53 protein-coding genes, 1 pseudogene and 1 riboswitch (2 of these 55 only partly in view) are annotated in these 55,891 nt (G+C 73.5%); of the genes and pseudogenes, 26 read left to right on the plus strand and 28 right to left on the minus strand.

Going from position 1 to position 55,891, the window contains the following annotated elements:
* The 6 genes and pseudogenes from ACFYPS_RS08975 to ACFYPS_RS09000 form a co-directional block, all read left to right on the plus strand.
* Positions 1-382 (plus strand): annotated as a pseudogene (locus ACFYPS_RS08975) (plastocyanin/azurin family copper-binding protein); its annotated part reaches 41 nt to the left of the window's first position; the annotation flags it as partial.
* Between the two features lie 36 nt (positions 383-418).
* The gene (locus ACFYPS_RS08980) at positions 419-1,486 is read left to right on the plus strand and encodes a chitobiase/beta-hexosaminidase C-terminal domain-containing protein (protein ID WP_387323976.1); all 1,068 of its coding nucleotides are present in this window, start codon (positions 419-421) and stop codon (positions 1,484-1,486) included.
* 32 nt (positions 1,487-1,518) lie between these two features.
* Positions 1,519-2,499, plus strand: coding sequence for a hypothetical protein (locus tag ACFYPS_RS08985; RefSeq protein ID WP_354965510.1), 981 nt, complete (start codon positions 1,519-1,521; stop codon positions 2,497-2,499).
* Positions 2,500-2,627: 128 nt separating this feature from the next.
* Positions 2,628-2,990, plus strand: a complete 363-nt coding sequence (locus ACFYPS_RS08990; RefSeq protein ID WP_387323723.1) for a hypothetical protein — start codon at positions 2,628-2,630, stop codon at positions 2,988-2,990.
* A 184-nt stretch (positions 2,991-3,174) separates the two neighbouring features.
* Positions 3,175-3,969: a class I SAM-dependent methyltransferase gene (locus tag ACFYPS_RS08995; RefSeq protein ID WP_354965508.1), complete on the plus strand. Its 795-nt coding sequence runs from the start codon at positions 3,175-3,177 to the stop codon at positions 3,967-3,969.
* 143 nt (positions 3,970-4,112) lie between these two features.
* A complete protein-coding gene (locus ACFYPS_RS09000) occupies positions 4,113-5,690 on the plus strand; it encodes a LuxR C-terminal-related transcriptional regulator (protein ID WP_387323726.1) in 1,578 nt (525 codons plus the stop codon).
* On the opposite strand, the gene ACFYPS_RS09005 is transcribed toward ACFYPS_RS09000, so the two are convergent.
* The 3 genes from ACFYPS_RS09005 to ACFYPS_RS09015 form a co-directional block, all read right to left on the minus strand.
* Complete coding sequence (locus ACFYPS_RS09005) at positions 5,685-6,626, minus strand: GNAT family N-acetyltransferase (protein WP_354965506.1); 942 nt, start codon at positions 6,624-6,626, stop codon at positions 5,685-5,687. The two genes, ACFYPS_RS09000 and ACFYPS_RS09005, sit on opposite strands and share 6 nt — an antisense overlap.
* Positions 6,627-6,636: 10 nt before the next feature.
* A complete protein-coding gene (locus ACFYPS_RS09010; protein ID WP_354965505.1) occupies positions 6,637-7,206 on the minus strand; it encodes a dihydrofolate reductase family protein in 570 nt (189 codons plus the stop codon).
* Between the two features lie 232 nt (positions 7,207-7,438).
* Complete coding sequence (locus tag ACFYPS_RS09015; protein ID WP_354965504.1) at positions 7,439-8,641, minus strand: hypothetical protein; 1,203 nt, start codon at positions 8,639-8,641, stop codon at positions 7,439-7,441.
* Between the two features lie 500 nt (positions 8,642-9,141).
* Here ACFYPS_RS09015 and ACFYPS_RS09020 point away from each other — a divergent pair, with 500 nt between their 5' ends.
* The gene (locus ACFYPS_RS09020) at positions 9,142-9,411 is read left to right on the plus strand and encodes a hypothetical protein (RefSeq protein WP_354965502.1); all 270 of its coding nucleotides are present in this window, start codon (positions 9,142-9,144) and stop codon (positions 9,409-9,411) included.
* Entirely contained in the window at positions 9,411-10,448 is a 1,038-nt protein-coding gene (locus ACFYPS_RS09025; protein WP_354965501.1) for a hypothetical protein, read from the plus strand. Before ACFYPS_RS09020 ends, ACFYPS_RS09025 begins: the two co-directional genes overlap by 1 nt.
* A 49-nt stretch (positions 10,449-10,497) precedes the next feature.
* Here ACFYPS_RS09025 and ACFYPS_RS09030 read toward each other — a convergent pair whose 3' ends face one another.
* A complete protein-coding gene (locus tag ACFYPS_RS09030; protein ID WP_354965500.1) occupies positions 10,498-11,028 on the minus strand; it encodes an SRPBCC family protein in 531 nt (176 codons plus the stop codon).
* Positions 11,029-11,340: a metalloregulator ArsR/SmtB family transcription factor gene (locus tag ACFYPS_RS09035; RefSeq protein ID WP_354965499.1), complete on the minus strand. Its 312-nt coding sequence runs from the start codon at positions 11,338-11,340 to the stop codon at positions 11,029-11,031.
* 98 nt (positions 11,341-11,438) lie between these two features.
* Between ACFYPS_RS09035 and ACFYPS_RS09040 the strand changes: the two genes are divergently transcribed.
* Positions 11,439-12,368 (plus strand): LLM class F420-dependent oxidoreductase, encoded by a 930-nt coding sequence (locus ACFYPS_RS09040; protein WP_354965498.1) that lies wholly within the window; start codon positions 11,439-11,441, stop codon positions 12,366-12,368.
* A gap of 6 nt (positions 12,369-12,374) precedes the next feature.
* Here ACFYPS_RS09040 and ACFYPS_RS09045 read toward each other — a convergent pair whose 3' ends face one another.
* Positions 12,375-12,812 (minus strand): hypothetical protein, encoded by a 438-nt coding sequence (locus ACFYPS_RS09045; protein WP_354965497.1) that lies wholly within the window; start codon positions 12,810-12,812, stop codon positions 12,375-12,377.
* 101 nt (positions 12,813-12,913) lie between these two features.
* Here ACFYPS_RS09045 and ACFYPS_RS09050 point away from each other — a divergent pair, with 101 nt between their 5' ends.
* Together ACFYPS_RS09050 and ACFYPS_RS09055 are read left to right on the plus strand one after the other, a co-directional pair.
* Positions 12,914-13,687: a hypothetical protein gene (locus tag ACFYPS_RS09050; protein WP_354965496.1), complete on the plus strand. Its 774-nt coding sequence runs from the start codon at positions 12,914-12,916 to the stop codon at positions 13,685-13,687.
* Positions 13,684-14,967: an FAD-binding protein gene (locus ACFYPS_RS09055; RefSeq protein WP_354965495.1), complete on the plus strand. Its 1,284-nt coding sequence runs from the start codon at positions 13,684-13,686 to the stop codon at positions 14,965-14,967. Before ACFYPS_RS09050 ends, ACFYPS_RS09055 begins: the two co-directional genes overlap by 4 nt.
* Here ACFYPS_RS09055 and ACFYPS_RS09060 read toward each other — a convergent pair whose 3' ends face one another.
* Both ACFYPS_RS09060 and ACFYPS_RS09065 read right to left on the minus strand, forming a co-directional pair.
* The gene (locus tag ACFYPS_RS09060) at positions 14,968-16,116 is read right to left on the minus strand and encodes a site-2 protease family protein (protein WP_354965494.1); all 1,149 of its coding nucleotides are present in this window, start codon (positions 16,114-16,116) and stop codon (positions 14,968-14,970) included. It lies immediately after the preceding gene.
* A 63-nt stretch (positions 16,117-16,179) separates the two neighbouring features.
* The gene (locus ACFYPS_RS09065; protein ID WP_354965493.1) at positions 16,180-17,034 is read right to left on the minus strand and encodes an alpha/beta fold hydrolase; all 855 of its coding nucleotides are present in this window, start codon (positions 17,032-17,034) and stop codon (positions 16,180-16,182) included.
* Between the two features lie 153 nt (positions 17,035-17,187).
* On the opposite strand from ACFYPS_RS09065, the gene ACFYPS_RS09070 reads away from it, so the two are divergent.
* The 4 genes from ACFYPS_RS09070 to ACFYPS_RS09085 are packed head-to-tail and all read left to right on the plus strand — an operon-like array spanning position 17,188 to position 20,711.
* Positions 17,188-18,087: an ABC transporter ATP-binding protein gene (locus ACFYPS_RS09070; RefSeq protein ID WP_354965492.1), complete on the plus strand. Its 900-nt coding sequence runs from the start codon at positions 17,188-17,190 to the stop codon at positions 18,085-18,087.
* A gap of 1 nt (position 18,088) precedes the next feature.
* Positions 18,089-18,904, plus strand: coding sequence for an ABC transporter permease (locus tag ACFYPS_RS09075; protein WP_354965491.1), 816 nt, complete (start codon positions 18,089-18,091; stop codon positions 18,902-18,904).
* 26 nt (positions 18,905-18,930) lie between these two features.
* Positions 18,931-20,061 carry a histidine kinase gene (locus tag ACFYPS_RS09080; protein WP_354965490.1) on the plus strand — a complete coding sequence of 377 codons (1,131 nt, stop codon included), beginning with the start codon at positions 18,931-18,933 and terminating at the stop codon, positions 20,059-20,061.
* On the plus strand, positions 20,058-20,711 hold the full coding sequence (locus ACFYPS_RS09085) for a response regulator transcription factor (RefSeq protein WP_354965489.1): 654 nt from the start codon (positions 20,058-20,060) through the stop codon (positions 20,709-20,711). The genes ACFYPS_RS09080 and ACFYPS_RS09085 overlap by 4 nt, the downstream gene beginning before the upstream one ends.
* A gap of 55 nt (positions 20,712-20,766) precedes the next feature.
* Here the strand turns inward: ACFYPS_RS09085 and ACFYPS_RS09090 are convergent, their stop codons facing one another.
* Both ACFYPS_RS09090 and ACFYPS_RS09095 read right to left on the minus strand, forming a co-directional pair.
* On the minus strand, positions 20,767-21,678 hold the full coding sequence (locus tag ACFYPS_RS09090) for a L,D-transpeptidase family protein (RefSeq protein WP_354965488.1): 912 nt from the start codon (positions 21,676-21,678) through the stop codon (positions 20,767-20,769).
* A gap of 79 nt (positions 21,679-21,757) precedes the next feature.
* Positions 21,758-23,203, minus strand: a complete 1,446-nt coding sequence (locus ACFYPS_RS09095; protein WP_354965487.1) for an alpha-amylase family glycosyl hydrolase — start codon at positions 23,201-23,203, stop codon at positions 21,758-21,760.
* Positions 23,204-23,478: 275 nt separating this feature from the next.
* On the opposite strand from ACFYPS_RS09095, the gene ACFYPS_RS09100 reads away from it, so the two are divergent.
* From ACFYPS_RS09100 to ACFYPS_RS09115, 4 genes are all read left to right on the plus strand, one after another.
* Positions 23,479-25,155, plus strand: a complete 1,677-nt coding sequence (locus tag ACFYPS_RS09100) for a hypothetical protein (protein WP_354965486.1) — start codon at positions 23,479-23,481, stop codon at positions 25,153-25,155.
* A complete protein-coding gene (locus ACFYPS_RS09105) occupies positions 25,152-26,618 on the plus strand; it encodes an NADH-ubiquinone oxidoreductase-F iron-sulfur binding region domain-containing protein (protein ID WP_387323738.1) in 1,467 nt (488 codons plus the stop codon). Before ACFYPS_RS09100 ends, ACFYPS_RS09105 begins: the two co-directional genes overlap by 4 nt.
* A 70-nt stretch (positions 26,619-26,688) precedes the next feature.
* Positions 26,689-27,285 carry a redoxin domain-containing protein gene (locus ACFYPS_RS09110; protein WP_354965484.1) on the plus strand — a complete coding sequence of 199 codons (597 nt, stop codon included), beginning with the start codon at positions 26,689-26,691 and terminating at the stop codon, positions 27,283-27,285.
* A gap of 32 nt (positions 27,286-27,317) precedes the next feature.
* The gene (locus ACFYPS_RS09115; RefSeq protein ID WP_387323979.1) at positions 27,318-28,235 is read left to right on the plus strand and encodes a cytochrome c biogenesis CcdA family protein; all 918 of its coding nucleotides are present in this window, start codon (positions 27,318-27,320) and stop codon (positions 28,233-28,235) included.
* Here ACFYPS_RS09115 and serS read toward each other — a convergent pair.
* The 4 genes from serS to ACFYPS_RS09135 all read right to left on the minus strand — a co-directional run bounded on the left by serS (position 28,232) and on the right by ACFYPS_RS09135 (position 32,494).
* On the minus strand, positions 28,232-29,518 hold the full coding sequence (serS, locus tag ACFYPS_RS09120) for a serine--tRNA ligase (RefSeq protein WP_354965482.1): 1,287 nt from the start codon (positions 29,516-29,518) through the stop codon (positions 28,232-28,234). The two genes, ACFYPS_RS09115 and serS, sit on opposite strands and share 4 nt — an antisense overlap.
* 113 nt (positions 29,519-29,631) lie before the next feature.
* Positions 29,632-30,720: a MerR family transcriptional regulator gene (locus tag ACFYPS_RS09125; protein WP_354965481.1), complete on the minus strand. Its 1,089-nt coding sequence runs from the start codon at positions 30,718-30,720 to the stop codon at positions 29,632-29,634.
* Positions 30,721-30,745: 25 nt separating this feature from the next.
* Positions 30,746-31,990 (minus strand): saccharopine dehydrogenase NADP-binding domain-containing protein, encoded by a 1,245-nt coding sequence (locus ACFYPS_RS09130; RefSeq protein WP_354965480.1) that lies wholly within the window; start codon positions 31,988-31,990, stop codon positions 30,746-30,748.
* A 63-nt stretch (positions 31,991-32,053) separates the two neighbouring features.
* A complete protein-coding gene (locus ACFYPS_RS09135) occupies positions 32,054-32,494 on the minus strand; it encodes a hypothetical protein (protein ID WP_387323743.1) in 441 nt (146 codons plus the stop codon).
* Positions 32,495-32,640: 146 nt separating this feature from the next.
* Between ACFYPS_RS09135 and ACFYPS_RS09140 the strand changes: the two genes are divergently transcribed.
* Positions 32,641-35,472: a LuxR C-terminal-related transcriptional regulator gene (locus tag ACFYPS_RS09140; protein WP_354965478.1), complete on the plus strand. Its 2,832-nt coding sequence runs from the start codon at positions 32,641-32,643 to the stop codon at positions 35,470-35,472.
* Positions 35,473-35,500: 28 nt separating this feature from the next.
* Here ACFYPS_RS09140 and ACFYPS_RS09145 read toward each other — a convergent pair whose 3' ends face one another.
* The 5 genes from ACFYPS_RS09145 to ACFYPS_RS09165 form a co-directional block, all read right to left on the minus strand.
* Positions 35,501-36,049 carry a DsbA family protein gene (locus ACFYPS_RS09145; RefSeq protein ID WP_354965477.1) on the minus strand — a complete coding sequence of 183 codons (549 nt, stop codon included), beginning with the start codon at positions 36,047-36,049 and terminating at the stop codon, positions 35,501-35,503.
* Positions 36,046-36,543 carry a redoxin domain-containing protein gene (locus ACFYPS_RS09150; RefSeq protein ID WP_354965476.1) on the minus strand — a complete coding sequence of 166 codons (498 nt, stop codon included), beginning with the start codon at positions 36,541-36,543 and terminating at the stop codon, positions 36,046-36,048. Before ACFYPS_RS09150 ends, ACFYPS_RS09145 begins: the two co-directional genes overlap by 4 nt.
* 65 nt (positions 36,544-36,608) lie before the next feature.
* On the minus strand, positions 36,609-37,295 hold the full coding sequence (locus ACFYPS_RS09155) for a BON domain-containing protein (protein WP_354965475.1): 687 nt from the start codon (positions 37,293-37,295) through the stop codon (positions 36,609-36,611).
* A gap of 301 nt (positions 37,296-37,596) precedes the next feature.
* Complete coding sequence (locus tag ACFYPS_RS09160; protein ID WP_354965474.1) at positions 37,597-38,004, minus strand: hypothetical protein; 408 nt, start codon at positions 38,002-38,004, stop codon at positions 37,597-37,599.
* 135 nt (positions 38,005-38,139) lie between these two features.
* Positions 38,140-38,283, minus strand: a complete 144-nt coding sequence (locus tag ACFYPS_RS09165; RefSeq protein WP_354965473.1) for a hypothetical protein — start codon at positions 38,281-38,283, stop codon at positions 38,140-38,142.
* Positions 38,284-38,673: 390 nt separating this feature from the next.
* Between ACFYPS_RS09165 and ACFYPS_RS09170 the strand changes: the two genes are divergently transcribed.
* Positions 38,674-39,036 carry an STAS domain-containing protein gene (locus ACFYPS_RS09170; protein WP_354965472.1) on the plus strand — a complete coding sequence of 121 codons (363 nt, stop codon included), beginning with the start codon at positions 38,674-38,676 and terminating at the stop codon, positions 39,034-39,036.
* A gap of 24 nt (positions 39,037-39,060) precedes the next feature.
* Here ACFYPS_RS09170 and surE read toward each other — a convergent pair whose 3' ends face one another.
* Together surE and ACFYPS_RS09180 are read right to left on the minus strand one after the other, a co-directional pair.
* On the minus strand, positions 39,061-39,888 hold the full coding sequence (gene surE, locus ACFYPS_RS09175) for a 5'/3'-nucleotidase SurE (protein ID WP_354965471.1): 828 nt from the start codon (positions 39,886-39,888) through the stop codon (positions 39,061-39,063).
* Positions 39,885-40,862 carry a PfkB family carbohydrate kinase gene (locus ACFYPS_RS09180; RefSeq protein ID WP_354965470.1) on the minus strand — a complete coding sequence of 326 codons (978 nt, stop codon included), beginning with the start codon at positions 40,860-40,862 and terminating at the stop codon, positions 39,885-39,887. The genes surE and ACFYPS_RS09180 overlap by 4 nt, the downstream gene beginning before the upstream one ends.
* 178 nt (positions 40,863-41,040) lie before the next feature.
* Between ACFYPS_RS09180 and ACFYPS_RS09185 the strand changes: the two genes are divergently transcribed.
* Complete coding sequence (locus ACFYPS_RS09185) at positions 41,041-41,508, plus strand: SRPBCC family protein (RefSeq protein ID WP_354965469.1); 468 nt, start codon at positions 41,041-41,043, stop codon at positions 41,506-41,508.
* A 78-nt stretch (positions 41,509-41,586) separates the two neighbouring features.
* Here ACFYPS_RS09185 and ACFYPS_RS09190 read toward each other — a convergent pair whose 3' ends face one another.
* The 5 genes from ACFYPS_RS09190 to ACFYPS_RS09210 all read right to left on the minus strand — a co-directional run bounded on the left by ACFYPS_RS09190 (position 41,587) and on the right by ACFYPS_RS09210 (position 47,760).
* Positions 41,587-42,105: a hypothetical protein gene (locus ACFYPS_RS09190; RefSeq protein ID WP_354965468.1), complete on the minus strand. Its 519-nt coding sequence runs from the start codon at positions 42,103-42,105 to the stop codon at positions 41,587-41,589.
* 117 nt (positions 42,106-42,222) lie between these two features.
* The gene (locus ACFYPS_RS09195) at positions 42,223-43,287 is read right to left on the minus strand and encodes a coiled-coil domain-containing protein (protein ID WP_387323751.1); all 1,065 of its coding nucleotides are present in this window, start codon (positions 43,285-43,287) and stop codon (positions 42,223-42,225) included.
* A gap of 5 nt (positions 43,288-43,292) precedes the next feature.
* Positions 43,293-43,425, minus strand: a riboswitch (cyclic di-AMP (ydaO/yuaA leader).
* Between the two features lie 141 nt (positions 43,426-43,566).
* Complete coding sequence (locus ACFYPS_RS09200; protein WP_354965467.1) at positions 43,567-44,484, minus strand: cation diffusion facilitator family transporter; 918 nt, start codon at positions 44,482-44,484, stop codon at positions 43,567-43,569.
* A gap of 106 nt (positions 44,485-44,590) precedes the next feature.
* Positions 44,591-46,708: an AAA family ATPase gene (locus tag ACFYPS_RS09205; RefSeq protein ID WP_354965466.1), complete on the minus strand. Its 2,118-nt coding sequence runs from the start codon at positions 46,706-46,708 to the stop codon at positions 44,591-44,593.
* A gap of 107 nt (positions 46,709-46,815) precedes the next feature.
* Positions 46,816-47,760 (minus strand): alpha/beta hydrolase, encoded by a 945-nt coding sequence (locus ACFYPS_RS09210; protein WP_354965465.1) that lies wholly within the window; start codon positions 47,758-47,760, stop codon positions 46,816-46,818.
* 180 nt (positions 47,761-47,940) lie between these two features.
* Here ACFYPS_RS09210 and ACFYPS_RS09215 point away from each other — a divergent pair, with 180 nt between their 5' ends.
* On the plus strand, positions 47,941-48,564 hold the full coding sequence (locus ACFYPS_RS09215; RefSeq protein WP_387323755.1) for a carbonic anhydrase: 624 nt from the start codon (positions 47,941-47,943) through the stop codon (positions 48,562-48,564).
* Positions 48,565-48,656: 92 nt separating this feature from the next.
* Here ACFYPS_RS09215 and ACFYPS_RS09220 read toward each other — a convergent pair whose 3' ends face one another.
* Positions 48,657-48,986 carry a hypothetical protein gene (locus ACFYPS_RS09220; protein WP_074313395.1) on the minus strand — a complete coding sequence of 110 codons (330 nt, stop codon included), beginning with the start codon at positions 48,984-48,986 and terminating at the stop codon, positions 48,657-48,659.
* Positions 48,987-49,295: 309 nt separating this feature from the next.
* Here ACFYPS_RS09220 and ACFYPS_RS09225 point away from each other — a divergent pair, with 309 nt between their 5' ends.
* Together ACFYPS_RS09225 and ACFYPS_RS09230 are read left to right on the plus strand one after the other, a co-directional pair.
* Complete coding sequence (locus ACFYPS_RS09225; RefSeq protein WP_210917691.1) at positions 49,296-49,787, plus strand: DUF3145 domain-containing protein; 492 nt, start codon at positions 49,296-49,298, stop codon at positions 49,785-49,787.
* A 104-nt stretch (positions 49,788-49,891) separates the two neighbouring features.
* Positions 49,892-51,616: a glycoside hydrolase family 3 N-terminal domain-containing protein gene (locus ACFYPS_RS09230; RefSeq protein ID WP_354965463.1), complete on the plus strand. Its 1,725-nt coding sequence runs from the start codon at positions 49,892-49,894 to the stop codon at positions 51,614-51,616.
* Between the two features lie 74 nt (positions 51,617-51,690).
* Here ACFYPS_RS09230 and ACFYPS_RS09235 read toward each other — a convergent pair whose 3' ends face one another.
* On the minus strand, positions 51,691-54,393 hold the full coding sequence (locus ACFYPS_RS09235; RefSeq protein WP_354965462.1) for a sugar-binding protein: 2,703 nt from the start codon (positions 54,391-54,393) through the stop codon (positions 51,691-51,693).
* Between the two features lie 394 nt (positions 54,394-54,787).
* Between ACFYPS_RS09235 and ACFYPS_RS09240 the strand changes: the two genes are divergently transcribed.
* Positions 54,788-55,891, plus strand: partial view of an ROK family protein gene (locus ACFYPS_RS09240; protein ID WP_354965461.1) — the 5' portion only. Its footprint extends 60 nt past the window's final position; the window shows 1,104 of its 1,164 coding nt (coding positions 1-1,104); the start codon lies at positions 54,788-54,790; its stop codon lies off the right edge, out of view.

Raw genomic sequence — 55,891 nt, forward strand, 5'->3', positions numbered from 1 at the left:
CACGGTGACCCCGTTGGCCGGTGCGCCCGCCTCCGCCGCCCCGCGCGTCGCGGAACAGGTGCTGACCTGGACCGCCGACGACGACATCACCCGCTACAAGTCCGCGCCCACCCAGGCGGTGGCCGGAGCGACCACGATCATCTGGGAGAACAGCGCGGCCACCGGCAACACCACCGGGATGCCGCACACGCTGACCTTCGACACCACCACCGACGGCTACAACCACGACGTCACGCTCAACATCCTGGCCAACCCGTTCGACGTGAACGACGGGCGGCACCAGGCGACGGTGACCCTGACCCCGGGCAGGTACCGCTACTTCTGCTCCATCCCCGGCCACAGCCAGATGGTCGGCGAACTGGTGGTCACCGACGGCGGCGGAGGCGGCGACACCACGCCGCCGGCAGTCTCCGCCACGGTGGCCGGCGACCGCGACCAGGACGGCAACTACATCGGTACGGCCACGGTGACCGTCACGGCCACCGACGCCGCATCGGGCGTGGAAACCGTCGAGTACCAGGTCGATGACACGAGCTTCCTGCCGTACACGCAGCCCGTGCCGGTCACCGCCGTTGGCGACCACTCGGTGCAGTTCCGCGCCACCGACCAGGCGGGCAACACGAGCGAGGTCGGCTCGGTGTCGTTCCGGATCGTCGAGCCGAGCGATGAGGACACCACCCCACCGGTGGTGACGGCCGACCTGGCCGGCGATCGGGACGACGACGGCAACTACATCGGTACGGCCACCGCCACGCTGGCCGCCACCGACGCGGATTCGGGTGTCGCCTCGATCGAGTACTCGTTGGACGGGGCCGCCTTCACCGCGTACTCCCAACCGATCGTGGTCGCCGAGGCCGGCATGCACATGCTGCACTACCGCGCGACCGACGTGGCCGGGAACACGTCGGCCGAACAGATGGCCCACTTCACCGTCGTCGAGCCGCAGGCCGAGGACAGCACCCCGCCCACGGTGTCCGCCACGGTCACCGGCGAGCAGGACGACGACGGCGCGTACGTCGGCCGTGCGACGGTGACCATCACGGCGACCGACGACGACTCAGGTGTCGCCTCGATCGAGTACGCGGTCGACACCGCCGCCTGGACCCCGTACGCCGGACCGGTCTCCGTCCGTACCACCGGGGCGCACACCCTGCGCTACCGGGCGACGGACGTCGCCGGGAACGCCTCCGCCGAGCGGTCGGCGACGTTCACGGTGGTCGCGGACGGCACCGACGCCTGCCCCGACTCGGACACCCGGGCCAGAGTGATCATCGACGGCGACGACACCGGCGTCGCCAACGTCGACACCGGCGACGGCTGCACCATCAACGATCTGATCGACGAAGGCGCCGCCTACGACGGGCACGCCGCTTTCGTCCGGCACGTCGAAGCGGTCACCGCGACCCTGGTGGCCGGCGGCACCCTCACCCTGCGGCAGCAGGGCGCCATCGTCCGGGCCGCAGCCCGATCGGACGTCGGCGCATGAGTCACCGAACCTCATCGACAGGGAGTACAGCGATGCCCAGACGTACCGTCGCCAAGCTGGCCACCGTGAGCGCCGTCATCACCGCCTCGGTGCTGGCGGTGGCGCCCAGCGCGCACGCCGACCTGGTCACCCACTGCATCGGCACCGGTGGTGCGGTGACGGTGCCCAACGACCTGTACGTGCCGGCCGGCGAGTCCTGCGCGCTCACCGGCACCACGATCACCGGAAACGTCACCGTCGCCGCCGGCGGCAACCTGGTCGTCACCGGTGGCAACGTCAGCGGCGAGGTACGCGTCGCCGCGGACGGATACCTGGACGCCACCGACACGACGATCGTCGGCCAGGTGGTGCTGGCCGCCGGCGGTTACGGCGCCTTCCTGAGGGACGCCCGGACCGGCAACGTGACGGTGCGGCCGAAGGGGGCCGCGACCATCGACAGCTTCCTGTTCGTGGAGCAGTCCACAATCGTCGGTACCGTCAACGCCGGCGCCGGTGAGGTCCGGCTCGACCGCGGCACCCAGGTGGAACGCAACCTCACCACCACCGGCACGTACTACACCGATGTGCACGACTCGTTCGTCGACGGCACGCTGTCGGTGCTGAACAGCGCCACCGGCAGCGTCGTGTGTGGCAGTGCGGTCCGGGGCCGGGCCACCTTCTCCGGGAACCTGGGTGGGGTGCAGGTGGGCCCCAACGGCACCCTCGACAGCTGCGCCTCCGGCGGCTACTGGGGCCGGGACGTCAGCATCACCAACACCACCGGCGGCGTCACCGTCGACGACAACATCATCGACGGCACGTTGACCGTGACGTCCAACAACCCGGCTGCCCAGGTGGCCGCGAACAACCGGATCCGCGGCGGCGTGACCGGTGACCAGGCGGTTGCCACCACCTCCCGGTCGGCCCGGTCCGCGGCCGTCGCGGACCGGGAGGACGCCGGAGCGCAGCGGGCGGAGGCCCGCCGTACCTCCGCTTACCAGGAGGCCGCCGCGGCCGGTGCGGCGCGTCTCTAGGTAGTTCCCCGCGCGGGGTCACGGGCTGTCCGGCCCGTGGCCCCGCGCGGCTGCCTTGTTCGCGTGGCCATTGCGGGCCTGGACATGGGCCGTGCCGCGATCGTCGTCGAACGGACCGACGGGGGTCGGTGCAGACACCGCTGCAGCGCGGCGACCTCTTCCGCCCGTTCACGTTCCGGCCCGAACTGGGCCGGTTGGCCACCTGGCCGGAGCACTACGACGAGATCCTGGCGACACTGCAGGCACATCTTCGTGAGGCGCGCCGCCGGGGGCAGGCGCCCGGCACCGGGCGACCAGCGCAGCCTTCCTCCGCCTCCGATGCCCGGCCGACGTCCACATCCGCCGGAGCCCGCTGGACAGGCGCGTCCCCCGGTCGGCAAACCTCCGACAAGCGGCGCGACATCCATGCGCTCACCCGGCAACACCAGCGGGGCGCGCTCACCGACGCCGAGTTCGCCGCGAAACTCGCCAAGATCCACGAGAGGGGCTGACGCGACGCCCGGCATGGTCCTTCGATGAGCGATATACCTCAGGGGCATATTTATGCCTCAGAGGTATATCGCTCACAACAGCGACCGCTCGGAGGGGGCGGCCGCGACGAGATCGCGTCGCTGGTCAGGATCGCCGACGCATCGGCGGGTCATTGGGCGACCGCAGCTGTCGTATCGTTCCGGCATGGCGCAGCCGGTGTGGGCGGACGGTGACGCGTACGAGGCGTACGTGGGCCGGTGGAGCCGCCCGGTCGCGGCCGATTTCCTGCGCGGGCTGGACGTACCGCCCGGGAGGCACTGGCTGGACGTGGGCTGCGGCACGGGCGCGTTGACCTCGACGATCCTCGCCGACGCCGACCCCGTCCGGGTGATCGGAGTGGACCGGTCGGCCGGGTTCGTCGCCAGCGCGCATGCCCGGGTCGCCGGTGGTCGGGCAACCTTCCAGGTCGGGGACGCCCGCGCGTTGCCGCTGTCCGACCCGGCCGTGGACGTGGTGGTCAGCGGTCTGGCGCTCAACTTCGTGCCGGAGCCGGCGCGGGCGGTGGCCGAGTTCGCCCGGGTGGTCCGACCGGCGGGTGCGGTGGCGGCCTACGTCTGGGACTACGCCGACGGCATGGCGATGATGCGCCACTTCTGGGCGGCCGCCGCGCAGCTCGACCCGGTCGCGGCGGGGCTGGACGAGGGGCACCGCTTCACGGTGTGCCAGCCCGACGCCCTCCGGGAGCTGTGGGTGGACGCCGGTCTGGGGCAGGTGTCGGTCCGGCCGGTCGAGGTGCCCACCACCTTCACCGACCTGGCCGACTACTGGACGCCGTTCCTCGGCGGGCAGGGCGCCGCTCCGACGTACGTGACGACGCTGGCCGACCCGGCCCGCGCGGCCCTGCGGGACCTGCTGGCCGCCCGGCTGCCGGTGGAGCCCGACGGCTCGATCCGGCTCACGGCACGCGCCTGGGCGGTCCGGGGCACCGCGCCGCAGTGACGGCCCCTGCCGGGGGTCCGTTCTCCGCCGGGCACATTGCTGAGCTAGATTCAGGTGCCTCGAAGAGGCACCTGACCTGCGGCTGCACCGCTTCGCGTTGCCGGCACGACGGCCGGTGGGATCGGTGACGACGGGGGTACGTGGTGCAGGGCCGGGCGGCGGAACGCGACCGGATCGACCGGATGCTGGGTGACGCCCGGGCCGGCGCGAGCAGTGTTCTGCTGATCCACGGCGGCCAGGCCCGCCGGTTCATCGCCGCCGCACAGGTCGCCGCCGACGCTGGCCAGGACGAGCGGGGCGGCCGGCTCGCGGCGATGGTCGAGGCGGCGCCGCAGGACCCGGGCCTGGCGGCGGACCTGGCGCGGGTCCGGGCGGTGGTGGAGCTGGGGTACGGCAGCCCCGACGTCGCCGGCCGGATGCTGCTCGACTGCGCCGACCAGATCGGCGCCCAGCGGCCTGACAAACTCCCCGCGCTGCTGGTGGACGCTCTGCACGCCGCCTTCTCCTCGGGAAACGCGGAGCTGATCGCGGCGGCCGCGGAACAAGCCCCCTCCGAGCCGGTGCTGGCCGTGCCGGCCCGCCTGCTCGCCGACGACGTGCCCGGTGCCCTGCGCGCGCTCCGATCGCTCGTGGCGGCGCGCGGCCGAACCGACACCGGGTTCATGGACCGGCTGATGACCGGGATCTACTGCCACCTGGCCGCCGATGACGAGATCGCGTACGAGATCGCGGCCGAGGCGGTCGAGCACTGCCGGGACAACGGCATGGGCGGGTGGCTGCCCACCGCACTGCACCTGCTCGCCCGGGTGGAGCTGACCCTCGGGCGGCTCGACGACGCGTCCGCGCACGCCGCCGAGGGGATGCGGCTGGCAGAGGGGTACGACCTGCGCCACCGAGCCGCCCACGTGCGTGCCGTCCTGGCGGTCCTGGCGGCCGTACGGGGCGAGGAGGAGCAGACCGGGCGGTTGGCGGGCGACGCGATGGCGTACACGCAGCCGCGCGGCGTCGGCCGGGCAACGGCGGACGCCCTGTGGGCGCTGGGCCTGCTCGACCTGGGCCTCGGCCGCGCGGACGTGGCGCTGCAACGGTTCGAGGCGGCGCGAGTGGCCTCGGGTCACCGGTTGTTCGGCGCGTTCCTGCTGCCCGATCTCGTCGAAGCGGCAGTACGCGCCGGTCGACCCGAGCGGGCCGCCGAACCGGCGCGTCTGCTCGACGAGTGGGCCGAGGCCACCGGCCGTCGGGCGCTCGCCGCGCTGGCCCACCGCTGCCGTGCCCTGACCACGCCGGACGCCGAGGCGGAGCAGCACTTCGCCTCGGCCGTCCGGCTGCACGGCGACGGCAGCGCCTTCGATCAGGCCCGCACCGGGCTGCTCTACGGGGAGTGGCTGCGCCGCGCGCGCCGGAAACTCGAAGCGCGCGGCCACCTGCGGGACGCTCTCGACACCTTCGCGGCGCTCGGCGCCGAGCCGTGGGCCCGGCGGGCCGGGGCCGAGTTGCGGGCCAGCGGCGAGGTGGCGGAGCCCTCCCTGGGCGGACCGCTCAGCCGGCTGAGCCCCCAGGAACGCGAGGTGGTCCGGTTGGCCGCGACGGGCGCGACCAACCGGGAGATCGCCACGCAACTGTTCCTGAGCCCACGCACCGTGGGGCACCACCTCTACCGGGCGTTTCCCAAGCTCGGTGTCACCTCGCGCACCGACCTCGCCTCGATGCTCTCGTCATGACTCGGGCGCGGAGTAGAGCAATCGGATCTGCGCGACCCGGTAACCGGCGCGCGCGAACGCAGCGGCCATCGGCACGTTCGTCGTGTCGGTGGTGGCCGTGATCAGCTCGGCCCCCTGCTCGGCGTGGAACCGGGTGATCTCGGCGAGCACGTCGTCGATGTAGCGACGCCCGCGCAGCTCGGGGACGACGCCCAGGTAGCCGACGTTGCGGTTGTACGGCGTCGCGGACGGAATCGCCAGCCCGGCGAGCGTCCCATCGGTCGTGTGGACCAGCCGCCACCACGCCCGCTCGCCCGGGCAGTCCAGGTAGAAGTCCATCTCCTCCCGGGCGGTGACCTCCGGGCTCTTGACCGCCAGGTTCCGGCGGGTCTCCCTGTCCAGGCTGCCCACCGCGATCCGGCGGAACACGTCGAGGAACTCGTCGTCGGAGCCCTCGGAGAAGACGAGCCTGCCGCTGGAGGTGGGCACACCAACCTCGGGCGTCCACTCCAGCCGCAGCCGCTCCACCTCGTCGGTCAGCCCGACCGCGAGCGCCGCGTCCCGCCGCCACGCCACCGCCGCCGCGACGGGCTCATCGTCCCGCCAGTCGTTGGGCAGGGTCAGGTTGTACAGCGGAGGCTTCGGCGCGCCGTCCCGCGCGAACGCCCGCAGGCCCGCGGTGAGCAGACCGACCGCGACCCCCGTAGGGTCGGCGACCGACGCGTCGACGTGCAGGCAGTCCAGGGCGACCGGGTGGGCGCTGGACGCCTGCCCCCACCACAGCGCGCGGCCGACCACCCGCTGCTCGTCCTCGGCGATCCAGGTCCACTCCGGCCGGTACATGCCCTGACCCAGTTCGTCGAGGTAGCGGTCAGCGTCGATCGTGCTGACCCCGTCGTCGATGGGAAAGCCGGTGACCCGGTCGAGGTCGGCCTCGGTGGTGGCGCGGAACAGCATCGGTCCTCTTTCAGTGCTTGACATAGGTGGAGATGGTCGTGCCGGTGTTGAACACCCGGGAGTCACGCAATGCGAAGCTCGCCACGGCGAAGGGCGCCCGGAACAGGGGAATGCCGGAGCCGAGGACGACCGGGTACCGCTTGATGACCAGTTCGTCGATCTCGTCCACGAGTTGGCCGGCGAGCGTCGCCCCGCCGCAGAGCCAGATGCCCATCCCGTCCTGGCGCTTGAGCGCGCGGACGAACTCCGCCGGCTCGTCGGCAACGATCTGCACCGACGGATCGCGCTGGTCGAGGGTCCGGGAGAACACGTACTGCCGCAGGTGGGCGTACGGGCTCGTGACGCCGATGGCCAGGGCAGGTTCGTAGGTTGCGCGGCCCATGAGGACCGTGTCGAACGTGGTGTTCGCCGCCGCGGCGATCCCAAGCGGCTCCCGCGCGTGGGTTGGCAGGGTCTCGGAATAGTCGGCCAGGATGGCCGCGGCCAGATCCCCCTCGAACGCGAAGAAGTCGGACCCGCCGTCCGGCGCGGCGATGAACCCGTCCAGGCTGGTGGCGATGTAGTACGTCAGTTTGCGCACGTCAGATGCTGCTCCTTGAAGATGATGTTGACAGCTGGAACGCTAGTCGGCTCACCGGCGGCCGGCATCGGTAGCAGCGACGTAACGTGACCGAACGGCCTGGTCGTCGCGTACAGCGGTACCGCCCTCGACGTCCTGTTCGGCCAGGATGACCCGGAGCACGCCGTTCGGCGCCGACGACCTCAGCGGGGGAGCTGGTGACCGTGGTGTGGAGCGCGGTCGGGGTGGATCGTCACTGGTCGACGACCGCCGCGATGGCGGCGCGCTGTGGCCACGTCTCGTCGGTCATGCAGTCGGTGAGGCAGGAGAGGCAGAAGGCCAGCGGCCAGGAGGCGCTGTGCCGGTTCTCGGTCGGTAACAGGGTCAGTGGTGCGTCCGGGTCCCACTCGGAGGTGGGTGGCACGTGGACGGCCAGCACCTCACCGACGTACGGCCGTTCGGCCCACCGGACGGTCCGGCGCAGCACCTGCTCGGCGGTGACCTTGAGCAGGGTCACCGTGCAGAACTCGGGAGTGCCGCCGCGGCTCATCCACCGGCCGTAACCGAGGACGCCACTCTCGGCGATCTCGTTCGGTTCGAGGTGACACTCCTCGCGCAGCTCCCGCAGCGCGCCGCCGATGACGACCTCCTGCAGGCTCGGCGCGGTGGGCGTCGCCGACGCGTCCTGCGGTTCCAGGGAACCGGAGCCGGAGGGGGCGATGAGCCCCGGGCTGCCTACGTTGTCCCGGGTCTGCGCGACGAGCAGCAGCTGCCCGTCGATGGTGAACGCCAGGGTGGAGACCCCCACGACGTTGGCCAGCCGGCTGTCGGCGAACCCCCGCAACCGGCCGCGATGGTCGAGGATGAGGTCTCGCCCGCGCAGCGCCAAAGTGTCCCGGCCGGCCTCGTAGACGTCGTAGGCGGCGAGCAGGTTGCTGCAGAAGAAGTCGAAGTACCGCGCGGGCCGTAGCGTGACCACCCGGTCGTCGGTGCCGGTCGGCAGGTCGGCGGCGAGGCCCAGCACTGCGGCGTTGTGCATGGCCGCGGTGCGGGCGTGCCGGGCCAGGAAGTCGAACGACCAGCGTCGGAGGTCCCGACCGAGCAGGTAGCTCGTCGGCGTCACCTCGCAGCGGATCCGTAGGTTGCGCAGCCGGGCACTCTCGGCGATCCGGACGACGCCGGTGCTGTGGGCGTTCTCCAGCACCCGCTTGGGGTCGGTGGCCTGCTCGGCGATGTCCCGGTAATCGTCGCCGTCGCGCGGGTGGAAGCGGAACTGCCGGGCCCGTCGGCGGTTGCCGCAGATCTCCATCGCCGAGACGAGCGCGCCGGCGGTGGCCGCCGCGACGCTGAGCGCCAGCGGTGGGTTGTGCACGGCGGTCGCCACGCTCAGGGCCGCCAGGCCGACGCCAGCGGTGGTCAGGCGGTACCGCCACAGGCCCTGACGCCAGATGCTCATCGTCGTGGTGACTCTTCTCGCCGTCTTGAGCACTCGGCACCTTTTCCGGTCGCGCCTGACGGAGACGACCGCATGGTATCCGCAGCGGAAACCCGCACAATCCAGCCGAGTTGCCGTCCAAGCTTGCGAATGTGTCCGCTGAACCCCGGCACGCCGCGCCGGAGCGCCGGACAGCCGCCCTGGTCACGGCCAGGGTCCGTCGGTAGGCGCGTCCCGGGCGCTGTCGCATACCGGACAAGACGGTAAAGCCCCTGGTAGAGCACTGTTGGGGCAGGTGGAGAGGCTGCGGATGGCGGGCCACATCCCAGTCCTCCGGCCCGGCGGGGACAGCACCGTCCGCACCGGCGCCGCCTTCACCCAGCCCGGCCTCGCCGCCGTGGCGGACACGGCACAGCCGCCGGCCTGACCACGCGTACGGCCATCGCCCATCGGGACAGGGTCGTCTACACCCCGGCAGCATGGCGACGGCCCGGCGACCGAAGCAGAGAGAGGGCCCCGACATGGCCGCTCCCGCCGCGATCGCAGCCCTGAGCGCATCCGCCTACTCGCCGGGTGACCAGATGCTGCTGACCGTCACCTACTCCGACACCGACACGAAACCGCTGACCGTCACCATCGTGGTCACCGACGCCCAGGGCAACAGCAGCGCTCCCGTCAAGGTCACCGCGGTCATCGACCCGCTCACCCTGACCGTCACCGACGACTCCGGACGTACCTGGACGCGGGTCTCCGACAACGGCTCGGTCGCCGTGTACCGGGGGGTGGCGTGATGCCCCGGGTCACCGTGCAGGTCCGCGACGCCGCCGGACACACCGCGACCGCCACCGCCGACTACGCCCTGAACCAGCCGGTGCTCGGTGGCTACTACCTCTCCGGCGGGGCCGACCCCACCGCCGACATGGCCGGCGGCAACTTCCGCTCGCTCACCCAGTACCGCAGCTTCGCCGACGGCTACATCTTCCCCGGCTACAACCGGCCCTGGCTGACCAACCTGGGCAAGGCCGGGGTAAAGATCAACATGGTTCTGGAGTTGAAGCACTACGGCGCCCCGAACGCCGGGCCGCAGAGCTTCACCGTGGACGGCACCAGCTACACCGTGCCGGGGCCGTCGATGATCATCCAGCAGCGCCCCGGCACCACCTGGCCGAAAGCGTACGGGTACGGCCAGGTGCTCAACGGCCAGTGCGACGGGTTGCTCCACCGCGCACTGGCGCAGTACCGCACGCTCGGGTTCGCGGTGAACATCCAGCTCGCCTCGGAGCTGGACACGGACCACGAGTTCGGCACGACCGAGGGCAGCAAGGCGTACACCTGGGCCGAGTCGGACGCCCGCGCGGTGCAGGCGACGAACTACATCCTCACCTGGTTCAAGGCACGGACGCTGCCCGCCGGCACGACGTTCTCAATCGGCCTCGGCGGCTTCGACCGGGCCTGCTTCCAGCGCACCCACCCGGAGGCACTGATGTCCCGGCTGGACTTCCTCCAGTGGAACGTCTACGCCACCAACGCCAACGACACCGCGCTGTCCCGGTTCCGTCGCACGAAGGACTGGGCGGTGGCGGACCTCGGGCCGGTGGCGCTGTCCCGGCCCGTGATCATCGCGGAGTGGGGAGTGCGGTCGGCCGAGATCCCGAACCAACCGGCCTGGATCGCCACCGTCCCGGCGGCCGTCGCCAAGCTCAACGCCGAGCGTGGACCCCGGATCGTGCGGACCAACTACTTCAACTCCGGGTGGGGCACCCTGTCGCCGAAAGCGGCCGGGTTGGCCGCCCTCCGGACCGCGTACGCCACCCGCCCGTACGTCTGACCGGGCCGGAGTTCGTACCGGCTCGGTGGCAGGCGACAGCGTCGCCGGGTCAGCCCTTGTCGAGCCGGCCGGCGTACGTGTCGCGCAGCTCGGGCCAGCCGAAGTCGAGGGCCTCGGCCCCCCGGATCGGGCCGACCGGGTCGCCGTCGAGCAGCCGGTCGGCCACGTCGAGGCAGAGGTGCCAGCCGGCCGCGACCATCGGCAGCATTCCCGGGTCGGCGGCGGTGTGCCGCAGGGTGAGTCGGGTGCCGGTGCCCAGCGGGCTCAGCTCCCAGCGCAGCAGGTCGTCGCCCCAGGTGTACTCGAGCAGGTGCGGCGGCTCGGCCCGACGGACCGTCGCCGAGGCCGGGATGGCGGTTTCGCCGTCGACCATGGTGAGCACGGCGGCGCCGGGGACGCCGAGGTCCCGGTCGGCGAGGAAGGGCGCCCACTCGGCGAGCTGTGCCGGGTCGGTCAGCGCCGCCCAGACGGTGGCCGGCGGGTGCCGCAGGTCGCGGACGAAGACCAGCGTGGCGCCGCCGTCTGCGGGCTCGGCGCGCACCTCGCCAGGTGGGCTCGGGTGGAAGGCGTTGCGGTCCATTCACTGCTCCTGACTGTCGAGGTGTCGTTCCAGGGCGTCCAGGTGCCGGTTCCACAGCCGGCGGTACGGGTCCAGCCATCCGTCGACCGCTCGCAGCGGGCCCGGGTCGAGGCGGTAGATGCGTCGCCGAGCGGCGATCCGGCAGGAGACGAAGCCGGCCTCGCGGAGCACCCGCAGGTGCTTCGAGACGGCCGGTTGGCTGACCCCGAGGCTGTCCACCAGCTCGCCGACGCTGCGCTCCGCGTCGCGGAGCTGGTCGAGGATCCGGCGCCGGGTGGGCTCGGCGAGGACGGTGAAGACGTCGGCGGACACCACCTCAATATGCCCCAGTGGTTATATGACTGTCAAAGCATATGAGCGGCGCCCGCCGTACCGGAGCGGCACCGGGCCCGGCTTCCTATGCTCGGGGCATGGAATTGCGGATCTTCACCGAACCCCAGCAGGGCGCCAGCTACGACCAGTTGCTCGCCGTGGCACGCTGCGCCGAGGACGCCGGCTACGGTGCGTTCTTCCGGTCCGACCACTACCTCATGATGGGCGAGGTGACCGGTGATCCCGGCCCCACCGACGCCTGGACCACCCTCGCCGGCCTGGCCCGGGACACCAGCCGGATCCGGCTCGGCACCCTGATGACGGCTGCCACCTTCCGGCTGCCCGGCCCGCTGGCGATCACCGTGGCGCAGGTCGACCAGATGAGCGGCGGCCGGGTGGAGCTGGGCATCGGCACCGGCTGGTACGCCGACGAGCACACCGCGTACGGCATCCCGTTCCCCGCCCTGGCCGAGCGGTTCGACCGGCTGGAGGAGCAGCTCGAGGTCATCACCGGGCTCTGGGCCACGCCGCCGGGGGAGCGGTTCGACCACGCCGGCCGGTACTACCCGATCAGTGACTCGCCCGCCATGCCCAAGCCGGTTCAGCAGCCCCGCCCGCCGATCCTGCTCGGCGGGATGGGTCCGAAGCGGACCCCCCGGCTGGCCGCCCGCTACGCCGACGAGTTCAACCTGCCGTTCGCGTCGACGGCCGACACGGCGGCGCAGTTCGACCGGGTCCGCGCGGCGTGCGCCGAGATCGGTCGGGACCCGGCCGAGTTGGTCTGGTCCAACGCCCTGGTGGTCTGCTGTGGCCGGGACGACGCCGAGGTGGCCCGCCGGGCCGCCGCCATCGGCCGCGACCCGGACGAGCTGCGGGCCAACGGCGTGGCCGGCACGCCCGCCGAGGTCCTCGACACCATCGGCCGGTACGCGGAGATCGGCAGCCAGCGGATCTACCTCCAGGTGCTGGACCTCAGCGACCTGGAGCACCTCGAGCTGGTCGCCAGCGAGGTGATGGCGAAGCTCTGAGCCCGCTCACGAGCCTCGGTGAGCCCCGCCGCCCGTCCCGATCATGCCCGGGTCGCGCAGCACGGTGTCCAGCCGGCCGTCCCGATCGCTGTCCACATAGGTGACGTCGGCTACTCCGTCGCCGTCCAGGTCGACCTGGACGATGTCGGCGACGCCGTCGCCGTCGAGATCGGTGGCCACCTCCACTGAACCGTCCAGATGCCGGGTCACGATCGACCGCGGCTCGGCGCCGGGGGCGCGTGGCGGAGGCCCGGGCGCCGGCACCGGCGTCGGTGCTGGCGCGGGTGCCGGTGTCGGGCGGGGCCCGGGCGTGGGTGCCGGATGGCTCTGCGACCGGGCGCCCGGCGGGGCGCTGGCCGGCTCGACACCACTGCCGGTCGGGTCCAGCTCCTCCTCCGAGGGGAACACGTCGCCCCGCGGGGCTGGATCACGGTAACTGCTCATGGGCGTAGGGTTCCCCGACGATGGCGAGAACAACCGTGCCCGATCGTCCGGTGTCCTTGGCTCCCGGTCTGTCGGACGATGCTGGGACCGACGCCACGGTCATGAACGGGGGTCCGAGCGTGGAACTGCGCCGGAGTCGGGGGGCCCTGGTGCTCGCCCTGGTCTGCGTACTCGGTGGGGTGGTTCTGCTGGCGATGCCCCGTCACGACGCCCTGCTACGGACGATCATCGCGGTGGGCGCCGTCGCGCTCGGCGTCGTGGCCCTGTTCAGCGCGTTGCGGCCGTTCCGGTTCGGGATCGGCGCGGACGGGCTGACCATTCGGCGACCGGGCCTGCGCCGGTCGATCCGGTGGGCCGAGGTGGACACGCTGGTCCTCGACGAGCCACCCCGGCGGGACGGCCGCCCGGTGCCGCCACGGCTGCTCCTGGTGCCCGTGCCGGGTGTGACGCTCGGGCCACCGGTGACCGCCCGCCATCCCGTCGACGGCCGGCCAGCCATCGAGCTGCTCGTCCTCGACCAGGTCCGGGAGCAGCCGGAGCAGGTGTCCGCCGCGCTCACCCGCTACGCCGGCGACCGGTTCGTGGACCTGCCCGCGCTGCGCCGCGCCGCCTTCACCGAGCCGGACCTCACCGCGAGCCTGCGCGGCTACCGGATGGACCAGGTCGACCAGTTGATCCGGCGCGGCCAGGACGCCCTGGTGTCCGGGGACGCCCAGACCCGGCTGGCGGCCCGCGTGGAGATCGAACGAGCCCGCGCGGTCGGCCTGCCGATCGCCCAGCGCGGTTACACCCGACTCCAGGCCGACCCGGCGCTGGACGCCCTCGTCGCCGCGTTGGCCGACCACCCGTCCACCGATCGGGAGACCACATCGTGATCGCACCGGGACAGGGCGGCCCCTCGGCCGCCACGGTCGACGCGCCGCGTCGGAACTGGGCCGGCAACGTGCGCTACGCCGCGCGGGCGTTCCACCGGCCGACCTCCACCGACGAGCTGCGTCGGCTGGTCGCCGCCAGCTCCCGGATCCGGGCGGTGGGCACCGGGCACTCCTTCAACCGGTTCGGGGACACGACCGGCGACCTGGTCACCCTGGCCGGGCTGCCTCCGGCGATCGAGGTGGACGCCGAGCGTGCACGGGTCACCGTCGCCGGCGCGCTGCGCTACGGCGACGTCGCCCAGCAGTTGCACGCCCAGGGGTACGCGCTGGCCAACCTCGCCTCGCTGCCACACATCTCGGTGGCCGGGGCGGTGGCCACCGCCACCCACGGCTCCGGTCAGACCCACGGCAACCTGGCCACCTCCGTCGCCGCCCTGGAACTGGTCACCGCCGACGGCGACCTGCTGCGCGTCGACCGGGACACCGACGGGGACACGTTTGCCGGCATGGTGGTCGGGCTCGGCGCGCTCGGCCTGGTCACCCGGGTCACCCTGGACGTGGTGCCGGCCTTCGAGCTGCGCCAGTACGTGCGGCTCGACCTGCCCCGGGAGGCGCTGGACGAGGCGCTCGGATCGGCGTACAGCGTCAGCGTGTTCACCGACTGGCGCGGACCGCGACTGCGCGAGGTGTGGCGCAAGCAGCGGGCGGACCAGCCGCCGCCCCCGGCGGACTGGCTCGGCACCACCGCCGCCGACGAGCCGCGCCATCCGGTGCTCGGGATGCCGGCGGAGAACTGCACCGAGCAGCTCGGTGCGCCGGGCCCGTGGCACGAGCGGCTGCCGCACTTCAAGCTCGGGTTCACCCCCAGTAGCGGGGACGAGCTCCAGTCCGAGTACCACCTGCCACGGGCAACCGCGGCCGAGGCCCTCGCCGCCCTGGACGACGTGGCGCACCTGATCGCTCCGGTGCTCCAGGTGTGCGAGCTGCGTACGGTGGCGGCCGACGAGCTGTGGCTCAGCCCGAACCACCACCGGGACAGCATCGCCGTGCACTTCACCTGGATCGGCGACCCGGTCGCGGTGGCCCCCGTGTTGGGGGCGGTGGAGGAACGGCTGACGCCGTTCGCGCCGCGTCCGCACTGGGGCAAGGTCTTCACCATCGATCCGGCCGCGCTGACCGCCCGCTATCCCCGGTACGCGGACTTCACCGCCCTACTGGCCCACCTCGACCCGACGGGCAAGTTCCGCACCACCGAACTGGACACCTACTTCCCCCGCTGATCAGCGGGGTGCGGCCGGCGTGGGTTGGTTGGTGCGGAGGGTGCCGCGTTGGACGGCGCGGCTGATGTCGCTGGGCGAGACGATGCCGACCAGCCGGCCGTCGGTGACCACCAGGGCGCGGCCGTCGGCGCACTCGCTGAGCCGGGGGAGCAGGTCGTTGAGTTCCTCGCCGGGCTGGGCGAGGACCAGCTGGTCGGCCCGGCAGGCCACCTCGGCCAGCGTGGTCGACGCCCGCCGGTCAGCCGGTACGCCCCGCACCCGGTCCAGGGTCACCAGGCCGGTCGGCCGGCCGTCGTCGGTGAGCGGCAGCGCCGAATGCCGGTACGCGAACAGGTAGTGGTCGACGAAGTCGGCGACCGTCATCTCCGCCGAGGCGGTCTGCGGCTGCGGGGTCATCACCTCGCCGACCCGGATCCCGCGCAGCGCGCTGCCGGTGCGGGCCTGCCGCTCCTCCATCCCGGCGGCCCCGATCAGGAACCAGCCGATCAGCGCCAGCCAGAGCCCGCCGAAGCCCACCCCGGACAGGAACTGCCACAGCCCGAGACCGATCAGCAGCGCGCCGAGCACCCAGCCGGCCCGAGCGGCGACCACCGACGCCCGGGTGCGGTCACCGGTGGCCTTCCACACGGCCGCGCGCAGCAGCCGCCCGCCGTCCAGGGGCGCGGCCGGCAGCACGTTGAAGACCGCCAGCAGCACGTTGATACCGGCCAGCCACGCCATCACCCCGAGCAGCAGGCCACCCTGCCCGGCCAGCGCGAGCAGCGCGGCGATGACGCCGAAGAAGGCTCCGAGCAGCAGGCTGACCAGCGGGCCGACCCCGGAGATCCGCAGTTCCGCGCCCGGGTCGCGGGGCTCGCCCTTCAGCTCGGCCACCCCGCCGAACAGCCACAGGGTGATGCCCCCGACCTGCAGGCCGTTGCGCTTGGCGACGATCGCGTGCGACACCTCGTGGGCCAGCAGGCCGACGAAGAAGACCACCGCCGCGGCCAACCCCGCCAGGGTGTACGCCACGGGCGAGCGGTCGGGGTAGGACCGGGGGAACTGATTGGCCGCCAGCCCCCAGGCGATCAGCGCGAAGATGACCAGGACACTCCAGTTGACGCCGACCGGTACACCCGCGATCCGGCCAAGCCGGAAGCTCGCCCTCATTTCTCCCCGTTACCCGCGCTCGGCCCGCCCATGCGCTCGAGAGCCCGCCGGCGCTGTGCAAGGTCAGCGGCGCGGGCTCTCGCTGGCGATGGTCGCCTCCCGGGGCAGCGCAGCCGCCCGTAGCGCCCAGTCCAGCGCGTAGTCGGCGATCGGCTCCCAGCCGTCCTGTCCGACGGTGAAGTGTGACCGGCCGGGGAACTCCTGGTACGCGGTGAGCGCCCGGGACTTCTGGTAGAGCGTGGCGTTGGCGCGGACCACCGACGGCGGCACCACGTGGTCGACCTCGCCGGCCATCAGCAGCAGCGGCGCGCGGTCGTCGCGCCCGGCGTCGACGCGGGCGGGTGAGCGCGGGTCGAGGTTGGCGAACGCGCCTTCGAAGTACACCCGCCCCGCACCGGGGACGGCGTAGCGCTGCCAGGCCCGGTCGGAGTCTTCGCGGCTCATCGCGTTGCCGAACGTGTAGGCGAAGTCGTCCTGGGTGAACGGGACGGCCTTGTGCCGGTTGGCGGGGCTGCGCAGGATCGGGAAGCCGGAGCGCAGCTGACTCAGGGGCACCTTGAGCACCCCCTTCACCTGCGCGGGGTGCACTCCCACCGCCGCCGAGCCGAGCCCCCGGTCGACCAGGAGTTGGGTGATCAGCCCGCCGAACGAGTGCCCCATGATGATCGGCGGTCGGGGCAGCGCCCGGATGATCCGATCGTAGTGCGCGACGATCGTGGCGATGCTCTGCTCGGCGATCGGCCGGGGATCGTCGCGCAACTGCTCGACGGACCGGTCCATCCCGGGCCAGGCGGGGACGATGACGTGCATGCCGCGCGCGGTGTACCGCTCGGCCCAACCCTCCCAGCTGCGGGGGGTCATCCAGAGCCCGTGGATCAGCACGATCGTGTCGGTTCGGCCCTGCGGCGTGGCACCCATCGCGTTCCCCCTGTCGCGGCGTCCGGCCCGGCGGTTACCCGCTCCTGCGGGCGTCACGCTCCGTGTCGCCCGGACGGCCCCTGACAAATGTCACGGCCGGAACGTGACGACCGCTCCGGGTACCGCACCCCGCGCGGCCGGAGCATGGCTGACATGACCAGTACGCACCCGGCCGTCGAACTCGACGGCCTCACCAAGACCTTCGGCGCCGTCACCGCGGTCGACGGGCTGAGCCTGCGGGTGCAGCCCGGCGAGGTGGTGGCGTTCCTCGGCCCCAACGGCGCGGGCAAGACCACCACCATCGACATGCTGCTCGGGCTGGCCCGTCCGGACGCGGGCACGGTCCGCCTCCTCGGCGGCACCCCGGACGACGCGGTGGCCCGGGGCCGGGTCGCCGCCGTGCTCCAGACGGGCGGGCTGCTCAAGGACCTCACCGTCGGTGAGACCGTCCAGATGACCTCGCACTTCTACCGGCACACCCGCCCGGTGACGGAGGTGCTGGAGCGGGCCGGCATCGCCGACATCGCCGACCGGGTGGTCGGACGCTGCTCCGGCGGCCAGCAGCAGCGGCTGCGCTTCGCGCTCGCACTGCTGCCGGACCCGGATCTGATGGTGCTCGACGAGCCGACCACCGGCATGGACGTCGAGGGTCGACGGGACTTCTGGCAGGCCCTGCGCCGCGACGCGCGCGCCGGACGAACCGTCATCTTCGCCACCCACTACCTGGATGAGGCGGACGCGTACGCCGACCGGATCGTGTTGGTCCGGCAGGGGCGCGTCGTCGCCGACGGCACCACCGCGGAGATCAAGAATCTGGCCGCCGGCCGCACCGTCCGGGCCACCCTGCCCGGTGCCGACCAGGCCGCCCTCGCCGCGCTGCCCGGTGTGGACGCCGTCGAGGTACGCGGCGACAGCGTGCTGGTGCGCACTGGCGACTCGGACGCGATCGCCCGACACCTGCTCACCCGGACCGCGGCCCGGGACGTGGAGATCACCTCCCGCAACCTCGAGGACGCCTTCCTCGCCCTGACCACCGAGCACACCGGAGCCTGAGATGACCACCCTGCCGGCCACCCCCGCCGCCACCCGTGCCGACCGGCCCACCGAACCGGACCGTCGGCTGCCCGCCCTGGGCGGGTTCGCCCCGGCCGTCCTGCGCATCGAGCTGCGCAGGGTGCTGCGCAACCGCCGCACGCTCGCGTTCACACTGATCATGCCGGGCGTCTTCTTCCTCATCTTCGGCCTGCCGCAGGGTGGGCAGTCGCTGGACAACGGCCGCCCGGTGACCGCGTACGTGATGATCAGCCTGGCCGTCTACGCGGCCATGGTGGCGACCACCAGCGCCGGCGGCGCGGTGGCCACCGAGCGGGCGCTGGGCTGGAGCCGGCAGCTGCGGCTCACCCCGCTGCGCCCGACCGCGTACGTGGCCACCAAGCTGATCACCGCGATGGCCCTCGGCCTGCTCGCGGTCGTCGTCGAGTTCCTGGTGGGCGCCGCCGCCGGCGTCCGCATCCCGATGCACGTCTGGCTGCTGGCCGGGCTCGCCGCCTGGGTCGGCTCGCTGGTCTTCGCCGCGTTCGGCCTCTTCATGGGCTATCTGGTGCCGGCCGAGAACGTCATGCAGTTCATCGGCCCGATCCTGGCCGTGCTGGCCATGTTCGGCGGACTCTTCGTCCCGCTCGAGGTGCTGCCGGACGTGCTCCAGCACGTCGCCCGGTTCACCCCGGTGTACGGCGTGGGCGAGCTGTCCCGCGCCCCGCTGACCGGTGAAGGGGTGAGCATGGCCGCGGTGGCCAACATCGCCTGCTGGGCCCTGGTCTTCGGCGTCGGCGCGGCCCGGCTGTTCCGCCGGGACACCGCTCGGGTCTGACCGCTCCGACCGTTAGCGTGGACCCGATGGATCTCTCGACAGGCCACCCCCGGCCGGCGAGCCGCCACTGGCGGTTCACCGGTTGGCTGCTGGCGGCGGTGTGGCTGTTCTTCCTCAACGTGCCGCTCGCCACCACGCTGCACCAGCCACAGCCCTGGCGGCGGGTCGTCGGCGTGGCCGCGCTGCTCGCCTTCGGCGTCGGCTACGTGCTGCTGTTCCAGTGGGCCCGCCAGCTGCGCGAGTCGCTCACTCCGATCCCGGTGGGCCGGGCGCGGGCGGGGCTGCTGCTACTGCTCCTGGTGGGCCTGGCCAGCATCCCGGGCGCCGGTGGGGACTGGCTGGTCACCCTGGTCTACGTGGCCGCCGCGGCGGTGTTCCTGCTGCCGGGCCGGGGGGCGTCGCTGGCCGTGGCGCTCTGCGCGCTGACCCCGGTGCTGGCGTCCTGGCTGGTGCCGGGGTGGGAGGCCGAGAACACCATCGTCTTCGCGGTGCTGCTCGCCTCGTTCGCCATGTTCGGGGTGTCCCGGCTGGCCCAGCGCAACAGTCAGCTGCAGGCCGCCCAGCAGGAGATCCGCCGGCTCGCGGTCGCCGAGGAGCGGGTCCGCACGGCCCGCGACCTGCACGACATCCTCGGGCACTCGCTGACGGTGGTGGCGATCAAGGCCGAGTTGGCCGGCCGGCTGATCGAGGTGGACCGGGACCGGGCCGCCGCCGAGATCGCCGAGGTGGAGTGCCTGGCCCGGGCGGCGCTGGCGGACGTGCGGCAGACGGTCGGGGCGTACCGCGAGGTGACCCTCGCCAGGGAGCTGGCGGGCGCCCGCTCCGCGCTGGCCGCGGCGGGCATCGCCGCGGAGCTGCCGGGCGAGGTGCCGGCGCTGCCGGACGAGTGGGACCGGTTGTTCGGTTGGACGGTTCGGGAAGGGGTGACCAACGTGGTCCGGCACAGCGAGGCGCGGTGCTGCACGATCCGGGTGCACCCGGACCGGGTCGAGGTGAGTGACGACGGCCGGGGTCCGTCCACTTCCGACGTCTCCGGGCACGGGCTGGTCGGTCTGCGGGAGCGGGCGCGAGGGCTGGACGCCGTGGTGTCCGTGGGTCGCCGTCCGGACGGAACCGGCTTCCTGCTGCGGGTACACGCGCCGGCGGGGGCCCGGTGAGCGGCCCCACCGGTGGTACGCCCGCGCCGGGCGCGCCGATCCGGTTGCTGCTCGCCGACGACCAGGCGCTGGTCCGTGGCGCGCTCGCCGCGCTGCTCTCGCTGGAGCCAGATCTGACCGTGGTGGCCGAGGTCGGCCGGGGCGACGAGGTGGTGCCGGAGGCACTCCGAACCACCCCCGACGTGGCTCTGCTGGACGTGGAGATGCCCGGCCTGGACGGGATCGCCGCCGCCGCCGCGCTACGCGCCGCGTTGCCGGCCTGCCGGGTGCTGGTGGTGACCACCTTCGGTCGGCCCGGCTACCTGCGTCGGGCGATGGAGGCCGGCGCGAACGGCTTCGTGGTCAAGGACACGCCGGCCCGGCAACTCGCCGAGGCGGTCCGTCGGGTGCACGCCGGCCTGCGGGTGGTCGACCCGACGCTGGCGGCGGAGACCCTGGCCACCGGTGCCAGCCCGTTGACCGAGCGGGAGACCGAGGTGCTTCGGGCGGCCCGCGCCGGTGGCACCGTCTCCGACCTGGCGGGGGAGCTGCACCTGTCCGACGGGACGGTGCGCAACCATCTCTCGGCGGCGATCGGCAAGACCGGCGCCCGCAACCGGGCCGAGGCGGTCCGCATCGCCGAGCGGAACGGCTGGCTGCTCGGCGAGTGAGCGGCGTTCGCTCAAGCCGTGAGCGGCGTTCGCTCAGGCCGTGAGCGGCGTTCGCTCAGGCCGTGGGCGGCGGGGTGGGGAGCTGGTCGACGACCACCAGGCTGCTGCCGGGGCGGACCTCCGCGAGCAGCTCCCGCTGGCCGCTGCGGGTGACCCGGATGCAGCCGTTGGTGGTGCTCTCGCCCAGCTCGCCGTCGTGGTACCAGGTGTGCAGCCCGATGTGCGCGCCACGCAGCCCGGTCGGCACCGACTTCGGGTCGTCGGGCACCGAGCCGAGGGCGTAGATGTCCACCCCGCCGTAGACGTCCTGCGGTGGCGGGGTGCGGCCCAGGATGAAGGTCCGCCCGAGCGGGGTCTCCTGTCCTTCCTGCCCGAGGCTGGTCTGCCAGGAGCGCACCGCCTTGCCGGCCCGGTACCAGGTGAGCCGGTGCACCTTGCGCTCCACCACGATCTGGTCGCGCAGGGCCACGGTGTCGAACCCGCCGGACGGCAGCCAGGCGAGCCGCCGGTTGGCCGACGGGAGCAGGACGGCCGTCCAGCCGAGGCGTTCTTCGGCGATCGGCACGGTCAGCTCGACACCGGCGAGCGTCGGTTCGAGGAAGGCCAGCGGACGTCCGCCGGGCGCGTCGTACGCGGCGATCCGCCGGGTCGGGTGCACACCCTCGGTCAGGGGCGTGGTGTCCATGGTGGCCGGATCGGCGGGAAACCCCTTGGGGGCGGGGTCGTAGTCGACGACCGGTAGCCCGTCCGGGGCGGGCGCCGCCGACGGCACCGGTTCCTCGGGGCTCTGCTCGATGCTGCTCGGCGTCGGATCGGGCGCCGCCGCGACAGGTCGGTCGGTGGTCGTCGAGCGCGGCGTGAGGGCCTGGCCGACCAGCAGCGCGGCGATCAGCAGCGCGGCCACGGCGACGGCGGCGGCCACCCAGCCGCCCCGGCGACGGGACGGGGTCATTCGGTCAAACGGCACGAAACCACTGTATCGGACCTGTTAGGAAGGTGCCCTTGCTATACAAAAGGCGATAACAAGGGCACCTTCCTTGCGGTGCTCAGACGCGCGCGCCGACATGGATGGCCACGGCGTCGTGCGCGGGCACGTTGGCGGCGAACCAACCGTTACCGTCCACCGTGATCACCGGGCCACTGCACGTGCCGCCCGCGTACGTGCCGTGGATGACGTCGCAGTACCGGCCGGCGGGCAGCCCCGTGTAGTACGAGCGCCCGTTCACCGCGGAGTCCTCGTCGTTGACCGTGATGAAACCCTTGCCGCTGCGGCTGAACGCGATGTGGTTGTTGCCGTTGTCGTACCAGTTGGCCACGCCGGCGCCCTCGGTGGCGTTGCGGAAGCCGACCATGTTGGCGATCACCGGCCAGCGGTGCTCGCACTCCCAACCGGAGTAGCAGGTGGTGTTCAGCGTCTTGTTGGCGCCGTCCGAGGGCGGGCCGGCGTCCCGGTTGCTGAAGGTGTAGCTGGACATGACGGTCGGCGAGCCGTACGGCCAGGCCAGCATGAAGGCGTTCGCGAGGGCGTAGATCCCACGGTCCCGGTACGTGAGCACCCCGCCCGCGTCGCGCTGGGTGTCGTGGTTGTCCACGAACACCGAGGACGGTCCGGTGGGCAGGTGCCCCCAGCCCTCGCCGAAGTTGCGCAGGTACGCCAGCCGTTCGGAGCGGAACACCCGGGCCAGGTCCTTGCCGTAGCGGAACTCGTGCACGTCACCGTTGCCGGTGTACTCGGTCGGTTGGATCGGCTCGCCGGCGCCGTAAATGACCTCCTGCACGATGTACGCGGAGCGGGAGAGCTCGCCCCTGATCGCGGCGATGTCGGCCGCCGGCATGTGCTTGCTGGCGTCCAACCGGAACCCGTCCACGCCGAGGGAGAGCAGGTCGTTGAGGTACGACGCGATCTTCGTACGGACGTAGTCCGACTCGGTCTTCAGGTCGGAGAGGTTGACCAGCTCGCAGTTCTGCACCTCGTACCGGTCGTTGTAGTTCGCGATGTCGTCGCCGCCGTTGCGGCCGCAGTGGTGGAAGTCCTGGGTCTGGTAGATGCCCGGGTAGTCGTAGTGCGAGTAGGACGAGCCGGCCCAGCCGGTGCCGCCGTTGTCCTGACCGGACATGTGGTTGATGACCGCGTCGACGATCACCTTGACCCCGGCCGCGTGGCAGGTGTTCACCATCGACTGGAACTGGGCCCGGGTGCCCTTGCGGGACTCGATCCGGTAGCTGACCGGCTGGTACGCCATCCACCACTGGTTGCCCCGCACGTGTTCCTGCGGGGGCGAGACCTGGACGTAGCCGTAGCCCTTCGGCCCGAGTGTGCTCTGGCACTCGCTGGCCACCGACGGCCAGTTCCACTCGAAGAGCTGGACGATGACCTTCTTGCCGCCGGACGGGGCGGCGACGGCCGGGGGAGCCGTCACGGTGGTGGGAAGGAGCAGGCTGGCAAGCAGGCCGAGGGCGAGGATCGCTGAGCCGCTTCGACGTCGGTGCATCGGGACTCCTGACGGGGGATGGGGGTGGTGGTGCGGCGGGGGGAGCAGACCGGTTGCCGGAATCTTGCAACCACGACTGAAATTTTCCGAAAGGTTACAAGCGTGTTGCAGGCACTGTCAACGCATGGACATCTATCACTGCCCTTTCCGCCCTGTCGCGTGGCGGCTCCGCGCCCCGGCGGTCCCCGCTACACGCGTCCCGGTGCCGGTTGGTTCGATCCGGCCCAGAAATTTCCATCCCAGGGTGATCCGCGCGCCCCTTCGGTCCGTACTGGATGAGGGAGCAGGGTCGGCCGGTGGTGCGCCGCCGCGAGACGATCGAGGAGCAGATGGCCCGGGCAAAGCTGAACCAGAAGGCGCCCCCCGTCCGGACCAGCGCCAGCAGTCGGGGGGTGCGAACCCGGTCACGGTCGGCGACCACCCTGCTGATCGCGTCGGCCCTCGCCGCGCTCTGGGCGGCGACCATGCTGACCGGCGCGGGTCAGAAGGCGTACGCCTACGGGTTCTTCTTCACCGAGTTCTTCGCCGGTGTGATCGCCCTGGTGTCGCTGAGCCTCACCGTCATGCTCGGCCTGCTCGCCACCGACCGCCTCGTGCTGCGCATCGCGCACCGGGTGCTGTTGCAGTCGGCGCACCGGGCCACCGGTGTGCTCGGCGTCTCCGGACTGCTCTTCCACGTGCTCACCAAGATCGCCACCGGCCGGGCGGCGGCGACCGACGCGCTGGTGCCGTTCGTCGGCGGCGGAGGGCTCTACGTCGGGCTCGGCACGGTGGCCGCCCTGCTGATGGTCAGCGTGATCTGGACCGGCATCATCCGCGCCCGCTTCGCCGACGTCGGTCCGAAGTGGCTGTGGCGCGCGCTGCACTCCACGGCGTACGTCGCCTGGCCGTTCGCCCTGTTCCACGGCCTCAACGCCGGCCGGGCCGCGAAGTCCTGGGTGGTGTTCAGCTATCTCGGCTGCGTCCTGCTTGTCGTGCTGGCGCTGCTGGTCCGGCTCTCGGTCACCATCGGCCGGCGCAGCCGCGAGCAGCACCAGGCCGCGGTGCGGAACGCGGCGATGGCCGGCCGGACCAGCGAGGAGGGCCGCGGCCGGTCGCTGCGGACCGGGCTGAGCCGTCGCCGCGACACCGGCGCGGAGAAGCGTCCCGCCTGGGCGGAGACCACCACCGCCACGTGGGCCGCACCGGCCACCGCCCGGCCCCGCGACCCCGACCGGTTCACCGTGCCGGTGGTGCCCGAACCGGGCTCGCTCACCGAGCCCGCCCGGCCCAGCCGGCGCCAGCGGGACGAGGAGCCAGCGGCCCGCCGGGGCACCGAACGGGCCGCGCGCGGCCGGCGCGACGAGCTGGAGCCGGCGGCCCGCCGGTCGACCCGGCGGGACGTGGACGAGCCCCGCCGGCGCGACGAGGAGGAACTGGAGCCGGCGGCCCGGCGCCGCGGCGAGCGCACCCGGGACCGGGACGAGGCGGCCCCGACCCGGCGGCGGCGGGGCAGCGCGCCGGTCGAGGAGCCGGTCGCCGAGCGGTCCACCCGCCGGTCCCGCGCCGAGGACGACGGCAGCCGGTACTCGGCCCCGCCCCGACGGACGGCGGAGGAGCCCGAGGAGCCGTGGGACAGCCCGCGGCGGTGGCAGGCCGCGGAGCCGATCTCGGCTGGCCCGGTCTCTGCGGAGCCGATCTCCGCTGGGCCGATCTCCGCGGCGCCGCGCAGCGGCAGCGGCCGGCACAGCGTTGAGGACGACCTGCCGGAGGAGCCGGACTACTGGCGCCCGCCGGCCCGGTACCTGCCGGAGGACGTCGCGCCGCCCGTCGACGACACCCCCACCCTGGTCGACCTGGCGTCTCGCCGGGCGCGGCGGGCCTCCGGCGAGAGCCGGTCCAAGCGCCGCAAGGCCAGCGCCGACGCCGTGGACGGGGCGTACTGGGCCGGGCTGCGGGGTGAGGCGAAGTGATGCGTACGACCGTGCCTCCGGTGGCCTGCGTCGGTGAGCCCCGGCTCACCGCCGGGTTCGCCGAGTTCGGTCGGCTGGACCTGGCCGCGCACGACGAGGTGCACGGGCTGATCGGCCCGATGGAGCCCGCCCAGCTGCTCAGGCTCGCCGAAGGCATGCAGCTCAAGGGCAAGGGCGGGGCGGGTTTCCCGTTCGCCCGCAAGCTGCGCGCGGTGCTGGAGTCCTGCGAACGGCAGGACCTCGCCGCAGTGGTGGTCGTCAACGCCACCGAGGGGGAGCCCGCCAGCTGGAAGGACAAGGTGCTGCTGACCCGCGCACCGCACCTGATCCTCGACGGCGCGGCGCTGGCCGCGTACGCGCTGGACGCCGACGAGATCGTGATCGGTGTGGCGGATGACGGGGTCGGCCGGGACTCGCTGATGGAGGCGCTGGAGGAGCGCCGGATGCCGGTGCCGACGACTATCGTCACCGTGCCGCACCGGTTCATCTCCGGCGAGGGTGGCGCACTGGTCAACGGCATCAACGGGCTGCCGCACATCCCGCCCGGTACCAAGAAGCGCTCCAGCGACTCCGGGGTCAGCGGTCTGCCCACCCTGCTGTCCAACGCCGAGACGTACGCCCAGCTCGCCGTCGGTGCGCGACTCGGCCCGTACGAGTACTCGGCGCTCGGCACCGACGACGAGCCGGGCACGGTGCTGCTCACCGTGACCGGCGCGGCGGCCCGGCCGGCCGTGGTGGAGTGCACCGCCGGCATGCCGCTGCGCGACGTCCTCGACCTGTGCGAGGTCCCGGACGTCCAGGGCATCCTGATGGGCGGCTACCACGGCAAGTGGATCACTCCGGAGGCGGCGGAGAAGGCCGAGGTCTCCCGCAAGGGCCTGGCCGCGGTCGGCGGCACCCTCGGCGCGGGCATCATCGTCCCGCTCGGCGTCGACACCTGCCCGCTCGGTGAGGCCGCCCAGGTGGTGCGCTACCTGGCCGGCGAGTCCGCCGGCCAGTGCGGACCGTGCAAGATGGGCCTGCCCGACCTGGCCCGCGCGGTGGACCTGGCGGTCGCCGGCAGCCAACCGGCGGACGTGGTGCGGGCCGCCGCCGGTGAGGTGAAGGGGCGCGGTGCGTGCAGCCACCCGGACGGCACCGCCCGGTTCGCCCTGTCCGCGATCGAGGTCTTCGCCGACGACCTGCGGTTGCACAGCACCGGCGACGGCTGTGGCCGGCGGGTCAAGGGCGTGATGGGGCTGCCGGGCGCCCCCGACGGGAACCCGCAGAAGCTCACCCTGGACTGGTCGCGCTGTGACGGGCACGGGCTCTGCGCGCACGTGGTGCCCGACTTCATCCGGCTCGACGCCAACGGTTACCCCGCCTTCCCGCCCACCCCGGTGCCGACCTGGCTGCGGGAGGGCGCGCTGAAGGCGGTCAAGCTCTGCCCGGAGCTCGCCCTCCGACTCGCGAAGGCCGAGTAAGGAAGGGCACCTTTTTAACGCCTGGTGCATAGGAAGGGGCCCTTCCTAACGACTGTGGAGGGAGACGCGGATGCGCAGCTGGCACGCACGGAGGGGACCACGTCGGGCCGGCACCGCCGCCGCGCTGGTCGCGGCGCTGCTCGGCGCGGTCTCCTGCAGCGGTACGGCCGCCCCGCCACCGGCGGCCGCCGGCACCGCGCCCGCCGCCACCACCGCTGCCGCGACCGGCTCGCCGACCGCCGCCCCGACTCCGGCGCGGGTCCCGGACACCCTGCGCTTCACCGGAACCACCCTCACCGGCGCCGCGTTCGACGCGGCGCAGCTGGCCGGCCGCCCGGTGGTGCTGTGGTTCTGGGCTCCGTGGTGCGCCACCTGCGCCAGCCAGGCCTGGACGGTGGCCGAGATCGCGCCCCGTTTCCGGGACACCGTGCCGATCGTCGGCGTCGCGGGCCTCGGCGAACAGCGGGCGATGAAGGACTTCGTCACCGAGTTCGAGCTTGCCGGGACGCCGCAGATCGACGACCGCGCCGGCGCGCTGTGGCGTCGGTTCAAGGTGACCGAGCAGAGCACCTTCCTGATCATCGATCGGGACGGCAAGGTCGTCCACCAGGGCTTCCTGGACGGTGAGGCGCTCACCGCCCGGGTCACCGCGCTGGCCGGGGCGTGACCGCCCCGCTGCTGCTCGCGCTGACCGCCGGCATGCTCGGCGCGGTCAACCCGTGCGGCTTCGCGTTGCTGCCCGCGTACCTCTCGCTGCTGGTCGCCGGGGCGTCGGACGCCCGCGGCGCGGTCGGCCGCGCGCTCACCGCGGCGGCCGGGCTGACCCTGGGGTACGTCCTGGTCTTCGGCGCCTTCGGCCTCGCGCTCGCGCCGCTGGCCGGCTGGCTGCGGCCCCGGTTGCCGTGGCTGACCGTGGCGCTGGGGCTGCTGCTGGTGGCGGCCGGGTGCTGGCTGCTCGCCGGCCGGCGGCTGCCCGCCCCCGGCTGGTCGGCCCGGGCGCCCCGGCTGACCCGTTCCTGGCCGTCGATGGCGCTGTTCGGCGCGGCGTACGCGTTGGCCTCGCTCGGCTGCGCCATCGCACCGTTCCTGGCCATCGTGGTGACCAGCCTCCAGGCCGGCTCGACCGGCCGCGGGCTGGCGCTGTTCGGCGCGTACGCCCTCGGGATGGGGTTGGTGGTCGCGGTCGCCGCGCTCGGCGTGGCGCTGCTGCGCGACGGGCTGGTGGCCCGGCTGCGCGTCGCCGGCGCGTTGGTGCCCCGGCTCAGCGGCCTGGTGCTGCTGCTGACCGGCGGGTACGTCGCCTGGTACGGCTGGTACGAGCTGCGGCTGGCCGCCGGCCGTCGCGACGCCCTGCAGGACCCGGTGATCCGGGTGGCCGCCCAGGTGCAGCACGCCCTCGCCGACACCCTCGACAGACTCGGCCCGGCGGCGCTGCTCGCCGCCCTCGTCCTGCTCGCCGCGGTGGGCGTGGGCGTGCGCGTTAGGAAGGGCACTTTCTTAACGCCTGCGGTAGAGGAAGGGTCCCTTCCTAACGTGGTGGCCGAGCGTGCGACGGCACCGCCGGATACGCCGACGGGGGCCGGGGTGGACCCGGCCCCCGTCGAACGGATCGGCTAGCGCAGCGGGGTCAGACGGTCGGTGCCCATGCGGTCGCGGAGGACCTCGGGGATCAGCACCGAGCCGTCGGCCTGCTGGTATTGCTCCAGGATGGCCGGGAAGAGCCGGCTGGTGGCCAGCGCCGAGCCGTTGAGGGTGTGCACGAAGCGGGTCTGCTTGCCGCCCGGCTCGCGGTAGCGGATGGCCGCCCGGCGGGCCTGGTAGTCGCCGGCCCAGGAGACCGACGACACCTCCTTGTACTTGCCGGTGCTCGGCATCCACACCTCGATGTCGAGGGTCTTCTTCATCGACGCGCTGGCGTCACCGGCGGAGAGCAGGGTGCGCTGGTAGTGCAGGCCCAGCCCCTCCACCAGGCTCTCCGCGTGGGCGAGCATCTCCTCCAGCGCCGCGTCGGCCTGCTCCGGCAGGGTGAACTGGAAGATCTCCACCTTGTTGAACTGGTGCCCGCGCACCGTGCCGCGCTCGTCCGAGTGCGAGCCGGCCGACTCGCGCCGGTAGCACGGGGTGTACGCGAACGCCTTCAACGGCAGCTTCGTGGTGTCCAGGATCTCGTCCTGGTACGCGCCGAGGATCGCCGTCTCCGAGGTGGGCAGCAGGAACTGCCCGCGCGGGGCGGACTCCCGGTCCAGGTGGTAGACGTCGTCGTAGAACTTGGGGAACTGCCCGGCGGCGAAACCGGCCGAGTCGAGCAGCAGGTGCGGCGGGAGCAGGAACTCGTACCCGGCCCTGATGTGCTGGTCGATGAAGTAGTTCAGCAGCGCCCACTCCAGCCGCGCGCCGACCCCCGTGTAGAGCCAGAAGCCGGAGCCGCCGAGCTTGACGCCGCGCTCGTAGTCGACCAGGCCCAGCGCCCGGGACAGCTCCACGTGGTCACGGACCTTCTCGATGGCCGGCGGCTCACCGAAGGTCTTGACGACCCGGTTCGCCTCCTTGCCGCCGGGGAGGACGTCCTCGCTGGGCAGGTTCGGCAGTTCGCTCATCGCGTCCCGCAGCCGGGCCTGCACCTCGTCCAACTGGGACTCCAGCTCGGCGAGCTGCTTGCGCTCCGCCTCCGGTGCGGTGACCTGCGGCTCGGTGCCGGCACGCTTCGCCTGCGCGTACGCCCGGGCTTCCGCCTTGCGGCGCTGCCGCTCCGCGTCGATCTCCGTGATGAGGGCGCGGCGTTCCTGGTCGAGCCGCTGGATCTCGTCCAGGGCCAGGTTGACCTCGGCGGGATCCAGTCGCTTCGCCAGCGCGGTCGCCACCGCCTCGCGATCCTTCCGGATCAACTCCATGTCGAGCATGCTGCTCCGTACGCCTCCGTCCGGGGTCAGGTGGACCAACAGATGCTACCGTCGCGCCCCGTTCGCTTCGGGTCGGGGAGCGCGAGCCCACCGCGCGGAATCAGACGGCGGGTTCAGAGCCGGATCGGCATCAGCACGGAGAAGGTGTCCGCGTCGTCCGGGCGGCGTACGGCCAGCGGGGCGATCGGCCCGTCCAGCTCCAGGACCAGCTGCGACCCGCCGGCCGCGTCCAGCGCGTCCAGCAGGTACGCGCCGTTCACCCCGACCCGCAGCCCGCCGACCGGGTCGGACCCGGCGGTGGGCACCAGGCGCAGACCGCCCCGCTCGTCGAGGCCGAGCACGGTGACCGCCAGCCGCGTTCCGTCGTGTTCGCGGTCCACCGTCGGGGCCGCCGGGTCGGTCAGGGCGGCCCGCAGCGCCGGCACGTCCACCGGGATCCGGCGCGCGGCCGGTCGCTCACCGACGGCCTCACGCAGCAGCCGCCGGTAGTCCGGGAAGTCGTAGGGCAGGGCGGCGCCGGTCAGCGTCCGGCCGGCCACGGCGACCCGCACCTCCGCGCCGGCCACGGTCAGCCGCACCGGCCGGGTGTCGGCGGGGTCGAGCAGCGGCCGGAACCGGTCGACGAGGTCCACCGGGACGAGCACCCGCACCGGTGGTCCGTCGACGGCCGCCCCGGCCCGGGCCAGCGCGAGCCGGTGCCGGTCGGTGGCGACGAGCCGGACGCCGTCCAGCTCCACGTCGACCAGCACGCCGGTGAGCACCGGCAGCTCCGGGTCGCGGCCGACGGCGAAGCGCACCGCGTCGACGGCGGCGGCAAGTTCGGCGGGGGCGAGCAGCAGCGTGGTGATCGCCGGCGGCGCCGGGTCGACCAGGGCCCGGAGGCGGGCGACCTCCCGGCGGGCGTCGGCGAGCCCGTCCGCCAGTCGGCGCAGGTGCGTGTCGAGCAGCCGGTGCACCGCCGCCGGCTCGGCACGTACCGCCGCGGCGATCTCCGGCACGGGCATGCCGACCCGACGCAGCCCGGCTACCAGCCGGGCTGGGGGGATCTGCTCGTCGGTGTACCAGCGGTAGCCGGTCACCGGGTCGACCAGGGCCGGCTCGAGCACCCCCGCCGAGTCGTAGAAGCGCAGCGCGCTGACGGTCAGGCCGCTGGCCCGGGCCAGCTCACCGATGCTGTGCAGGTCGCTCTCCACGACCGGCATCCTGCCCCCTCGACCGGGTCGAGGGTCAAGCCGCCGCCCCCGCGTCCGGCGCGGCGGCCGTCCGGTCGGCGGCCTCGGGCACCTGCCGCGCGGCCTCCTGCTTCAGGACCCGGAAGGTGAGCCCGGCCCGGATGAGCCGGTCGAGCAGCGCGTCGCCCATCGCGGCGACGGGGGTGAGCTGGCCGGCGGTCGGCGCCAGTTCGTCGAGCGCCAGGCAGAGCGCCGACTCGGCGAGCATCTTCGCCGTCTCGTCGTAGCCCGGGTCGCCGCCGGCCACCTCGGTGACCACCCGGCGCCCACCGCCGGTGCCGACGAACCGGACCCGGAACCAGGATGCCGCCCGCTGCTGCGGGGTGGGCCCGTGCCCGGACGCGAGCCGGCCGAGCAGCCAGCGCCGGGTGGGCGGCAGCTTCACCAGCCCGACCAGCGCGCCGAGCCCGGCGGCCGCGGCCAGCACGGTCGGCAGCCGCTTCACCGCGGCGAAGTGCCGGTACCGGAAGTCCGGGCCGTACTCCGGTCGGGCCGCCGCCGAGCGGCGTACCACCTGCGGGTCGATGGTGGGCAGCGGTACGGTCCAGATGCCCAGCTCCGCCGAGCGGCCCAGCCGGCCCGGCGCCGCCCGGACCCGGCGGTCGGTGGGACGCGGCTCGACGGCCCGGCGATCCCGGGCGGCTTGGCTGGCCTGCGCGGTGCGGGAGAACGCGGTGAGCGCGGACTGGTACGTGCCGGCGGAGAACTTGCCGCCGGCACGGACGTAACCGTCCACGGTGATCGGCGTGCCGGCGGGCAGCTGCTTGACGGTGAACCAGACGCCCAGGTCGTGCGGGATGGAGTCGAACCCGCAGGCGTGCACCAGCCGCGCGCCGGTGCGGGTCGCCTCGGCGTGGTGGGCGACGTACATCAGATCGACGAACTCCGGTTCGCCGGTGATGTCCAGGTAGTCGGTGCCGGCCCGGGCGCAGGCCGCGACCAGCGGTTCGCCGTGGTGGATGTACGGGCCGACGGTGCTGGCCACCACCCGGGCGTTCTCCGCCACCGCGCGCAGCGAGTCGGCGTCGGTCACGTCGGCGCTGAGCAGCGGCAGCGCGGCCAGGGTCGGGTCGATCGCGGCGAGCCGGTCCCGTACGGCGGCGAGGCGGCCCTGGTTGCGGCCGGCCAGCGCCCACCGCAGCCCGGACGGCGCGTGCCGGGCCAGGTATTCGGCGGTCAGCCCCCCGGTGAACCCGGTGGCTCCGAACAGCACCACGTCGTACGTCCGCTCCCCAGCCATCCCCAGAGTCTGCCATCCGCTGCCGTGCGTGGCAGATCGTGAGCGCGGTGGATCTGGACCGGATCACCCGCCAGGTCGGGGGCGGTCCAGCGCGGACCGGTCCGCGCGCAGCACCTCGCCGGCCTCGATGTGCTGCTTGGCCTGGCGCAGCGCCCGGCGGACCAGCAGACCCGGATCGTCGCCGACCAGGTGCGCGGCCAGCCCGACCCGCGGAGTGGCACCGGCCAGGGGGCGGGCGGCCAACTCGGTGCCCCGGCCGCCCGGGGCCGGCCGGACCCGCACCTCGACCGCGCCGTCCAGGCGGCGCAGCGGCTCCGGCCACCGGCCGTCGGGGAGCACCCGCTCGGGCGGCCGACCCACCGTCACGACCTCCCACCGGGCCGGCGCGGCGGGGTCGCCGCGCGCGCCGGGCCGGTGGCGCCGCCGGCGTACGCGGAGCAGCCTCGCCGCCCCGGTCAACGCCGCGCCGCCGAGGGTGACTCCCACCCGTACCAGCGGTCGCATCGGTCCCACCCGTCCTTTCCGTCCACGTCCCCCGATCGTCGGTCGGGACCGGGTGAAGCGGGCTCGCCCCGAAGGGGTGAACGCGTCCGCGCCGGGTAACCGCTCGCCGACCGGGGGGTGGAACGCGTTCGTGGGGGTGGAGCCGGGTGCCGGAGGAGCAGGATCGCGTACGGGTCGGCACGGCACCGGGGCACCCGGCGGACCCGCCGCTGCTGGCATCCCGGCTGGCCCCGGCGGTGCCACCGGAGCCGGTGGTGGCCCGGCCCCGCCTGCTGCGTCGGCTCGACGAGGGCAGCGCGGGACCGGTCACCCTGGTCTCCGCCCCCGCCGGCTGGGGCAAGACCACCCTGCTCGCCTCCTGGGTGCGGCTGGCCGGCGGTGCCGAGGACGGCCCGGGGCCGGCGTGGGTGTCGGTGGAGGCCGGCGACGACGGCGACCGGCTCTGGGCGTACCTGGCGGCGGCGTTGCGTGCGGCGACCGGGCCGGCGGACGACGGCCCGGCGGCGCCGGTGCCCGACCGGCCGCCGCGCCCCGACCAGTTGGAGCTGCTGGCCGCCGCTCTCGCCGGCCTGGAGCGACCCGTGCTGCTGGTCCTGGACGACCTGCACCGGGTCGCCGACCCGGCGGCGCTGACCGGGCTTGAGTTCCTGCTCCGGCACGCCGAGCAGCGGCTGCATGTGGTGGTCGGGGCCCGGGCCGGGTTGCCGCTGGCCCTGCACCGGCTCCGTCTCGCCGGCGAGCTGACCGAGATCGGCCCGGACGAGCTGGCCTTCACCGACGACGAGGTGGCCGACCTGCTCACCGCGCACGGGGCGCCGCTGCCGGCCGCCGCCCTACGACGGCTGCGCGAGCGCACCGGGGGATGGCCGGCCGCGCTGCGGATCGTCGCGCTGGCGTTGCGGGGGCAGCCCGATCCGGAACGCTGGGTGCGACAGTTCGGCGGCGACCAACCGGAGATCGCCGGCTACCTGCAGGAGGAGGTGCTCGCCGCGATCGATCCGGCCGACCGGGACCTGCTGCGTCGCACCGCCCTCGCCGAGACGGTCTGCGCGGACCTGGCCGGGGCGCTGACCGGTCGCGCCGATGCCGGGAGGGCGCTGGCCGACCTGGCCGGCGCGGGCGGTCTGCTGCACCGGGAGGAGGGCCGGCCGCCGTGGTACCGCTGTGACCCTTTGCTGGCCGACCTGCTCCGGGCCGAGCTGGCCCGGTTGCCTGCCGACGAGCTGCGTGAGCTGCACGCGCGGGCGGCTGACTGGTACGCCGGAGACGGACGCCCGGTTGACGGGTTGCGGCACGCGCTGGCCGCCGGCCGGTGGGACCGGGCCGGCGACCTGTTCGTCGCGCACTGGCCGGAGTTGACCCGGTACGACGTCGACCCGGTGACCGGACCGGCTCCGCCGTCCCCGCCACCGGAGGTGGTCCGCGCCGACCCGGAGGTGGCGCTGGCCTGCGCCGCCGAGCGGGCGTACGCCGGTGATCTGCCGGCCGCCACCGGCCACCTGCGTGCCGCCGCCGGGTACGCCGACGGCCTGCCGGTGCCGCGCCGGGACCGGTTCCTGCGGCTGGCCACCGCGCTGGAGCTGACCCTGGCGCGGCTCGCCGGCGATCCGGCCGAGGTCCGGGCCGCCGCCGCCCGGCTGCTGCGGACCCGCCCGGCCGGCGCCGTGCCGACCGGGGTGCCGAGTGCCTCGCGGAGCGGGGGGTCGAACGCCGCGCCGAACCATGCGCTGGCCCCGGGTACGGGCAGCGCCGCCGAGGACGCGGACCTGCGGGCGTTCACCGGCACCGCCCTGGGGCTCGTCGAGCTGGCCGCTGGCGCGCTGCCTGACGCCCGGTTCGTCCGGGCCCGGGCGGCTGCCCGCGAGGCCGGCCGGCCGCGTACCGAGCTGGTCGGCGCCAGCCGTTCCGCACTGCTGCTCGCGATGCGTGGTGACCTGCGCGCGGCCGAACAGGCGGCCCGGGACGCGCTGGGCATGCCGCCGAGCCGGGGCTGGTCCTGCCGCCTCGACTGCGCCTACGCCCACCTCGCGTTGGCGGTGGTGGCGCTGCACCGCGACCAGCCCGAGGAGGCCGCGGCCAACCTCGCGCTCGCCGCCCCGGCGACCGGCCCGGCCGGCTCCTTCGGAGCGGACTCCGGGGGCGACTGGTCGGCGGAGCCGCCCACCGAGCCGGTGGCGGCGGCGGTGGCCGCCCTCTGCCGGGCGTACCTGCACCGCGACGCCGGTGACCCGGCCGCAGGCCAGCGGCTGCTCGTGCGGGCCCGGGAGTCGTTGACCGAACCGCCGGCCGCCGCCGAGCTGGCGAATCTGCTGCGGGCCGCCGAGGCCGAGCTGCGGGCCGAGCGGGGCGACCTGGAGACCGCCCGCGACCTGCTGGCGGGTGTCGCCGACGACCCGGCCGACCCCGCGCTCGCGGTGACGCTGGCGCGGGTGGAGCTGCGGTCCGGCGACATCGGCGCGGCCGGGCGCGCGCTGCCGGACTGGCAGGCGCCGCCGGCCGCGACGTGGCCCCTGCCGGTACGCCTGGACGCGGGCCTGCTGGGCGCGGTGCTGGCCGAGCGGGGCGGAGACGGGCGCCGGGCCGGACGGATCCTGGAGCAGGTGCTCGACCTCGCCGGCCCGCAGGGCTGCCGGCGGGTGTTCACCCGGGCCGAACCGCCGGTACGGGACCTGCTGGCGGCGCACCTGGATGCGGGTACCGCACACTTCTCGCTGGTCAGTGACCTGGTTCGGGGCGCCGAGCAGATCACGGCCCGGCCACCGGCCGAGTCGGCGGGCTCGCTCGACGAGCCGCTCACCGAGCGAGAGTTGACCATCCTGCGGTACCTGCAGAGCATCCTGTCCAACGTGGAGATCGCCGGCGAGTTGTCGCTCTCGGTCAACACGGTGAAGACCCACGTCCGCAACATCTACCGCAAGCTCGACGCGACCCGCCGGCGTGAGGCGGTCCGGCGGGCGCGCGAGCTGCGGCTGATCTGAACGGCCGGCCGCTCGCCGGCCACGAGGGTCAGGTGTTGGCCGCCGCGTCCACGGCGGTCAGCAGGTCGGGCAGGTCGTACCCGCCCTCGTGCCGGACGTCGTTGACGAAGAGCGTCGGGGTGCCGTTCACCCCGCTGCGGATCCCGCCGACGAAGTCCCGGCGCACCCGGTCGGCGTACGCCCGGCCCTCCACCTCCGCGTTCAGCTCGTCCGGTGGCAGCCCGAGCTGCTCGACGCCGAGCGAGAGGTGCACCGGGTCCAGCTGGTCCTGGTGCTCGTACAGCCAGTCGTGCATCTCCCAGAACCGGCCACGGACCGCGGCGGCCTCGGCTGTCTCGGCGGCTCGTTCGGCGTACGGGTGGATGTTGGCGATCGGGAAGTAGCGGTAGACCATCCGTACCGTGTCGGCCCGCTGCCGCAGCAGCTCGTGCAGGTTGGGGTACGCGGCGCCGCAGAACTGGCACTGGAAGTCGCCGTACTCGACGATCGTGACCGGCGCGTCGGCCGGCCCCCGGACATGGTCGTCGGTGGTCACCGGGTCCCGAAGGCGGGCGGTGACCTGGAGCGGGGTGCTCATCGGGCCATCACCGCCCGGTCGGCCGCGAGCCGGTCCAGCGCGTCGAAGATGCCGTCCGCGCCCGGGTTGACGTCCGGTGGGGAGAGGTGGCTCCAGGCCACCGTCCCGGCCGGGTTGAGCACCACCAGCGCCCGGGCCGCCTCGCCCTGCGGGGTGTACGCGCCGTACCGGCGGGCCACCTCGCCCTTGGGCTCGAAGTCGGCCAGCAGCGGGAATTCGATGCCCCGGCTCTGCGCGAACGCCCGGTGCGACCAGATGCTGTCCACCGAGATGCCGAGCAGCGCGGCGTCGTACTGGTCGAACACCGGCGCCGCCGCCTGGTAGAGCGACATCTGGTCACCGCAGACCGGGCTCCAGTCGGCGGGGTAGAAGGCGAGCACGACCGGCCGGCCGCGGAACTGCTCCGGCCCGGTCGGGCGCCCGTCCGGGGTGCTCTCCAGGGTGAAGCCGGGTGCGGGTCGCCCCGGTTGGATCAGCCCGTTCGGATCACTCATGCCCCCAGCCTGCTGCCGGGGCGGGTGAGGCCGGCTCACCCGTCCCGGGTGGTTCCGCGCTCGGCTCAGCGCAGCACCGGGGCGACCGCGATGTGGTTCTGCACCTCTCGGATCCCCGGCGCGGACCAGGCCACCCGCTCCACCTCGGCCCGCTCGGGCATCGAGTGCACCAGCCCCGCGAGCACGGCGGTGTCTCCGTGCACCCGGACGCTGATCCGCTCGGCCTCGGTGGCCCCGGCCCGGGCCAGCGCGTCGACGATCCGCTCGGCCAGGTTATGGCCGGCCGGCACGGCGGACGGGCGGACGGTGATCCCGTTGCTCACCCCGCGTACGCCGGTCAGCCTGGTGACGGCGCGCTCGGCGGCCCGGCGCTGGTACTCCCACTCGACCTCGCCGTGCAACGTCACCCAGCCGGCCGAGACCGTGACCTGGAGCTTCTCGACGGGCACGAACGCGTCCCACTCGAGCGCGTGGCTCGCCGCGGCGGCCAGGTCAGGGTCGGCGCGTTCGGCCTCGCCGGGCAGTCGCACCGTCAGGTCGTTGGCGAGTGCCCGGACCCGTGCGACCCGGTGCGCGGCCCGCTCGGCGGCCCACTTCTTCGCGTAGCTGTCCACCCGCCCGGTCAGCGTGACGACGCCCTCGGCGACGGTCACGCCGATCTCGTGCGGCTGCACTCGCGGTTCCCAGGTCAGCTCGTCGAGTACGGCGGACTGGATGTCCTGGTCGGTGCGGCTGATCGTCGCGATGGCCATCTGTCCCTCCTCCGGTGCGTGGGCGGCGGACCGGGTGACGGCCGCGGCCGAAGTCCGCCGGGGTCCGATCCTGCCGCCGTCCGGGGTGAGCCGTCCTCGCCCCGCCGGGGTGAGGCGAGGGGCCCGTCCGTCCCGTCCGGTGGCGGACGCGTGCACGAGGATCGATGGTGTGAGCGCTTCCAAAGCTCTCTCACGCGGACAGCGCGCCGGGCGGGGCGGGCGGTGGTGGTGGAGAGGGAGAAAGGCAGGGGCCCCGCTGGACCGTGGGGTCGAGCGGGGCCCGCGTACGGCCGCGGGTGGGTCAGTCGTTCAGGCCGATGGGGGAGTTGGGGCGGTCGACGTCGACGAACTCGACGTCGTCCACCGCGCGGTCGTCCCGGCTGCCGGCGGCCCGGGCAGCGGAGCCGACGGCCCAGCCGACCGCCGCGCCGACCAGCGCGGCGCCGATCAGCAGCGTCCAGGGGAGTGCCGGCTGACGGCCGGCGAGCGCGTCGAAGGCCAGCGAGGCCCGGCGCCGCGCCTCGTCGGCGGCGGAGCCGACCAGGTCGGTCGCGCCGTCGGCGAGGTCGCCGCTGTCGCGCCGGGCGGAGCGGGCGGTGCCCCGGACACTGTCTCCCGCGGAGCTGACGGCGGAGACCAGGTGCTCCCACGCCTGGTCCGCGATCCGCTCCGGCTTGCCGCGGCGGTCCAGCAGGTTGGTTCCGAACATCGTGGTTACCTCCTCGGGTGCCGAAGCCTGCGGCCACTTCGGACTTCGGCGTCTGTCAGCGCGTCACGATTCGCCTACCCCGCAGTGCCCCGCGCCGGCCAGGCGCAAACCCGGCCGACCCGGCTCGCCGGACAGTCAGCGCAGCACCACCACGGAGACGCCCCGGGCGAAGTCGTCATCGTCATCGTCGTCGTCATCGCCTCCGCCACCGAAGCCGCAGGCCAGTACGAGGGCGAGCAGGGCGCCGACGCCGGCCAGCCCGGCCAGTCTCTTGATCATTGAAGGTCCTCTCCGTCACGGTGGGTTCCCCGGCCGATGCTAGGTGGCGTCGGCAACCATCCGGGCTCGTCAGGGTCGATCGACGAGGTGCGACACGCCGGTGTCACGCGGGGCTGGCACGCATGGCGGGCCGGTTGGCGGGTGCGCCGGGCCGGGACCGCTACCCTGGTCCGGCGACGCGTCGGTTCCGACCGATCGTTGAGTGGTCAGATAACGAAAAGTACTGAGTAATCAGGAAGTGAAAAATCCGGATATGGCCGACTTGCCCGTGCCCGGATCCGCATATTGCTCATCCCGAGGGGTGGCGACCGAGGCCGTCAAAGGAATACTGTCGGTCGCGGCCCGCGTACTGATGAGGCGCCCGGGGGACGGGCGGGTGGAGGTGCTCGCGTGAGCCTGTCGATCGTGAAGTCGGTTCTGTCCGGTGGTGTCGTGGAGATCGCCCCGCGCGGCGAGATCGACGTCGACACAGCGTACGAGGTGCGCGAGGCGATCGCGGAGGTGCTGGCCAAGGGCCGCCCCCTGCGCATCGAGCTGAACATGAGGCTGGTCACCTTCATCGACTCGGTCGGCATCAGCGCGATGGTGGCCGGTTTCCAGACCGCCGAGGTGAGCGGCGTGAAGCTGGTGGTCACCGAACCGAGCCGGTTCGTGCACCGGCAGCTCTGGGTGACCGGCCTGCTCGGCCTCTTCGGCGCCCCCGAGCCGTACTTCGCCGGCACCGCCACCCCCGAGGTGCTTCCCGGCGCCTGAGCGCCGACACCCGGCCCACGCCGGTCAGGGCTGTTCGTCCAGGCCGGTCAGGTCGACGTCGGCCACCTCGGTGACCGCCCGGATGGCCGTCACGGACGCGTACCCCGCGGCCAGCAACGCCACGTCCGTGCCGGGCTGCGCGGCCTGGCCCGGCTCCTCCAGCGACGTACGCACGAAGCCGTGCCCGGATTCGGCCACCGTCATCTGCACCTGACCGAAGCTGGCCAGCGTGCCCCGGCGCACCCCGCGCAGTCGCCCGTGCGGCAGGTCCGGGGCGTTGACGTTGAGCACGCTCTCGATCGGCGCGGCGGTCAGCCGGGGGAGCAGATCCAGGGCGACCCGCGCGGCGGTGCTCCAGTTGCGCTCGGCGTCGCGTACCCGGGCGGCGGCGTGCACCGCGGCGCCACCGCTGGCGGCCGTCGCCTCGCCCGCGGAGAGCACGTCCAGCGAGACCGCGATCGCCCGGCAGCCGTTCGTGGCGGCGGTGAACGCGGCGCCGACCGTGCCGGAGTGCAGTACGGCGCGGCCGGCATTGGCACCCCGGTTGATGCCGGAGAGCACCACCGACGGCGGCGGGCCGAAAGCGCCGTGCAGCGCGATCAGCGTGATGAAGCCGGGCGAGCCGCCGACCCCGTACGCCGGCACGCCCGCCAACTCCGGCAGCGGGTGGTCGTGCACCACCACCCGCCCGTCCTGCTCCAGGGCGCTCATGGCGGCGCTGGTACCGCTCGCCTCCTCCAGCGGCGCGGCGACAACCACATCCAGGCCCCGCTGCGCCGCCGCCCAGGCCAACGCCTGAATCCCCGGCGCGGCGATCCCGTCGTCGTTGGTGACGAGCACGCGGAGCGTCATCGTTCGACCGCCCGGTCGGCCAGTTCGTCGGGGGTGGTCCGCTCCTGTTGTCGGCTGTCCGCCGGGACCAACCGGACCCGCTCCACCAGACCGGTGATCGAGTCCAACCGCCCGGTGCCCAGCCCGTGCCGGGTCACGTTGAGCGCCCCGGCGGCGGCGCCGGTCCGGATGGCGGTCCGGATGTCTCCACCGCCGGCCACCACGGCGGCCACCCCGGCGGTCATCGAGTCGCCCGCGCCGCGCGGGTCGGCCGCCTGCAACCGGGGCATCTCCACCTCGAACAGCTCACCGTCGATGAGCGCGAGCGCCGGTTCGTCGGCCCGGCTCACCACCACCGTCTCGGCGCCGGCGGCGTGCAGCTCGTATATCGCCCGGGTGAGCTCCGCGCTCTCCCCGTTGCGGGCGCGGCCGTCGCGGATCAGTTCCTCGTGGCTCACCTTCAGGAAGTACACCCCGCTGTCCAGCACCGCGCCGAGGTGATCGCCGGAGAGGTCGACCACCACCCGGCCGCCGTTGGCGCCGAGGTCGGCGGCGAAACGCCGGTACAGGTCGGCCGGGACGAGCCACGGCTCGTTGGGTCCACTGAGCACGCTCACCGACGCCCGCAGCCCCTCGCCGAGGGCCAGGTTGTACAACTCGTCGAGCTCGTGCCGGCTCAGGGGCTGCCCGGGCACATCGGCGATCTCCCGCCGGGACCCGTCCCGGCGGTCGTGCACGTACCCGCCGCTGCCGGAGTCGCGGACCACCACCTTGAGGTCCACTCCCTCGCTGACGAGCAGCGGCTCCAGCACCTGGCCGATCTCGCCGCCGAGGGCGGTGCAGAGCACCACGTCGACCCCGAGCGACATCACCATGCGGGCCTGCCAGACGCCCTGCCCGCCCGGGTGCAGGTGCAGCTCGGGCTGGTCGTTCGGCTGGTCGACGGTCACCGTCAGCTGCGGCGTGGGCGCGAAGACCATCACGTGCCCGCTCACCGGTCGTACCCGTTCATGCTCACGCCCTCCGTCGCCCGTCACGGCCGGTGGTTCCCCACCAGCCGACCGTAGTGGGAACGGGGTGTGCGTGCCGAGGCAACGGTCCGTGTCCGTCCGGGCGTTGCCAGCCCGACCGGGGTACGGGACGATCGTGCGACCAACGATGGCGGGAGACGGTGTGCTCAGGAGCGATACCTTCAGCTACACCGTCCAGGCCCGGTGCGAGCCGCGGGAGGCGGCGGCCCTGCTGAGCGATCTGACCCGGCAGGGTGAGCTGCACCCGCTGATCGTCCGGGTCCGCCGGCTGCCGCCCCGGCCCGGCGCCCGGGCCAGCTACGCGATCAGCGACCGACTGGTGGCCGGCCCGCTCCGCTTCCGGACCAGCTACCAGGCGGACGTGCTGATCAGCGAGGACGACGAGATTGTGACGGTGGCCCGCCAGTGGCCGGCCACGACGGTGCGCAACCACACCCGGCTGCGTGGCGAGCCGGACGGCCTGGTCCGGGTCGACGTCGAGATCACGCTGACCGCGCCGGCCCCGCTGTTCGGGTACGCGTTCCGCCAGGCCCGGGCGGCCCACCTGGCCCTGGCCACCCGGCTGGGCGCGGCCCTGGACCGCCCCGGCGAGACCCCGCCCGCCACCTGATCGCCCGCCCCGCGCTCGGCCGCCCGCGAAGATCGTGCTCGATCCTGGATGTAGTGGCCTGCCGCCGAGAGGAGGCCACTAGATCCTGGTTGCGGCGCGATCATGGCCGGTCCGGCCCGCGACGGTGGGCCGCGCCGCCGGCCGTCGACCCCACGGCTTGTACGTGGACAGCACCGTCGCAATGATCATGAGGCTGGTCGACACGGCCGGCGCGATCACCAGGTCGGCGCGGTCCCGGGCGGGCAGGGCGGCGCCCAGCGCGCCGGCGTGCCGCAGGTTCGGGGTGAGCAGGAACAGCACCAGCCCGACCATCACCGTGGTGAGCACGAGTTTGACCACCACCCATCGGTAGCGCAGCAGGCCCCACGGGGTGAGCAGCGCGCTGGCCACGCCGACCAGCCAGACCAGCACGCTCAACGGCGCGAACAGCACGGTGCCGACCAGCGCGGCGACCGGGTAGACGACGGCCGGGTCGGCGCCGCGTTGTGCCGCGACGCCGAGCGTGAGCAGCGTCAGGTCGGCGCCGAGCCAGCCGAGCGAGGTGACCAGGTGCAGGGTGAGCAGCGCCTTGCGGGCGGTGGGCGGGATCCGACGCATACCAGGATGCTGCCCGCCGGGCCCGGTCCGGGCGTCCGACCGTCGGCGACATCCCGGGTACGTCCGCTGACGTACCCGGGGTCCGGCGCCCCGCGAGGCGGGGCGCCGGCCGGCGGGTCAGTACACCGACAGGTGCACGTGGTTGGTGTGGTCGCTGGACGGGTCGCCGCCCGCCCCGCTGTACGACTTCCACCCGCTGCTGGGCAGCCAGATCTGCCTGTACCAGATCACGTACAGCACGGCGAGCCGGTCGGCGTTGCGGATGAAGTACGCGGCCAGGTTGTTGCCGTACGTCTTGTCACCGCCGGTGGCGTCGCCGCCGAAGCCGCCCTTCTGCGCGGCGAAGTCGCACGCCCGGCCCTTCGGGTGCTCGCCGGAGCCGCCGTTGCGGTGGCAGGAGACGTACCGGGTGAAGCCGGCCGCCTTGGCCTGGTTGAGCGCGTGCAGGGTGCGCGGGGTGATGCAGCCGGAGGCCGGGGTGGGGTCGTTGACGCTGCACGACTCCGACGGCCAGGAGCCGTCGGAGTTGCGCGGCGCGGCCGTGGCGTTGGCGGTGGAGGTGCCCCGGTTCGAGCCGCCGTCGGCGGTCGTACGGGCCTTCGTGGTGGCCACGGTCAGCGCCCGTTCGGCCTGCTCCTTGCGCTTGGCCATGACCGTGACCTGCTTGCGCTGCTCACGGATCTCGCCGTCCAGGGCGATGCGGGTGCGATTGACCTCGTCCCTGGTGGCGGTGAGGTCGCGCAGCGCCCGGTCCTCGTTGGCGGCGACCGCGTCCAGCGTGACGGCCCGGTCCATGAAGCCCTCGGGGGTGCTGCTGCTGAGCAGCGCCGACACCGTGCCGAGCCGGCCGGTGCGGTAGGCCAGTCCGGCGATCTCGTCGACCTTGCCGCTGCGCGCCGTGAGTTCGATCTCGGTGGTCTTCAGCTGGGTGGCGAGCTGCTGCTGCCGCCGCACGGAGGTGTCCAGGGCGCGTTTCGCGTCCAGGTATCCCTTGCTGGCCGCCTCCAGTTGGGCCCGCAGCGCCGGGGTGCCGCCCTCTTCGTCTCCGTCGGGTGCCGCGGCGGCCCGCTGGCCGGTCGGGGGAGCGGCCGAGGCGGCGCCGGCCGGGATCGCGACGCTGAGGGCGAACATCGCGACGATCAGGGCCGCCAGTCGGGCGGCGGGTGGTCGTGCTGGTACCACTACGCATGTCCTTCCGTCAGCCGCCGACCGGGTTAGCTGACGGGTTCGGGACGGAAGATCCCTACCGCGGACGCGGATGCACCCCAGGAACATGGTTCCCCGGTTCGCCCCGTTCGGGCGATTAGGCGGCGACCGCCACCGGCGCCGGGAGGGCGCCGCCGGGTGGAGGCCGGGACCGAGCCTACCGGTGCCGATGGGACCAGTGCAGCCGATGTGACGGACGGTGCGTGCGTCGTCACGGAAAATTCCGGCCAAGCCGAGTAAAACTCCTGAAACGCACTACCATTCGACCGAACCGCACGCCCCGGGGGCCGCGCCGGGTTCGATCTGCAACGTCGCGTGCTCGATCCGGAAGTCCTCGTGCAGGGCGGTGCGTGCCGCGGTGAGCACCACTCCGACATCCGCGCCGGGCGCCATGGTCAGGTGCGCGGAGGCCACCTCCATGCCCGAGGTGAGCGTCCAGACGTGCAGGTCGTGCACCTCGACCACGCCGGGCACCGCGGCCAGCCGGTCGTGCACGGCCGTGACCTGGAGGTGCTCCGGGGCGGCCTGCACCAGGATGCGGACCGCGGCCCGTCCCAGCCGCCAGGTGCGCGGCAGGATGAACACGCCGATGGCGACCGCGACCAATGGGTCGGCCCACCACCAGTCGGTGACCTGGATGAGCAGCGCCGCGCCGATCACGCCGAGCGAGCCGAGCAGGTCGCCGAGCACCTCCAGGTAGGCGCCCTGAAGGTTGATGCTCTCCCGGGCGCCCGCGCGGAGCAGGCCGAAGGCGGCCACGTTGGCGAGCAGGCCGAGCACGGCCACCGCGAGCATCGGACCGGCCAGCACCTCGTGCGGGTCGCCGAACCGGCGGATCGCCTCGATCACCACGTAGACCGCGACACCGGAGAGCAGGACCGCGTTGGCCAGCGCGGCGAGCACCTCGAGTCGGTAGAGCCCGAAGGTGCGTTGCGGGTCGCCGGTGGCCCGCCGGGTGGCGGTGATCGCGGCGAGCGCCATCCCGATGCCGAGCACGTCGGTGAACATGTGGCCGGCGTCGGAGAGCAGGGCCAGGGAGCCGGTGTGGAACGCGGCCACCGCCTCGACCACCATCAGGGCGGCGAGCAGCCCGAACGCTGTCCAGAGCCGCCCCCGGTGCTGGTGCGCGGCGTTGGTGACCGACCCGTGGTGGTGGTCATGACCTGCGCCCACGAGACCACCCTCCGCCGTCGATCGGGACCGGGTCAAATGTATGCTCACATCGCTATGTATGCAAGTGTACGGCAGGTCGCCGACCCGCGAGGGGCGCCGCCGCAGGTCAGCCCGTCGGGTCGATGGTGGTGAGGCGCTGGGTAGCGCGGGAGAGCGCGACGTAGAGGGTGCGTACCCCGGCGCCCGGATCCGCCCGGATCTCGCTCGGGGCGATCAGCACCACCCCGTCGTACTCCATGCCCTTGGCCTCCAGGCTGGTCACCACCTGCAGCCGCGGCGCACCGAGCGCGCCGAGCCAACCGGCGACCTCGTCGCGGCGGGGGACCGGGGTGATCACCCCGACCGTGCCCTCCACCTCGGCCAGCAGGCCGGTGGCCGCCTCCACGGTCGCGGTCTCCAGCTCGGTGGCGGGCACCACCAGCTCGACCGGATCGACCCCGGTGGAGCGGACGGCGGTCGGCAGCGGCAGGTCGGGATAGATCCGGCGGATCTCCGCCGCCGCCACCGCGAAGATCTCCGCCGAGTTGCGGTAGTTGGTGGTCAGCGTGAAGTCGTGCCGCTTGCGTCGGCCCAGCGCCTGGTCCCGGGCCCGGTTCAGCTCCTCCGGGTCACCGGTCCACGCGGTCTGCGCCGGGTCACCCACCACCGTCCAGGAGGCCAGTCGGCCGCGCCGACCGACCATGCGCCACTGCATCGGCGAGACGTCCTGCGCCTCGTCCACCACCACGTGCGCGTACTCCCGGTAGTCCGCCGGCCGCTCCCGGGCCGCCGCCCGCGCGGCCCGCTGCCGGTCGCCGAAGCTGCTCAGCTCGCGGACCCCGCCCGCGAGCTGGAACGGGTCACGTCGGGCGCGGGCCGGCTGCGCCGGCTTGCCGAGCAGCGCGTCCAGCTCGTCCAGCAGCGCCACGTCGGCGATGGTCAACCCGGCGGCGTCCAGATTCTGGTACGCCGCGCTGAGCAGCCGGATCTCGGCGGTGGAGAGGATCCCACCCGCGTACCGGCGCAGGCGATCCGGTCGGGCCAGCCAGCCGAGCACGTGCCGGGGGTGCAGCCGTGGCCACCACGCCTTGAGAAACTCCCGGAACTCCGACCGCTCGGCGATCTCGTCCTCGAAGGCCCGCTGCTCCGGCAGCCGGCCGATGCCCAACCGGCGAGCCTGTGCCCACAGCGCGGCGAAGACACCGTCGAAGCCGGCCCGACGGACCTCGTTGCGCCGGGCACCCCGGTTCAGCACGCGGTCCCGGATCCCGTCCAGTTCGGCCCGGTCCAGCCGCAGCAGCGTGCCGCGGTAGAGCAGCCGCAGCTCGCCCGGGCCGCCCGGCACCGCGTCCCGCACCGCGCGTTCCAGCACCCGGCGCATCCGCAGCGAACCCTTCACCGCCGCCACCTCGGGTGAGTCGGTGCGGGTGGCGGTCATCCCCGGGAATAGGGTGCCCAGCGAGTGCAGGGTCGCGGTGTCCTCGCCGAGCGAGGGCAGCACCGAGGCGATGTACTCCACGAAGACCGAGGACGGGCCGACCACCAGGATGCCGCCGCCCGCGTACCGGCTGCGGTCGGAGTACAGCAGATAGGCGGCCCGGTGCAGGGCGACCGCGGTCTTGCCGGTGCCCGGGCCGCCGGCGACGATCGTCACCCCGGAGCCGGGCGAGCGGATCGCCTCGTCCTGCTCCCGCTGGATGGTCGCCACGATGTCGCGCATGCCCCGGCCGGTGGCCCGGGACAGGGTCGCCAGCAGCGCGCCGTCGCCGACCACCGTCATCCCCTCGGGAGCGGCGGTCGGGTCCAGTAGGTCGTCCTCGATCCGGGTGACCCGCTCGCTGCGGGACTGGATGGTGCGCCGGCGCACCACGCCCTGCGGCTGGGCCGGGGTGGCCTGGTAGAAGGCGGCGGCGGCCGGTGCCCGCCAGTCGACGACCAGCGTCGTCGCGTCCTCGTCGCGGATGCCGAGCCGACCGACGTGCAGCACCTGCCGGTCCCGCAGGTCCAGACGGCCGAAGACCAGCCCCTCGTGCTCGGCGTCGAGGGTGTGCCGCCGCTGCGCGGCGTGGAAGACCATCGCGTCGCGCTCGACGAGCGCGCCGAAGGTGCCCACCCGGGCCATCCGGTAGCCGTCCCGCTCGGCGCGGACCGCCGACCGCCGCAGTTCGGCGAGTCGGGCGTACACCCGGTCGAGGTGCCGTTGCTCGACGGCGATCTCCTGCTCCAGGGCGGTCTGGTCGGTCAACGCACGCTCCTTCGATGTCGCCGGCAAGCGGCGCGAACCGCGCGGGCCAACCGCAGAAGGGTACGGCCCTGGGCCCGGCCTCCCGCGCCCGAGGTGCGGGAACGTGGTCAGACACCCGTCCCGGCGGGGGTCGTGCCGCTCGCGCGGGGCGCCGGCTCGGCGAGCACCCGGCTCAGGACGCCCGTCAGCGCGGCGTTCACCTCGTGCGGGCGTTCCATCATCAGCATGTGCCCGGCCCCCGGGCAGACGGTCAGGTCGGTGGCCGGCAGTACCGCGGCGATCGACTCGGCGCACGGCGGCGGGGTCAGCCGGTCCCGGTCGCCGACCAGCGCGGCCGCCGGCAGGTGGGCCAGCGCGGCGAGGGTGTCCAGCCGGTGCTGGGCGCCGATCGAGGCGCGGAACCCGCCGATCGAGCGCAGCGAGGCGCGGGCCACCGCCGAGGTCACCAGCCGGATGTCGGCCGGATCGCAGCGGTCGCCGAAGAGCATCCAGCGGATGCTCGGTTGCAGCGCGCGCAGCAGCGCCCGGGGTGCGCGCCACGAACCGCACCGGGCCAGCACCCCGGCGCCGGTCGTCTCGGCCAGCCGGATCAGCCGGGCGATCCGGGGCGAGAGCCCGTAGACGGTGTGCGTGTGCCCCTCGGCGGTGGTCGAGACGAAGACCAGGCCGGCGGTCCGGGCGGCGAAGTGCGCCGGGTGGCGGTGCGCGTACTCCATGATCGTCATGCCGCCCATCGAGTGCCCGACCAGGACCACCCGCCCGGTCGGCGCGACCGCGTCGAGCACCGCGAGCAGGTCGTCGCCGAGCTGGGCCAGGGTGGCAGTGGGCAGCGGCATGCAACTGGACCGGCCATGCCCCCGCGCGTCGTAGGTGACCACCCGCACCGCGTCGCCGGACGACCCGGTGAGGGCGTCGACCTGCCGGTGCCAGCTGCGCCCGTCCAGCGTCCAGCCGTGCAGCAGAACGGCGGTGACCGGGGCGTCCGTCGGCCCCGTCGCCTCGACGTGCAGGCGTACCCCGTCGGGCAGACCGACCTCGAACCGCTCCGGCATCGCCACCTCCCAGGGCCGCCCGGCACGAACCGCACCGGCATACCCGGCGGTAACACCGGCTACCCGCCATGACACCACGCCAATCACGCGCAGAGAACATTCCCGACCCCGCCCGTGGCCACCCCACAGCGGGCCAAGCTGAACGGCATGGGGTCGTCGGGGGCAACGCCCGGACCGCCGGTGGGTGGACCGTCGGCACCGGGGCGGCAGGCCGGTGGTACGCCGCGCGCCGCGCTGGCCGAGCTGCTCGCCGGTAACCGGCGGTTCGTCAGCGGCCAGCCGGTGCACGGACACGACGTCACCGCCGCCGCGGCCGCCTCGGGCGACCAGCAGCCGTACGCGGTGGTGCTCGGCTGTATCGACTCGCGGGTGCCGCTGGAGGCGATCTTCGATCAGACCTTCGGCGCGATCTGCGTGATCCGCACCGGTGGGCACGTGCTGGACCGCGCGGTGTGCGGCTCGATCGAGTACGTGGTCGGCCAGCTCGGCGTACCGCTGGTGATGGTGCTCGGCCACGAGCGGTGCGGCGCGGTGGGAGCCGCGGTGGACGCGCTGCGCGCCGGGGTGCGTCCCGCCGGGTCGCTGGCCCACCTGGTGGACGAGATCGCTCCGGCGGTGACCGAGGCGGGGCTGGACGACCCCGCGGTGCATCCGCTGGCGATCCGCCGGCACGTCCGGCGCACGGTGCGGACCCTGCGCCACGACGACCTGCTGGCCGGGCCGGTCGCCGCGGGCGGGGTGGCCGTGGTCGGCGGTCTCTACGACCTGGCCACCGGGGAGGTCGCCCTGTTGGACCCGGCCTGAGCCCCCGGCGGCCCGGCGGCCAGGTGGCGAACGCGGAACCGCCCGCCGGGAGATCCCGGCGGGCGGTTCGAGGTGTAGCGGTGGGGGAGGGCTCAGCCCTCGAAGACGCCGGCCTCGACCAGGCGCTTCTCGGTGGCGTCCCAGCCGTCGCCCGGGTGGGTCGTGTTCAGGTTGTTGATCTCCGCCCGGATCTTGGCGGCGTGGCCGGCCGCGGCCAGCACCCGGATCTCCTCGACGAAGGCCTCGGAGTCGGTGCGCAGGTGCGCGGTCTTGCCGTTGGTCAGGTTGCGCACGTAGGCGTGCTTGCCGCCGTTGAGCGGGATGAGGTACTTGAACTCGCCCAGCACGCTGAGGGCGCCACCCTGGCCAGCCTGGCCGGCCCGGACGGACGCGCGCGCGGTCTTAGAGGTGTTGCTCGCCACGGAGGTACTCCTTGCAAGACGTACGGGAGGACTGGAACGTCCGGGGGCTGTGTGCGGGCCACCACCTGGGTCGACCCACGAAGTTGTGCGCGGCACAAGCCGCCGATGGAACTGTACAGGACCACGACATCAGGCTGGTCGTCGCGGTGTCCTGAGAGGCAACGGGGACCACCCGTCCGGCTATTCCGGCCGGCGTTTTTTCCGATTCTCTGGCGCACCATCCGTCACACGAGTAATCATGTGTAGCAGCAACAACTCCGGTGGACGAGGTCGTAGGGGAAGACGCACCTCGCTCTCCGGGAGGTCACCGTGCCAACGCGTGGCGTCGTATACGTCCACTCGACCCCGCTCGCCGTGTGCTCGCACGTCGAGTGGGCGATCGCGCGCGTCCTAGCCGCGCCGGTCAACCTGCAGTGGACGGCTCAGCCCGTCGACCCCGGCGCCCGCCGGGCCGAGTGCGGGTGGACCGGTCGTCCGGGGACGGGCGCCGAGCTGGCTGCTGCCCTACGGCAGTGGCCCATGATCCGTTTCGAGGTGACCGAGGAACCGAGTCCCGGCGCCGACGGCGAACGTTTCATGTACGTGCCGGCGCGCGGCCTGTTCCGGGCCACCGTCGGTGCGGCCGGCGACATCCAGCTCGGCGAGGACCGGCTGCGGGCGTTGATGGCCGCGGCCCGGGCGCCGGAGGCGCTGGCGCACGCGCTGGACAAGGCGCTCGGCACCGCGTGGGACGATGACCTGGAGCCCTACCGGTACGCCGGCGACGGCGCCCCGGTGACGTTGCTCACCCGGGTCGGCTGACCCGGTCACCCGCCGGTCGGGCCACCTGCCCGCACGCTGGCGCGGCGGCGGCTGACCGGTGAGGTCAAGTTGCCCCGATAAGGGCGAACTGGTGGGATGGGTGGGTGCCGATTCGCCCGCGTCGCGCCAGCGTCGCCGTCGCCGCCCTGACCGCCCTGCTCGTCTCCGGCTGCTCGGGTACCGCGGACCACCCCGCGCCGACGCCCGGTCCGGCCGGCACCTCCGCCGGCCCGAGCGCCCCCACGACCATGCCGCCTGGCGACCCCGCCGCCCAGGCGGCGGCGCTGGTCGCCACCCTCTCCGACGAGGACCTGGTCGGCCAGGTGCTGATGCCGTACGCCTACGGCGACTCGGCCACGAAGGTCTCACCCGGCTCGGCCGCCGGCAACCAGGCGCTGGCCGGGGTCGACACCCCCGCCGAGATGATCGCCAAGTACCGGTTGGGCGGGCTGATCCTGGTCGGGTTCAGCGCCGACGACCCGACCAAGGGCAACCAGGAGACCACCAACGTCGACAACCCGAAGCAGGTGCACGAGCTGACCGGCGGCCTCCGCGCCGCCGCCGGTCGGCTCGCCGCCGGCTCCGCGCCCTTCCTGGTCGGCACCGACCAGGAGTACGGCGTGGTCACCCGGATCACCAACGACGTCACCGTGCTGCCCAGCGCCCTCGCCGCCGGTGCGGCCGGCGACCCGGCGCTGACCGAGGCCGCCTGGCGGGCCGCCGGCGCCGAGCTGGCCGCGATGGGGATCAACGTCGACTTCGCTCCGGTGGCCGACGTGCTGGCCACCCGCAGCACGGTGATCGGCTCCCGGTCCTACGGCTCGGACCCGAAGCGGGCCGCCGCGCAGGTCGGCGGCGCGGTCCGGGGCCTCCAGGCGGTCGGCGTCGCCGCCACCCTGAAGCACTTCCCGGGTCACGGCCACAGCGCCGACGACTCGCACCAGGACCTGCCGGTGCTCACCCAGTCCGCGGCGGCGCTGAAGAGCGGTGCCTGGCCACCGTTCACCGCCGGCATCGACGCCGGCGCGATGGCCGTGATGTCCGGTCACCTGGACGCGCGGACCATCGACCCGGGCACCCCGGCCACCTTCTCGCACAAGCTGCTCACCGACGTGCTGCGCGGCCAGCTCGGCTTCACCGGCGTGGTGATCACCGACGGCATGAACATGCCCCCGGCGAAGCGCTGGGCTCCCGGCGAGGCCGCGGTCCGGGCACTGAACGCCGGCAACGACCTGATCCTGATGACCCCGAACGTCGGCCAGGCGTACGACGGGCTGCTCGCCGCGCTGCGCGGCGGGTCGCTGACCCGGGCCCGACTGGTCGAGGCGGTCACCCGGGTGCTGACCATGAAGTTCCGGCTGGCGGCGCTCCCGACCGCCGAGATGTCCACGCTCAACGCCCCGGCGCACCGCGCGGCGGCGGACGCGCTGGCCGCCGGTGCGGTAACCGTGCTGCGCGGCGCCTGCGGCGGCGCGGTGCGCGGACCGATCACCGTCACCTCCTCCGGCGGGCGGGACGGCACCCGGTCGCTGCTCACCGAGGCGCTGACCGCGGCCGGCGTCAAGGTGGTGCCCAAGGGAGGCACGGTGGTGCACCTGGTCGGCTACGGCGACGGCGCCACCGACCTGCGCGCCGACGCGGCGGTCACGGTCGCCATGGACACCCCGTACGTGCTGGCCAAGGCGAAGTCGCCGACGCTGCTGGCCACGTACTCCTCCAGCCGGGCGTCGATGACCGCGTTGGCCGCCGTGCTGGCCGGCAAGGCCCGCCCAGGTGGCCGGTCCCCGGTGACCGTGCCCGGTCTGCCCGCGACCACCTGCGGCACCTGACCGCCGACCGCCAGCGCGGCGGCGGGCTGGTGCCGTCCGGTTCGTCCGGCACCTGCCCGTGTTACCCGATGACCTCAGCGGCGGATCGTGACCTGCTGAGCGACGGCCGAGCCACCTGACTCGAACGCGGCCAGCACGGCCTCCGCCTTATCCCCGTCGACCGGGACCAGCACGGTCACCGGCCGGCCGGGTCGCAACTCGACCGTGCGGCTGCCCAGTGCCCGGTCGCCGTTCCAGGTGTAGAGATACGCCGTGCCCGTACGGTCGGACTGGAGGGAGACCTCGACCCCGCCGTTCACCCGGTGCTGCCGGGTGAGGCGCAGCGCCCGCTCCGGCAGCCGCGGCACCGCCGCCGGCGCCACGCCGCCGACCGCCGACTGGGCGATCGTCTGCGGGCTGTGCACGCTGCGCGCCGAGGTGTCCGGGAAGACCGGCGTGCTCGGGTCCTGCTGGGCAGGGGTGTAGCCGGGCAGGGTGACCAGGCCGTAGCGGTACGGGTCGGCTCGTACGCCGGTGAACGTCGACCAGCCGAGTCGGGACTGGGAGGCGAGATCCTGCGTGTCCGAGTCGTAGACCAGCACGTTGAAGCCCATCCGGGCCGGGTCGACCGCGTCGGGCAGCACCGCGAACGGGATGCTCGTCTCGATCGTGTAGCCGGTGTAGGGCTCGCTGACCTTGCTGACCACGGTCATTCCCGGAGCGGTCTGCCCACCCGGGCCCTGCCGGTTGTCGGCGTCGCGCTGCCAGCACGGCGGGTTGCCGTTGGCCGGGTCGTCGGTGATGGGGAAGATGCCCGCCTTGAACACGGTCGAGGTGTCCGAGGAGTCGCCCTTCGGGTCGACGATGATCTCGACGCTGTCGGTCCGCCGCTGGCGCTTGCAATCCTGCGGCACCACCTTCCGGCCGAGCACGTCGTCGGTGACCGTGACGATCACCTTGAGCGCGTCCGCGGTCCAGGCGATCCGACCCTTGGCGGAGGCGTCCGTCGCGGTGGTCGCCTCGCCCTCCCAGATGCGCGAGAAGTCGAGCTCCTCGCCCGGGTACTCGCCCGCGCTGGCCACTCCATCGACGGCGTGGGCGGCGCCGGCCTGCGGCACCTCGGTGGTCGGCACGATCTCCAGGGCGCCGGTCTCGACCGTGCTGCCGGTGCTGCTGGCGGTGGTGATGGTGATGCCGTAGTCGCCGCCGTCGCCGCCCTCGTTGGCCGTCGGCAGCGAGGCGTCACTGTTGGTGACACTGAAGGTGACCGCGCCGGTGGCGCCGGCCGCCAGGTCGCGGTAGCTCTTCGTGGCGGCGTCGGCGGTGAAGCCTGCGGGCAGGCCGAGGGTGACCGTGCCGTTCTGTACGGTCTCGCCGACGTTGCGCAGGTCGACCCGGACGTCGCGGCTCTTGCCGGAGCCGATGGTGAGCACCGGCTTGATCAGGGTGTCGAGCTGGCCGTAGCCGCCCGCGCTCGCCCAGTCGCGGAAGAGACCGACCTCGGGCAGCGGCTCCAGGGTGCCGCGTACATCGGCGACGACCCGGACGGCCTCGTCGGTGCTGCCGGAGCCCTGGCCCTTGGTGCTCAGGGTGGCCGAGAGCAGCTTCTGCGTGCCCGTCTCGGCGCCCTTCGGCACGGTGACGGTGAAGGTCGCCGTCCGATCCCGGCCAGCCGGGACGCTCACGCCGAGCCCGCTACCGCCGGAGACGGACCAACCGGCCGGCACCTGCAGCGTCACCCCGGGGTGGTTCAGTGCCCGGTTGGCGGCGGCCTTGACGTGCGCCGTGACCTCGACGCTCTCGCCGGGTGCCACGTCGAAGCGGTCGGTGGTCAGGTACAGCTCGGTGCCCTTGGGCAGCCCGCCCTTGGTCGACGGAAGCATCGACCCGCGCAGGATCGCCTCCGGTGAGCTGTCCTCCGGGTCGTACGGCACCCGGCTGTCGACGAGGGTGTAGAAGTCGCAGCGGATCTTCGCCGGGTCGGTCGGGGCGGCCGCGGTGCCGGCCCAGCCCTGGGTCACGTACTCCCGGCGGGCCTCGACCTCGATCTCCGCCCAGGTCTTGCGGCTGCTGCTCGGGGTGCCCTCCCAGACGCCGAAGACCTGGTCGGTCGGGACCGTCGGGGTGAAGCTGGACGCGCACGCCGGGCCGGCCGAGGAGCTGCCGGTTCCACCGGTACGCAGGAACTTCGCGGCCCGGAACACGCTGAGCCCTTCCTTGCGGATCTGCTCCGGGAAGGCCTTCGGGTCGGCGGCTGCCTGGAACGCCTCGGCGGCGAACCTGGCGGCCTGCTGGTGGTTGCCGTGGTTACCCGGGGTCGGCGACGGGTTCATGGTCATGATGATCTCGGGGCGGGTCGTCCGGATCACCCGGACGATCTGAGCGAGCGTGTCGTCGTGGCCCCAGATCTGCTCGGACAACGGTGCCGAGGCGGTGTACCAGAAGTCGACCCGATCGAGGTTGTACAGGTTCTGCACGCCGGCCCGCCCGATCGCGGTCCGCTCCTCGCGCTCCCGGATGATGCCGAGTGGTGGCCCCTCCTCGAGGCCGACGGCGTTGCCGCCGCCCTCGCCACGGGTGATGGTGACGACGCCGGCCTTGGCGCCGTACTTCTCCTTCCACTGCCCCAGCGTGGCGAGGCTGCCCGCCTCGTCGTCGGGGTGGGCGCTGACGAAGAGCACGTCGAGGTCGACCGCGCCGCCGGCGGCGGGGTGGGCGGTGGCGGCGAGGGCGGCGCCTGGTGTCCCGGACAGGGCCAGCGCGAGCGCCGTCGGTAGCAGGAATGCCTTGAGTCGCATGTGGATCCTTCCGAACCGCGGGGTCCGGACAGCGACGACCGGCGGGGGACGCGGGATGCGCCGCCCCGACGGGTCGGGTCCGGTTCGTTGGTGGGATGGGCGGCGGTGAGGCCCCGATCGACGGGCGTCACCGGGGTGCACAGCGGTACGGGACTTCCGTACACACTGGAAGGCCTTCGCCGGGTGACGCTAGAGATCGTCGGCGAGGAGCGTCAATACCCACGAAGGGACTTTCTTCTTTTCTAGAAGAAACGAACTCGGGCGTAACCAGGGGGTCACTCTCTGGATCCGCATCAGTGCATAAAGGCATTTTTCCTGCTCCGAGGGGTCTTGGTTGGTCGCCGAGACCCAGTCGTTACTTGACTCCATAGTTCGTTCGCCGTAGGAAGGAAGTGTGACTGACGTGGTGACGCCACCAACGAGCCCGGTGAGCCGGGAGCGGTCGAAGGAGATCAAGCGGCTTTCCGTGATCTCCACCGCCCGCCAGGTACGCCTGCTCTCGCGTGCCGAGCTGACCGAGCTGACCGGGCTGAGCCCCGCCACGCTCACGCCGTTGGTCCGTGAGCTGATCGCGGAGGGCTACCTTCTGGAGCGAGGGCCGGGCGCGTCCCGCTCGGGGCGTCCCCGCGCGATGTTGGAGTTCAACCCTCGCGCCGAGCTGGTCGCGGCCGTTTCGCTGGAGCCGTCCCGGATCAGCTGCGAGATCGCCGACAGCGACGGAGCTGTGGTCGCCCACCGTGCCGTCCGACTCGCCGGTGACATCGTCGACACCATCTGCCGTTCCATCCCCGAACTGGCCGGGGAGGGCTTGCCGGCGTTGCGGGGTGTGGCCATCGCGGCGCCTGGCGTCTCCTCCGGAGGCGCTGTCCGTCTCGCCCCGTCGGTCGGTCTGGTGGAGGGTCGGCCGGTGGGGGAGATGGTCCAACGGCGGCTGGGCGTACCGGTCGTGGTCGACAACGACGTGAACCTGATGGCGGCGGGCGAACACGCCGCCGGGGCGGGCAGTGACGTCGCCGACCTGCTGCTGCTGCACGTCGCCGACGGCATTGGCGCGGGTCTGGTGCTCGACGGGCAGGTCCGTCGGGGCGCCGGTGGCGCCGCCGGCGAGGTGGGTTTCCTGCCGCTGGACGCCGCGGATCGTGGTCACGACGGGATCGGCCCCTTCGAGGCACGCTGGTCGGAGAATGCCATCGCCGAGCGGGTGGTCGCGTTGGCGCCGGGCCGCCGTCCCGAGGCGCCGGTACGCGCCCTGGTGGAGCTGGCGCGCACCGGAGGCGCCGCCGCCGCGTTCCTGGACGAACTGCTGACCGCCTGGTCCCGACTGATCGTCTCGTGCGTCTGCGTCATCGACCCGGGTCGGGTCCTGCTCAGCGGTGCCGCCGCACAGCTCGACGATGCCGCCGTCGAGCGGATCCAGACTCTCGTCAGCGCCGGCGCGCCCGCATCGACCGAGGTACGCCGGGCGGTGCTCGGCGATCAGGCGGTGCTGCACGGTGCG

Origin of the sequence: Micromonospora sp. NPDC005087 (assembly GCF_042872965.1) — a bacterium.
In the GTDB taxonomy this organism is placed as follows: domain Bacteria; phylum Actinomycetota; class Actinomycetes; order Mycobacteriales; family Micromonosporaceae; genus Micromonospora.

Excerpts from the sequence above, each read along its gene's own strand:
- ACFYPS_RS08985 (WP_354965510.1), top strand. The coding sequence starts at position 1,519 with ATGCCCAGACGTACCGTCGCCAAGCTGGCCACCGTGAGCGCCGTCATC.
- ACFYPS_RS08995 (WP_354965508.1), top strand. The coding sequence starts at position 3,175 with ATGGCGCAGCCGGTGTGGGCGGACGGTGACGCGTACGAGGCGTACGTG.
- ACFYPS_RS09005 (WP_354965506.1), bottom strand. The coding sequence starts at position 6,626 with ATGCTGTTCCGCGCCACCACCGAGGCCGACCTCGACCGGGTCACCGGC.
- ACFYPS_RS09015 (WP_354965504.1), bottom strand. The coding sequence starts at position 8,641 with ATGAGCATCTGGCGTCAGGGCCTGTGGCGGTACCGCCTGACCACCGCT.
- ACFYPS_RS09020 (WP_354965502.1), top strand. The coding sequence starts at position 9,142 with ATGGCCGCTCCCGCCGCGATCGCAGCCCTGAGCGCATCCGCCTACTCG.
- ACFYPS_RS09025 (WP_354965501.1), top strand. The coding sequence starts at position 9,411 with ATGCCCCGGGTCACCGTGCAGGTCCGCGACGCCGCCGGACACACCGCG.
- ACFYPS_RS09030 (WP_354965500.1), bottom strand. The coding sequence starts at position 11,028 with ATGGACCGCAACGCCTTCCACCCGAGCCCACCTGGCGAGGTGCGCGCC.
- ACFYPS_RS09040 (WP_354965498.1), top strand. The coding sequence starts at position 11,439 with ATGGAATTGCGGATCTTCACCGAACCCCAGCAGGGCGCCAGCTACGAC.
- ACFYPS_RS09045 (WP_354965497.1), bottom strand. The coding sequence starts at position 12,812 with ATGAGCAGTTACCGTGATCCAGCCCCGCGGGGCGACGTGTTCCCCTCG.
- ACFYPS_RS09050 (WP_354965496.1), top strand. The coding sequence starts at position 12,914 with ATGAACGGGGGTCCGAGCGTGGAACTGCGCCGGAGTCGGGGGGCCCTG.
- ACFYPS_RS09060 (WP_354965494.1), bottom strand. The coding sequence starts at position 16,116 with ATGAGGGCGAGCTTCCGGCTTGGCCGGATCGCGGGTGTACCGGTCGGC.
- ACFYPS_RS09065 (WP_354965493.1), bottom strand. The coding sequence starts at position 17,034 with ATGGGTGCCACGCCGCAGGGCCGAACCGACACGATCGTGCTGATCCAC.
- ACFYPS_RS09070 (WP_354965492.1), top strand. The coding sequence starts at position 17,188 with ATGACCAGTACGCACCCGGCCGTCGAACTCGACGGCCTCACCAAGACC.
- ACFYPS_RS09075 (WP_354965491.1), top strand. The coding sequence starts at position 18,089 with ATGACCACCCTGCCGGCCACCCCCGCCGCCACCCGTGCCGACCGGCCC.
- ACFYPS_RS09080 (WP_354965490.1), top strand. The coding sequence starts at position 18,931 with ATGGATCTCTCGACAGGCCACCCCCGGCCGGCGAGCCGCCACTGGCGG.
- ACFYPS_RS09095 (WP_354965487.1), bottom strand. The coding sequence starts at position 23,203 with ATGCACCGACGTCGAAGCGGCTCAGCGATCCTCGCCCTCGGCCTGCTT.
- ACFYPS_RS09100 (WP_354965486.1), top strand. The coding sequence starts at position 23,479 with ATGAGGGAGCAGGGTCGGCCGGTGGTGCGCCGCCGCGAGACGATCGAG.
- ACFYPS_RS09110 (WP_354965484.1), top strand. The coding sequence starts at position 26,689 with ATGCGCAGCTGGCACGCACGGAGGGGACCACGTCGGGCCGGCACCGCC.
- ACFYPS_RS09115 (WP_387323979.1), top strand. The coding sequence starts at position 27,318 with ATGCTCGGCGCGGTCAACCCGTGCGGCTTCGCGTTGCTGCCCGCGTAC.
- serS (WP_354965482.1), bottom strand. The coding sequence starts at position 29,518 with ATGCTCGACATGGAGTTGATCCGGAAGGATCGCGAGGCGGTGGCGACC.
- ACFYPS_RS09125 (WP_354965481.1), bottom strand. The coding sequence starts at position 30,720 with ATGCCGGTCGTGGAGAGCGACCTGCACAGCATCGGTGAGCTGGCCCGG.
- ACFYPS_RS09130 (WP_354965480.1), bottom strand. The coding sequence starts at position 31,990 with ATGGCTGGGGAGCGGACGTACGACGTGGTGCTGTTCGGAGCCACCGGG.
- ACFYPS_RS09135 (WP_387323743.1), bottom strand. The coding sequence starts at position 32,494 with ATGCGACCGCTGGTACGGGTGGGAGTCACCCTCGGCGGCGCGGCGTTG.
- ACFYPS_RS09145 (WP_354965477.1), bottom strand. The coding sequence starts at position 36,049 with ATGAGCACCCCGCTCCAGGTCACCGCCCGCCTTCGGGACCCGGTGACC.
- ACFYPS_RS09150 (WP_354965476.1), bottom strand. The coding sequence starts at position 36,543 with ATGAGTGATCCGAACGGGCTGATCCAACCGGGGCGACCCGCACCCGGC.
- ACFYPS_RS09155 (WP_354965475.1), bottom strand. The coding sequence starts at position 37,295 with ATGGCCATCGCGACGATCAGCCGCACCGACCAGGACATCCAGTCCGCC.
- ACFYPS_RS09160 (WP_354965474.1), bottom strand. The coding sequence starts at position 38,004 with ATGTTCGGAACCAACCTGCTGGACCGCCGCGGCAAGCCGGAGCGGATC.
- ACFYPS_RS09165 (WP_354965473.1), bottom strand. The coding sequence starts at position 38,283 with ATGATCAAGAGACTGGCCGGGCTGGCCGGCGTCGGCGCCCTGCTCGCC.
- surE (WP_354965471.1), bottom strand. The coding sequence starts at position 39,888 with ATGACGCTCCGCGTGCTCGTCACCAACGACGACGGGATCGCCGCGCCG.
- ACFYPS_RS09190 (WP_354965468.1), bottom strand. The coding sequence starts at position 42,105 with ATGCGTCGGATCCCGCCCACCGCCCGCAAGGCGCTGCTCACCCTGCAC.
- ACFYPS_RS09210 (WP_354965465.1), bottom strand. The coding sequence starts at position 47,760 with ATGCCGGAGCGGTTCGAGGTCGGTCTGCCCGACGGGGTACGCCTGCAC.
- ACFYPS_RS09235 (WP_354965462.1), bottom strand. The coding sequence starts at position 54,393 with ATGCGACTCAAGGCATTCCTGCTACCGACGGCGCTCGCGCTGGCCCTG.